This is a genomic window from Geminocystis sp. M7585_C2015_104, from assembly GCA_015295805.1.
Lineage (GTDB): Bacteria > Cyanobacteriota > Cyanobacteriia > Cyanobacteriales > Cyanobacteriaceae > DVEF01.
In genome coordinates this window covers 1-45,433 of sequence record DVEF01000105.1, presented here as the reverse complement: position 1 = coordinate 45,433, position 45,433 = coordinate 1, and the positions used below count along the sequence as shown (strand labels likewise).

General features: G+C 43.8%; 46 protein-coding genes, 1 tRNA gene and 1 pseudogene. 14 read left to right on the top strand and 34 right to left on the bottom strand.

Annotated elements, in window-relative coordinates; all coding sequences use genetic code 11:
* The 4 genes from rplB to IGQ44_12765 form a co-directional block, all read right to left on the bottom strand.
* On the bottom strand, positions 1–606 hold a 606-nt coding region (gene rplB / locus IGQ44_12780; protein HIK38850.1), incomplete at its 3' end, for a 50S ribosomal protein L2.
* Positions 607–651: 45 nt separating this feature from the next.
* On the bottom strand, positions 652–990 hold the full coding sequence (locus IGQ44_12775; protein ID HIK38849.1) for a 50S ribosomal protein L23: 339 nt from the start codon (positions 988–990) through the stop codon (positions 652–654).
* Complete coding sequence (gene rplD / locus IGQ44_12770) at positions 983–1,624, bottom strand: 50S ribosomal protein L4 (GenBank protein ID HIK38848.1); 642 nt, start codon at positions 1,622–1,624, stop codon at positions 983–985. The genes IGQ44_12775 and rplD overlap by 8 nt, the downstream gene beginning before the upstream one ends.
* 65 nt (positions 1,625–1,689) lie before the next feature.
* Positions 1,690–2,382 carry a 50S ribosomal protein L3 gene (locus IGQ44_12765; protein HIK38847.1) on the bottom strand — a complete coding sequence of 231 codons (693 nt, stop codon included), beginning with the start codon at positions 2,380–2,382 and terminating at the stop codon, positions 1,690–1,692.
* Positions 2,383–2,810: 428 nt separating this feature from the next.
* On the opposite strand from IGQ44_12765, the gene IGQ44_12760 reads away from it, so the two are divergent.
* Both IGQ44_12760 and IGQ44_12755 read left to right on the top strand, forming a co-directional pair.
* A complete protein-coding gene (locus tag IGQ44_12760; GenBank protein HIK38846.1) occupies positions 2,811–3,851 on the top strand; it encodes a mechanosensitive ion channel family protein in 1,041 nt (346 codons plus the stop codon).
* A 115-nt stretch (positions 3,852–3,966) separates the two neighbouring features.
* On the top strand, positions 3,967–4,134 hold the full coding sequence (locus tag IGQ44_12755; protein HIK38845.1) for a hypothetical protein: 168 nt from the start codon (positions 3,967–3,969) through the stop codon (positions 4,132–4,134).
* Between the two features lie 32 nt (positions 4,135–4,166).
* Here the strand turns inward: IGQ44_12755 and IGQ44_12750 are convergent, their stop codons facing one another.
* The 3 genes from IGQ44_12750 to IGQ44_12740 all read right to left on the bottom strand — a co-directional run bounded on the left by IGQ44_12750 (position 4,167) and on the right by IGQ44_12740 (position 6,346).
* Positions 4,167–4,745 (bottom strand): nicotinate-nucleotide adenylyltransferase, encoded by a 579-nt coding sequence (locus IGQ44_12750; GenBank protein HIK38844.1) that lies wholly within the window; start codon positions 4,743–4,745, stop codon positions 4,167–4,169.
* Positions 4,746–4,749: 4 nt separating this feature from the next.
* On the bottom strand, positions 4,750–5,601 hold the full coding sequence (gene ylqF / locus IGQ44_12745; protein HIK38843.1) for a ribosome biogenesis GTPase YlqF: 852 nt from the start codon (positions 5,599–5,601) through the stop codon (positions 4,750–4,752).
* A 73-nt stretch (positions 5,602–5,674) separates the two neighbouring features.
* The gene (locus IGQ44_12740; protein ID HIK38842.1) at positions 5,675–6,346 is read right to left on the bottom strand and encodes a 1-acyl-sn-glycerol-3-phosphate acyltransferase; all 672 of its coding nucleotides are present in this window, start codon (positions 6,344–6,346) and stop codon (positions 5,675–5,677) included.
* 93 nt (positions 6,347–6,439) lie between these two features.
* Between IGQ44_12740 and IGQ44_12735 the strand changes: the two genes are divergently transcribed.
* A complete protein-coding gene (locus tag IGQ44_12735; GenBank protein ID HIK38841.1) occupies positions 6,440–7,399 on the top strand; it encodes a D-alanyl-D-alanine carboxypeptidase in 960 nt (319 codons plus the stop codon).
* 73 nt (positions 7,400–7,472) lie between these two features.
* Here IGQ44_12735 and IGQ44_12730 read toward each other — a convergent pair whose 3' ends face one another.
* A complete protein-coding gene (locus IGQ44_12730; protein ID HIK38840.1) occupies positions 7,473–7,781 on the bottom strand; it encodes a 30S ribosomal protein PSRP-3 in 309 nt (102 codons plus the stop codon).
* 202 nt (positions 7,782–7,983) lie between these two features.
* On the opposite strand from IGQ44_12730, the gene IGQ44_12725 reads away from it, so the two are divergent.
* Positions 7,984–8,781, top strand: a complete 798-nt coding sequence (locus tag IGQ44_12725; GenBank protein ID HIK38839.1) for a TIGR01548 family HAD-type hydrolase — start codon at positions 7,984–7,986, stop codon at positions 8,779–8,781.
* Between the two features lie 150 nt (positions 8,782–8,931).
* Complete coding sequence (locus tag IGQ44_12720; GenBank protein ID HIK38838.1) at positions 8,932–10,866, top strand: DNA primase; 1,935 nt, start codon at positions 8,932–8,934, stop codon at positions 10,864–10,866.
* Here IGQ44_12720 and IGQ44_12715 read toward each other — a convergent pair whose 3' ends face one another.
* From IGQ44_12715 to IGQ44_12705, 3 genes are all read right to left on the bottom strand, one after another.
* Complete coding sequence (locus IGQ44_12715) at positions 10,867–11,421, bottom strand: hypothetical protein (GenBank protein ID HIK38837.1); 555 nt, start codon at positions 11,419–11,421, stop codon at positions 10,867–10,869. It lies immediately after the preceding gene.
* Positions 11,422–11,462: 41 nt separating this feature from the next.
* Positions 11,463–12,968: a 4-alpha-glucanotransferase gene (gene malQ / locus IGQ44_12710; GenBank protein HIK38836.1), complete on the bottom strand. Its 1,506-nt coding sequence runs from the start codon at positions 12,966–12,968 to the stop codon at positions 11,463–11,465.
* A gap of 66 nt (positions 12,969–13,034) precedes the next feature.
* Positions 13,035–13,187, bottom strand: a complete 153-nt coding sequence (locus IGQ44_12705) for a photosystem II reaction center protein Ycf12 (protein ID HIK38835.1) — start codon at positions 13,185–13,187, stop codon at positions 13,035–13,037.
* Positions 13,188–13,309: 122 nt separating this feature from the next.
* Between IGQ44_12705 and IGQ44_12700 the strand changes: the two genes are divergently transcribed.
* The 3 genes from IGQ44_12700 (at position 13,310) to gcvH (ending at position 15,376) form a co-directional block, all read left to right on the top strand.
* Positions 13,310–13,657 carry a YkgJ family cysteine cluster protein gene (locus IGQ44_12700; GenBank protein HIK38834.1) on the top strand — a complete coding sequence of 116 codons (348 nt, stop codon included), beginning with the start codon at positions 13,310–13,312 and terminating at the stop codon, positions 13,655–13,657.
* A 62-nt stretch (positions 13,658–13,719) separates the two neighbouring features.
* Positions 13,720–14,892: a hypothetical protein gene (locus IGQ44_12695; protein ID HIK38833.1), complete on the top strand. Its 1,173-nt coding sequence runs from the start codon at positions 13,720–13,722 to the stop codon at positions 14,890–14,892.
* A 76-nt stretch (positions 14,893–14,968) separates the two neighbouring features.
* On the top strand, positions 14,969–15,376 hold the full coding sequence (gene gcvH, locus IGQ44_12690) for a glycine cleavage system protein GcvH (protein ID HIK38832.1): 408 nt from the start codon (positions 14,969–14,971) through the stop codon (positions 15,374–15,376).
* A gap of 171 nt (positions 15,377–15,547) precedes the next feature.
* Here gcvH and IGQ44_12685 read toward each other — a convergent pair whose 3' ends face one another.
* Positions 15,548–15,883 carry a hypothetical protein gene (locus IGQ44_12685; GenBank protein HIK38831.1) on the bottom strand — a complete coding sequence of 112 codons (336 nt, stop codon included), beginning with the start codon at positions 15,881–15,883 and terminating at the stop codon, positions 15,548–15,550.
* 212 nt (positions 15,884–16,095) lie between these two features.
* Between IGQ44_12685 and IGQ44_12680 the strand changes: the two genes are divergently transcribed.
* Positions 16,096–16,962, top strand: a complete 867-nt coding sequence (locus IGQ44_12680; protein HIK38830.1) for a M48 family metallopeptidase — start codon at positions 16,096–16,098, stop codon at positions 16,960–16,962.
* Positions 16,941–17,023: transfer RNA gene (locus tag IGQ44_12675), tRNA-Leu, on the top strand. The genes IGQ44_12680 and IGQ44_12675 overlap by 22 nt, the downstream gene beginning before the upstream one ends.
* A 602-nt stretch (positions 17,024–17,625) precedes the next feature.
* On the opposite strand, the gene IGQ44_12670 is transcribed toward IGQ44_12675, so the two are convergent.
* Both IGQ44_12670 and IGQ44_12665 read right to left on the bottom strand, forming a co-directional pair.
* A complete protein-coding gene (locus IGQ44_12670; GenBank protein ID HIK38829.1) occupies positions 17,626–17,766 on the bottom strand; it encodes a hypothetical protein in 141 nt (46 codons plus the stop codon).
* Between the two features lie 141 nt (positions 17,767–17,907).
* Positions 17,908–19,635 carry a hypothetical protein gene (locus IGQ44_12665; GenBank protein ID HIK38828.1) on the bottom strand — a complete coding sequence of 576 codons (1,728 nt, stop codon included), beginning with the start codon at positions 19,633–19,635 and terminating at the stop codon, positions 17,908–17,910.
* A 181-nt stretch (positions 19,636–19,816) separates the two neighbouring features.
* Here IGQ44_12665 and IGQ44_12660 point away from each other — a divergent pair, with 181 nt between their 5' ends.
* Entirely contained in the window at positions 19,817–21,067 is a 1,251-nt protein-coding gene (locus IGQ44_12660) for a Coenzyme F420 hydrogenase/dehydrogenase, beta subunit C-terminal domain (GenBank protein HIK38827.1), read from the top strand.
* 229 nt (positions 21,068–21,296) lie between these two features.
* On the opposite strand, the gene IGQ44_12655 is transcribed toward IGQ44_12660, so the two are convergent.
* The 15 genes and pseudogenes from IGQ44_12655 to IGQ44_12585 form a co-directional block, all read right to left on the bottom strand.
* Positions 21,297–21,518, bottom strand: a complete 222-nt coding sequence (locus IGQ44_12655; protein ID HIK38826.1) for a hypothetical protein — start codon at positions 21,516–21,518, stop codon at positions 21,297–21,299.
* Positions 21,519–21,994: 476 nt separating this feature from the next.
* Entirely contained in the window at positions 21,995–22,288 is a 294-nt protein-coding gene (locus IGQ44_12650; GenBank protein HIK38825.1) for an AAA family ATPase, read from the bottom strand.
* 431 nt (positions 22,289–22,719) lie between these two features.
* The gene (locus IGQ44_12645) at positions 22,720–23,844 is read right to left on the bottom strand and encodes a glycosyltransferase family 4 protein (GenBank protein HIK38824.1); all 1,125 of its coding nucleotides are present in this window, start codon (positions 23,842–23,844) and stop codon (positions 22,720–22,722) included.
* On the bottom strand, positions 23,822–24,724 hold the full coding sequence (locus IGQ44_12640) for a sulfotransferase (protein ID HIK38823.1): 903 nt from the start codon (positions 24,722–24,724) through the stop codon (positions 23,822–23,824). The genes IGQ44_12645 and IGQ44_12640 overlap by 23 nt, the downstream gene beginning before the upstream one ends.
* A 140-nt stretch (positions 24,725–24,864) precedes the next feature.
* On the bottom strand, positions 24,865–25,758 hold the full coding sequence (locus IGQ44_12635; protein ID HIK38822.1) for a glycosyltransferase family 2 protein: 894 nt from the start codon (positions 25,756–25,758) through the stop codon (positions 24,865–24,867).
* Positions 25,759–25,927: 169 nt separating this feature from the next.
* A complete protein-coding gene (locus IGQ44_12630) occupies positions 25,928–27,103 on the bottom strand; it encodes a glycosyltransferase family 4 protein (GenBank protein ID HIK38821.1) in 1,176 nt (391 codons plus the stop codon).
* Positions 27,104–27,184: 81 nt separating this feature from the next.
* Positions 27,185–28,054, bottom strand: a complete 870-nt coding sequence (locus IGQ44_12625; protein ID HIK38820.1) for a sulfotransferase domain-containing protein — start codon at positions 28,052–28,054, stop codon at positions 27,185–27,187.
* Between the two features lie 48 nt (positions 28,055–28,102).
* The gene (locus tag IGQ44_12620; protein ID HIK38819.1) at positions 28,103–29,539 is read right to left on the bottom strand and encodes a flippase; all 1,437 of its coding nucleotides are present in this window, start codon (positions 29,537–29,539) and stop codon (positions 28,103–28,105) included.
* Between the two features lie 473 nt (positions 29,540–30,012).
* Positions 30,013–30,774 (bottom strand): glycosyltransferase, encoded by a 762-nt coding sequence (locus tag IGQ44_12615; protein HIK38818.1) that lies wholly within the window; start codon positions 30,772–30,774, stop codon positions 30,013–30,015.
* Positions 30,771–31,931: a glycosyltransferase gene (locus IGQ44_12610; protein ID HIK38817.1), complete on the bottom strand. Its 1,161-nt coding sequence runs from the start codon at positions 31,929–31,931 to the stop codon at positions 30,771–30,773. Before IGQ44_12610 ends, IGQ44_12615 begins: the two co-directional genes overlap by 4 nt.
* A 3-nt stretch (positions 31,932–31,934) precedes the next feature.
* Complete coding sequence (locus tag IGQ44_12605; GenBank protein HIK38816.1) at positions 31,935–33,014, bottom strand: hypothetical protein; 1,080 nt, start codon at positions 33,012–33,014, stop codon at positions 31,935–31,937.
* A 183-nt stretch (positions 33,015–33,197) separates the two neighbouring features.
* Entirely contained in the window at positions 33,198–34,037 is an 840-nt protein-coding gene (locus tag IGQ44_12600; protein HIK38815.1) for a glycosyltransferase, read from the bottom strand.
* A gap of 415 nt (positions 34,038–34,452) precedes the next feature.
* Positions 34,453–34,794, bottom strand: a complete 342-nt coding sequence (locus IGQ44_12595; protein HIK38814.1) for a transposase — start codon at positions 34,792–34,794, stop codon at positions 34,453–34,455.
* A gap of 756 nt (positions 34,795–35,550) precedes the next feature.
* Positions 35,551–35,655 (bottom strand): annotated as a pseudogene (locus tag IGQ44_12590) (IS1 family transposase).
* 661 nt (positions 35,656–36,316) lie between these two features.
* The gene (locus IGQ44_12585; protein ID HIK38813.1) at positions 36,317–36,496 is read right to left on the bottom strand and encodes an oligosaccharide flippase family protein; all 180 of its coding nucleotides are present in this window, start codon (positions 36,494–36,496) and stop codon (positions 36,317–36,319) included.
* 1,262 nt (positions 36,497–37,758) lie between these two features.
* On the opposite strand from IGQ44_12585, the gene IGQ44_12580 reads away from it, so the two are divergent.
* Positions 37,759–37,935, top strand: coding sequence for a ssl1498 family light-harvesting-like protein (locus IGQ44_12580; GenBank protein ID HIK38812.1), 177 nt, complete (start codon positions 37,759–37,761; stop codon positions 37,933–37,935).
* 49 nt (positions 37,936–37,984) lie between these two features.
* Here the strand turns inward: IGQ44_12580 and IGQ44_12575 are convergent, their stop codons facing one another.
* Both IGQ44_12575 and IGQ44_12570 read right to left on the bottom strand, forming a co-directional pair.
* Complete coding sequence (locus IGQ44_12575) at positions 37,985–40,048, bottom strand: AAA family ATPase (protein HIK38811.1); 2,064 nt, start codon at positions 40,046–40,048, stop codon at positions 37,985–37,987.
* A 40-nt stretch (positions 40,049–40,088) separates the two neighbouring features.
* Positions 40,089–40,268 (bottom strand): hypothetical protein, encoded by a 180-nt coding sequence (locus IGQ44_12570; GenBank protein HIK38810.1) that lies wholly within the window; start codon positions 40,266–40,268, stop codon positions 40,089–40,091.
* Between the two features lie 294 nt (positions 40,269–40,562).
* Here IGQ44_12570 and IGQ44_12565 point away from each other — a divergent pair, with 294 nt between their 5' ends.
* Positions 40,563–41,474, top strand: coding sequence for a cation transporter (locus tag IGQ44_12565; GenBank protein ID HIK38809.1), 912 nt, complete (start codon positions 40,563–40,565; stop codon positions 41,472–41,474).
* 3 nt (positions 41,475–41,477) lie between these two features.
* Here IGQ44_12565 and IGQ44_12560 read toward each other — a convergent pair whose 3' ends face one another.
* Complete coding sequence (locus IGQ44_12560) at positions 41,478–42,641, bottom strand: ferrochelatase (protein ID HIK38808.1); 1,164 nt, start codon at positions 42,639–42,641, stop codon at positions 41,478–41,480.
* A gap of 203 nt (positions 42,642–42,844) precedes the next feature.
* Entirely contained in the window at positions 42,845–43,462 is a 618-nt protein-coding gene (locus tag IGQ44_12555) for a hypothetical protein (GenBank protein ID HIK38807.1), read from the bottom strand.
* A 294-nt stretch (positions 43,463–43,756) separates the two neighbouring features.
* Here IGQ44_12555 and IGQ44_12550 point away from each other — a divergent pair, with 294 nt between their 5' ends.
* Complete coding sequence (locus IGQ44_12550; GenBank protein HIK38806.1) at positions 43,757–44,785, top strand: chlorophyll a/b binding light-harvesting protein; 1,029 nt, start codon at positions 43,757–43,759, stop codon at positions 44,783–44,785.
* An 86-nt stretch (positions 44,786–44,871) separates the two neighbouring features.
* Here IGQ44_12550 and IGQ44_12545 read toward each other — a convergent pair whose 3' ends face one another.
* On the bottom strand, positions 44,872–45,171 hold the full coding sequence (locus IGQ44_12545) for a four helix bundle protein (protein HIK38805.1): 300 nt from the start codon (positions 45,169–45,171) through the stop codon (positions 44,872–44,874).
* Positions 45,172–45,433 lie beyond the last annotated feature (262 nt).

The following is a 45,433-nucleotide window of genomic DNA, read 5'->3' as shown; positions in this document are numbered from 1 at the left end:
GTTACGGGCATCCACATTGCCAACCCTGCCGATGGTGGCATAGCATTCCTTGCGCACCATTCGCACTTCCTTGGAGGGCAGACGGAGGGTGACATAATCTCCCTCTTTTGCCACTACCTGGGCATAGGTCCCGGCTGCTCGTGCCATTTGCCCCCCTTTGCCTGGAGTTAGTTCTATGTTGTGGACTTCTGTGCCCAGGGGTATTTTTTCTAGGGGTAGGGCGTTGCCTATTTCATAGGGGGCATTTTCCCCTGCCATTATTTTGGCGCCCACTTGGATGCCGGCGGGAGCGATGATATATCGTTTTTCCCCGTCTTCGTATTCTACTAGCGCTATCCTTGCGTTACGGTTAGGGTCATATTCGATGGCGACAACTGTGCCGACAATATCCCTTTTGTCTCTCTTGAAGTCAATAATCCGGTAAAGACGCTTGTGGCCCCCCCCACGGTGGCGAGCGGTGATAACCCCGCGGTTGTTGCGGCCTTTAGCGCGGTGGATATATTTGACCAGGGACTTTTCCGGTTCAGTTTTCGTGATTTCCGAGAAGTCGGACACCACTGCGTGTCTTCTTCCCGGGGTGTATGGTCTGTAGGTACGAACTCCCATAGTTTTCTCGCTGTTAGTAAGAGGTTATCTTTAGTGCTATTCAGCTTACAAGTCGGGGAAGAGTGTGCTTTTGAGGGAGTAGCCTTCGGCGAGAGTAACGATGGCCTTTTTGTATCTTGGTTTTTCCCCCACTATTGCCCCCACGCGGCGTTTTTTGGGGGGCTGATTCATGGTGTTTACCTTGGCCACCTTCACGTCGAAGAGGTATTCTATAGCGGCTTTTATTTCCGGTTTTTTGGACTGTCTTGTCACCTCAAAGACATATTTATTTTGCTCCATTAGCATGGTGGCCTTTTCGGTGATAACCGGACGGATGATTATGTCAGCCAACTCGGCGGGAGTTTTCCTGACCTTGCTGGTTTTGCCGTATCTGGTGTTAGCCACAGTACACCTCCTGTATTTTACTCAACGCTTCGGGTGTGGCTACAATCTTGTCAGCATTTAGTATGTCATATACATTAAGCTGGTCGTGTTCCAGCATTTTGACGGTGGGGATATTGCGGGCTGACAGGTAGACTAATTCGGGGATGGGGGAGGGCAGAATCAGGAGAATTTTTTCCTCTTCTGGATTAAGCCCCCAACGTTGTAGTGCCGCCACCATTTCCTTTGTTCTGGGACGAGAAAAGGCCCCTGAGAATTCTTCCACCACCAGCAGGTCCTCAGTTCTACTCATGAATGCCGTCCTGAGGGCCAGTCTTCTTTCCTTGCGGTTCATTTTGATGGAATAGTCTCTAGGTTTTGGCCCAAAGATCACCCCACCACCACGCCACAGGGGGGAACGAATGGAACCAGCCCGAGCTCTACCGGTGCCTTTTTGCCGCCAGGGTTTTCTGCCGCCACCCCTTACTTCTCCTCTGGTTTTAGTGGAGGCAGTTCCCCTACGTTGATTTTGTAACTGATATACTACGGCTCGATGAACGACATACTGGGCGGTTTCCGGCTTTGCCACCGGCGCCAACTCGAAATTTACTTCTCCTACTTGTTCACCTTGCCAGTTTTTGACTACACAACTCACCATAGGTCCAATTGGATTTTATTATTCTGTAATGTGGTGCATCCCCTACCCCAGGGGAGGCTCCCTAGTTAGGCAACTGCACGGGCGCCAACGATTTTGGCCGGGGTGATACTGAGTAGATTTCCCGGTTTTCCGGGAACTGAGCCCTTAACCAACAGGAGGTTCCTCTCTGGGTCCACTTTAACCACCTTGAGTTTACGGATAGTGACCTGGGAGTCTCCATAGTGGCCGGCCATTCTTTTGCCCGGGAAGGTGCGTCCGGGGTTAGTTCCCGCGCCAATGGAGCCGGGGAGACGGTAGTTCTTGGAACCGTGACTTTTACTACCCCTTTTGAAATTGTGTCTTTTTTGATAGCCGGCGAAGCCTCTCCCTATGGTCTTTCCGGACACGTCTACTAGTTGCCCCTCTGAGAAAATGTCCACACATATTTTTTGTCCTATTTGGTAGCCGGAAACATCTTCCAGACGATATTCCTTTAGATGACGGAGGGGCGGTAGCCCTTTACTTCTCAGGTGTCCGTCTTCGGGGGCTGTCAGATATTTGTTTACTTGTTTTGGTTCTTTTGTGTTCAGGGTTCTCACCCGGTCCGGTAGTTCTTCGTAACCTAACTGTAACGCGGTATACCCATCGGTCTCGATGGTTTTAATCTGAGTAACTAGGCATGGCCCCGCCTGGATAACCGTCACGGGTACTGCATAGCCCGTTTCCCGGTCAAAAATCGTGGTCATGCCCAGTTTTTTACCAAGTAAGCCTAAGCTCACGGGACATCTCCCCCTTTCTAAACTACAATCTGTCAGGCCGGAAGTTGCCTTTTTTTACTGTTCTTTTTTTGCTGTTTACAATGTTATGTAACTTGACACGCACGGGGGGCTCTGCTTCACACCCACATGCCATGCGCGGCTGTGGTAGTCAAGATACTTCTTTCCCCCTCCTTAGCGTGTGGCTGTCTAGTCGAGCGTACGGTGGTACGCCGCTACCTGGGACATTGACTTGTTTACAGGCTCTTGTTATTATGCCCTTTCTCTCAAGGACTTAAGACCAGAGCTAGACTCAGCTAGATAATCTCAGTATCCTTGAGGGGCTAATTTCCCTTTTGCCTTTTAGTCACAAACGATCATTATATGTCATTTTGTGCCTTAGGGGCAACAGTTTTTATATTTTTTTTTGACTTTTTCTGTGGGGCTTAAGTATGTGGAGTCTCAACTGGCAGTCGGTACTTGGTTTTGCCTTGCCTTTTGCCGTGGTGATTGGGGGGTTATTGATTGGTTTTTTCCTAGAAAGGTGGCTAGGGAGGCTAAAAAGGAGGTTTGAGGGAGATAATTCCCTAGCTAGATATGCAGTTATTTTTAAATCCTTTCAGGGGGTTGTGGCGGCGTGGGTTTGTGTTGCGGCTGTAGCACTCTTTTTGCCCCTATTCAATTTCCCTCATAGACTGAGTGTTCTTACGGGTAAAATTCTACTGGTAATTGCTCTTGCTACTGGCACTATTTTGGTTTCCCGCCTGGCAGTAAATTTGATTAGACTTTACAGTTTTGACGACGAAACTTCTGTTTCTTTGACCTCTCTTTTTGAATCCCTAACTAGGGTTGTTGTTTTTACTATTGGCACTCTTATTATTTTTCAGTCTTTGGGCATTAAAATCACTGCCTTGCTAACTGCCCTAGGGATTGGCAGTTTATCTATTGGTCTAGCTTTTCAAAATACCTTAAGCAATCTCATTTCTGGCATTAATATTATCATTTCCCGTAAGGTGCGTCCTGGAGACTATATCCAGTTAGCCGACGGCATAGAGGGTTATGTGGAAGACGTGGAGCTCAAATACACTGTTATCAAAGATATTTACTGTAATAGGATTATAATTCCCAACGCCAAAATAATCGACTCTAGTTTTAGGAATTATACCCTAGTTGATCCCTTCTTTTTATTTCCCGTAAAACTGGTTGTAGAATATGAAAATGATCTGGAATTGGTAGAGAAAGTTACTCTAAAATTGGCCCAAAAATTACAGGAGAGTTTCTCAAATTCCAAGGAGCAGGGTTTTCATCCGTTTATTACCTACGAAAAATTTGAATATTGGGGCATAAGGTTAACAGTTTATTTGGGAGCTACAGATTATTTTCAACAACATATAATGGCTCACGAATTTATAAAGGCACTCCACCGGGAATATAGAAAAATGGGAATAAAAATGGCACGTCCCCCCCTTGTTGGAGAGGAGCCTGAGTCGTAGCGGGCAACAACGGTGACCTTACTAAAAATGATTAATTTTCAGTAACAATTGCTACAGAAGCCCCAATTTATAGGCTACAATGGAGGGAAACACATGGAGAGGAGAAAAGAGAAATATGGGAATTTGGGGAAACAGCAAGAAAAATGCAAGTATAAATGAAATCCATAAAGAGAATCTAAAGAAAAATCTGGAACACCGTTTGGCAGTGGCCAGAAGCAGGGGAGATCAGAAATTGATCGAACAGTTGGAACGGGAGGCTGCCTATCTGAATTTGAAGTTTTGAGAAAGTATTGATGGGGGGGTGGCAAAGAAAAGTCACCCCCTTTGGGGAGACTGGTATAGGTGGTGTTGCTGGATGTATTGTTGGATTTTTTGGGGAAGATAGTCGTCCAGATGGTGTTGTCGGTAGTGGCTGGAAGAGAAAGGGGGTATTGAGAAGGAGGCAACGTTACAGCCGCGGGTTTGCCCCTGGAGTTGCTTTAAATGTTCGGGGTTGATGGGATAATTGGCGCGAGGGATGATAAGTACTTTCACTTGTGGCCATAATTGTTGGGCTTGATACCAGCTAAAAATTTGGGGGATGAGATCACTGCCAATAACAATTGTATAATCGTGGCTGGCGCCCCATTTTCTCCTCGCCAACTCCAGGGTGTTGATGGTGTAGCGGTCCGAGATTTCAGGGGTATGTTGGATGTGTGGGTAGAGGGGTTTTAAGTCTTCTATCAGCAGCTCCAGCATTTTTTGCCGGTGGGGGAGGCTACTGCTGTGGGTTTTGAGGGGATTGTCAGTGGCGTAAACAGCCACTAGCTGGTATTTTTCCGCCAGAAAGGTTAATATTTGCTGATGTGCTAGGGTGGGAGGATCTGCACTTGTGCCGAATATTGCTACTTCCATCTTACTACAATGAAACTTCGAGTTTTGGGGGATATTCCAGGGAAATTGGGCCAAGGACACCGGTACGGAAGTCTTGTAGCAGTTGACGAGCTGCCCTTTCCACATCGCCTTTGTATCTCTTATAGGCAAGGGTGTGGAGGTAGTCTTCCCCCGTTAAACCTTTGGGGTTTAAAAGATAGCGCTGATGCAGGATTTCCTCTTGTCCCAGTTTTACCAACAATTCTACAAAGTGGCCTGCTACTACCTGGTTGTCATAGGCAGCTTCGCCAATGTCTTCACAAATTGCCAGTTTCACTGCATCCTGTTGATTGTCCAGTCTGCCGGGTATTACGCCAGGGGTATCCAATAACTCGAGGTGTTCGGAAATTCTGACCCACTGTAGTTGCCTTGTAACGCCGGGCCGTCTGGCACTGGCTACTACTCTCCTTTGGAGAAGACGGTTAATAAGGGCTGATTTGCCTACGTTGGGAAAGCCCACCACTACTGCCCTTACCGGCCGGGGTAACATTCCTCGTTGACGACGACGTTCGTTGACCATCACCCCCTGGGAGAGGGCTGCCCTTCTAAGGGCATTCACTCCCTTGCCAGTTTGGGCATTGGTAAAGAAGGGTCGTTCTCCTTTGCTTTCAAACCACTCCTGCCATTGTTTTTTTACCGTCTCGGGGATCAAATCCTCGCGATTAATTACTAACAACCTAGGCTTGTTGCCAATCCACTGTTTCAACTGGGGGTGATGGGAGGCTAGAGGGATTCTGGCATCTCTTACTTCTAATACGACGTCTACCAGCTTTAATTGTTCTTTTAGCTGCTTTTCCGCCTTACTGATGTGGCCGGGATACCACTGTATTACTGCCATGGGCCATTATGTAGTTTGTATTATTTTACTGTAATACTGCCGGTGCTGATGACATGCGTCGGTGAATCCCATTTTATCTTTTTCTCCGGCATCTACGAGAGCACTCTTCATGTAGTTGGTTAATTACTTGGGCGCAGTAGTGGGTAACAGCCTCTAATTCTTCTTTGTTACCGCTAGGTGGGGGGATTAAATCGCCCACGTTGATGGTGATTCTGGTCATTTTGGGGAAAAATGTGCTGGTAGATAGGATTTTTTCTGTGCCATGAATGGCGACTGGTAATAAAGGCGCCCCTGCCTTGGCGGCGATTAGGGCTGCCCCCAATTTCGGGTAGTATACTTTTCCGTCTTTAGTCCTTGTGCCCTCTATGAAAATCACTGTAGCCCAGCCCCGTTCTAGTCTAGCAACTGCTTCTCTTATGGCACTCCTATCAGCTTCCCCCCGGTTAACGGGATAGGCGCCAAGGGTGGTGATTAGTTTTTTGAAAAGGGGATTGCTGAATAATTCTTGTTTTGCCATGTAACACAGGGGGCGAGGAAGTCCAGCACCCAGCAGGGGAGGATCGAAAACACTAGCATGATTGCTAACAACTACCAGTTTTCCGGTTTTGGGCACTTTTTCTATCCCCCAAACTTGTCCTTGGAAATAGGTGCGAAAAATAGGCAGAACCAGAGAGTATTTTACCACTCGATAAAAAGCTATATTAGTCTGCCCCGCCCCCTTCTTTTGTCTTTTTTCCACACTCATGTCTTTTTGTTTTAAATGTGGGCTCATAATGATGTGCCCCCCGCACAACCTGTTAAAATACTTGGGACTTGTTGTAGATTTTTGAATTACTCTATGAAAAGAGCGTCATATACTGGTTCATGGTTTGCGGTTATCACCTCCATGACTGTTGCCATCACCCCAGTTATGGCACAGGCACAAACCATCTTACCAGATATAGGGACCATTGAAATTACCCCCCCCCAGGGGTTGGACACGGGCCCCGGCTCAACGCCCCCGCTACCAGAGGGTAATCCCGATTTTAATTCTATCCCCATCCCCGTTGAGCCTCCAGTCTCCCCCCCCTCTACTCCAAGGGTTTGCAGTAGTGACAGACTGGCCACTGGTATAGAAAAAATAATTAAACGGGTAGGGGGGAGTTGGGGCATTTTGGTGGAAACTCTGACGGATGGTACTGTAGTCTACGAGTATAACGCCGGGCAAGGTTTGATCCCGGCTTCTAACATGAAAATCTTCACCACAGCAGCCGCCCTACGGGTGCTCTCACCACAGGCTAACATCAGTGGCAATAAGTCGTTGAGGGAATGGGTGACAGTCACCAACCTTAGAAGTAACAACTTTTATGCTGATACCCTGTTGAAGAGAATTGGCGGGGCCAGTGTAGCCAAAAGAGTACTAGCTGATTTAGGGGTAAATCCCAATGGTTTTCACTTTGCTGATGGCTCAGGCTTATCCCGTCGCAATGTGGCTACTGCTAGAGCCATCGTGGATACTCTGAGGGCTATGTATTACAGCCCCCAACGAGATATTTTTCTTGCATCTCTGCCCACTGCTGGTATTAGTGGCACTTTGCGCAACCGGATGAAGCAAACCCCTGTAGAGGGGATAGTCCGTGCCAAGACTGGCACTTTAACTGGGGTTCGAGCCTTATCCGGCTATTTGGAACATCCAGACTATGGTATGCTAGTGTTCAGCATTATTGCTAACTCCCCGGGGCAGTCCGGAGGTGCCTTAGTCAGGGCTATTGACGAGATTGTCATTAACCTTTACAACCATACTACATGTACGCCATAGTAAGACTTTACCCCTAGCCCCCCTGTGGGCTACGAAAAATCCCCCTCCCTGGGGGGTTAAAACTGGCTGACATCTAGTCGGTGCCAGCAAAGACTATGTGTGGGAATTTTTCCTGGGCTTGAAACATAGTTGTGTCCTTTGCATGTTCCTGCCAGAAGTTAATTATCTCTGTAGCCTGGTTTAGTAGTTCTATTTTCTCCTCCTCGGTTATCCAACTCTTTTTATCCAATTCGTCTTTTAATTCCTGCCAGGCATCGGTGCGTGGCCAAAAGTAATAACGCGTCAAGGGGCTCAAACCCTTGTTGACCACGTAGTCCACTGCTATGGCTATGTTTTTCTCTAACCAAACCACTCTAAGGACGAACCGGGAGTCAGTGTTTATTTGCGGAAGGGGCACTTGAATCTCTTGAGCCTCCGCGCCGGTAGTTTCCTCTGGGATTGTCGTTGTGCTATTCGGGCTGTTATTTGTATTTTCCAATGAGACTTAGACCTCCTAATCTGTTGGTTTCAGTAATAAAAGTACAATCAGCCATTATAATATTATAGCTCATCATTCCTGGTAGTGCTCAGGCTCCTGCGAACCCATGACCGCTTTTGTAGTTTTTGATATAGATGGTGTAATTAGAGATGTAGCTAATTCCTACAGTCGTGCTATAGCAGACACAGTAGAACACTTTACCAATCAAAAGTATCGCCCCTCCCTAGAAGACATTGACTTGTTAAAATCGGAAGGGCTATGGAATAACGACTGGCTGGCCTCTCAAGAGTTGATTTATCGTTATTTTGAGAAACAGGGATTAACCAGGGAAAGTGTATCTATTAGCTACGAGGAGATTGTGGATTATTTCCAACGGCGTTATCGGGGAGAAAATTTAGACAATCCTGATATGTGGGATGGTTATATTTCCCAGGAGCCGATTTTAGCAGACAAGAGCTATTTTGACAGTCTAACCCAAAATGGACTTTATTGGGGTTTTTTTAGTGGGGCTACCAGAGGTTCGGCCAATTACATTTTACAACGTCGCCTTGGCCTAGAAAATCCAGTTCTGGTGGCTATGGAAGATGCCCCCGGTAAGCCCGAGCCCACTGGCTTATTTTTGGCTGTACAATTGATTGCTGAAAAATTTTCTCTGCCCCCTAATAATTCTTTGCCAGTATTTTATTTGGGGGATACTGTGGCGGACATGATGACAGTACAACAAGCTAGAAAAATCCACCCACAAAGGCAATGGATTGCTATTGGTGTCTTGCCTCCCCACTTACATTCTGACCCTTATCGGAAGGAAAAATATCGTCAAATTTTGTTAAATAGTGGAGCCAATGATGTGATTGATAAAGTAACAGATTTTAACCCCAAATTAGGGGATGCACCCTATTTTTAAATTTTGAATCTTCATGTTTAACGGCTAAAAGGAGTAGGGTTGGAAATAACAGAAATATTCTTTCTCCTCTAGCCCCCCCTCCTTCCGTCAATCTACTGTTGACAAACTGGAATTAAAATGGGAAGTTGCCCTTCTTTTTTGTCTTTGAGTATGGAATGGGAGAATCGCCGTTTACATGAAGATACCATTGCCCAAGTCAATGAAAGAGTGGATTTGATAGATGTGGTTTCTGATTATGTCGTACTACGAAAAAGGGGGAAGGAATTTGTTGGCTTATGCCCATTTCATGAGGAGAAGACCCCTAGTTTTACTGTAAGTCCTAGCAAACAAGTTTACTATTGCTTTGGCTGCGGGGCCAGTGGGAATGCCATCAAGTTTCTGATGGAAATTAACAAAATGAGTTTTCCAGAGGCTGTTGTTTATTTAGCCCAACGCTATCAAATCCCCATCAAAACCCTGGCCGTAGCTGAACAAAAAGAGATAGAAAAACGCCTCTTTTTACGAGAACAGTTATACAAGGTTTTAGCCGTTGCCAATCACTTTTTTGAGTATAATCTTCAACAGGAACAGGGTAAACATGCATTGGATTATCTCTTAAATATTCGCGGTTTAACAAGGGAAAATATCAGTCAGTTTGGGCTAGGTTATGCCCCAGATGGTTGGAATTCTTTGTATACCTACCTGGTAGAAATTAAGGGTTTTCCCGCCCTTTTGGTGGAGAAAGCTGGCTTAATAAAAAAACGCTCTCAGGGGGATGGATATGTAGACTATTTTCGGAATCGTGTGACTATTCCTATCAGGGATAGAGAGGGAAGAATAATCGGTTTTGGTGCCAGGAGTTTAGATGAAAATGAGCCAAAATATCTTAACTCCCCTGACACTGAATTGTTTTCCAAAGGTGAGACCTTATTTGCCCTTAATTTTGCCAAGTCTCACATTGCAAAAGAAGATAAAGCCGTGGTAGTTGAGGGCTACTTTGATGCCATTTCTCTCCATTGTGCCGGCATAAAAAATGTGGTAGCAACCTTAGGCGCGGCGCTTACAGAAAAACACGTGAAAATCCTTTCCCGCTACACCTCTTCTAGGGAGATAATAATTAATTTTGATGCCGATAATGCCGGACATTCTGCTACGGAAAGAGCGGTTGAAGCCATAGAAAAACTGATTTATTCTGGCTTTGTAAAATTGAGAATATTAACTATTACAGGCGGTAAAGATGCTGATGAATTTCTCAAGTCCGAAGCCAATGCCGTTTCAAAATACCGGGGTTTGATGGAAAAAGCCCCACTATGGTTGGATTGGCAAATTTCTCAGATTCTCTCCCGTCACGACATCAACAGGAGTGATGGCTATCAGAATGTATTTAGCAGTCTTGTCCAACTGCTTAAGAAAATAAATAATCGAGCAGCCAGGGATTATTATCTATCCCACTGTGCAGAAATTCTCAGCAATAGACGGGGCGTTGTTGGAGGATTTAACAGCGAGGAGTACGAACTAATTTACCAGAGTTTAAAACAGGCTATTTTGTCTCAGAATAAGCCGCATATCAGTGTCCATAGGGGTAGACATTACGAATCTCTTTTGTTTAATCATTCCTCCAATCGAAAGGTATATCAAGCAGAATTTACCCTGTTGTTTATTTACATCCATTGCCCGGAATTTAGACGAGATATTGAAAATTTATTGGATGAGAAAGATTTAGTTTTTAGTCTCCGCCCAAATCGAAAAATTTGGCAAAAGATACATCAGTTAAGCCCTCTAGACGACGCGCCAAATAGCCCCAATATACTATTATCATTCCTAGCGGAGACTACAGAAGAGGACCCTGAGTATAAACAAACAATTGCTCCCCTTGTCCAAGTGGGGGAAAACCAACAACACATCCTGGCTAATCCCTCACACTACATCCAGGCCTCTATTGCCTACTTGGAGGCGATAAAACTGGAGAGATATAGACAGTATTGCCAGGAAAAAATTAAAGAATTGGACTTAGAAAAAGACCGGGAAAAAATCAGGTATTTTTCTCAAGAAATAGTGGCGGTGACAAAACAATTAGAAGAATTAAAGGCCGCCAGAAGGGGATAGTTAAGCGAGAGAAATACTGTTGAAAATAGCCCAAAAGTCCACCAGCCAGAGAAAAAAAGTGAAAAATAGTAAGAATAGATACATCCAAGGTTGAGCCAATGGTTTAACATCAGTGGTATCGATTCCGGTTTTCTCCTGAATTTGCCGCACCATCCGGGCAAAACCCGCTACCCGCATGGGGAGGAGGTATGCCTTGTCCCTGTTTTTGGAGACGAGGTAGTATACCATCCCCCCCTGACTGGTGGTGCGCCCTTTTAGACTCTCAATTTCCTGCCAGGAGAGACTCCAAACTCTATTACGCCATAACCATTGTATAGTACGGGGGTAGATCACACTTATTCCCCCTTCGTCTAACACTACTTGTTCACTCAGGGAAGCTACAACTAAAAACAAACCGACGACAATCAGAGGCACAAACAGTAAAACTGCAGTGTATTGCCTCCCGGTAGTCTTGTACAACAAAAAGGGGAGGGGGAGGGTTAGTGCCAAATAGAGGTTGACCAGGGTGAACCGAATTAAGATTGAAACACGGTATACCTTAGTCTCAGACATCATGGGAAGAGGGGGTAGGGTTTAGGAAATGGGATTTGGGGGGATTAACTCAGGCGCCCATAGGTGTGGGTGACATGACGCAGGTAGCCGGCAACGTCGTCTGTGAGGCTACCCTCTCGGAAACGCCACTCCCAATTGCCGTGGGAAGTGCCTGGCGTGTTCATTTTGGCTTCTGACCCCAATCCTAGCACATCTTGGAGTGGGAAAATGGCTAGGTTGGCAACGGAGGACAGGGCTAACCGAATCATACTCCAGTGGATGCCCTCGTTGCAAATGCCTCCCAGATAGTCTACCACTCTTTGTCTTTCGGCAAAGGAGCGTTTTTCAAACCAGCCCACAATGGTATCATTGTCATGGGTTCCCGTGTACACTACACAGTTGCGGTTGTAGTTGTATGGTAGGAAGGGGTTGGCTCGATCTGAATCGAAAGCGAATTGTAATACCTTCATCCCCGGGAAACCATATTTATCCCTCAGCGCCTCCACGTCTGGGGTAATTACCCCCAAATCCTCTGCTACCACTGGCAACTGTCCCAGTGTCTCTCTCAGGCAGGCGAACAACTCATCTCCGGGCGCTTTTAACCATTGTCCGTTGACGGCGGTGGTTTCCCCCCGAGGAACTGCCCAATAGGCGGCAAATCCCCTAAAATGGTCAACACGTATAATGTCCACCAGTGCCAGTGTGCCCCTCACCCTTCTTATCCACCAGGAGAAATTAGTTTCCTTGAGCCTATCCCAATTGTAGACGGGATTACCCCACAACTGGCCTGTAGGGCTAAAATAGTCGGGCGGGACGCCTGCTAAGGCCAGGGGTTCGCCTGTTTCCTCATCCAGAGAGAAGATGTCCTGATTGGCCCATACGTCCGCACTATCGGGAGAGACATAGATGGGGATGTCACCGAAGATTTTTATCCCCCTCTCATTGGCATATCTTTTGAGATTCAACCACTGTTTGAAAAAGCAAAACTGTAGGAATTTGTGGAAGGCTACCTCCTTCTCCAGTTTTCCCCGCCATTGTTGAAGGGCATTCTCTTTCCTATGCACTAATACTTTATCCCATTTTGTCCAGGGAGCTCCCTCGTGGTATGTTTTTAGGGCCATGTATAGGGCATAGTCATCCAGCCAATCCGCCTCTCTCCCACAAAAGCTGTAAAACTCCCCATGAAGTTCACTTCTTTGTTGGAATCTTTCAAAGGCTTTGCGGAATAGGGAGTACTTGTACCGGGGCACCAAATCAAAACGAACATAAGAGGGATTTTCTTGGGAGAAAACCTGTTTTACCTCCGCCAATTCCCCTTCTGTCAACAACCCCTCGCCGTGGAGCACATCTGGACTGATTAAAAGGGGGTTACCAGCCAAAGCCGAGTAGGCTAGATAGGGAGAATTCCCCGCACCAGCTGGCCCTAATGGTAGTATCTGCCACACCCTTTGGCCACTTTGCTGCAAAAAGTCCACGAAACGATAGGCACTGCTGCCTAAGTCGCCTATTCCGTAGGGACTGGGCAAGGACGTAGGGTGCAACAATATGCCACTTGCTCTCTGCTCTAACATAAAATTTCTTCCTAGGATTTGCTATTTGCTCCCAATGTCCCCCCCCAGTTGTCGAAAAACGCTCCCCTAAAGATCGCCTCGCAGGGTGTATAGGATGAAAATTATCGCAGGTCCTGCAATGACGATAAAAGCTAGAGAGAATAATTGTAAAATTACCTCAAAGTTTATACTACTTAATGCATCTACAATGTTACTGAAAAAACCAGTGATAAACTCCATAGCCACTCCTAGCCTTCTCCTAAATCTTTTTATAGATTTATTCAACCAGAATCTATCATACTAGGAAAGGTTCTTTTCTTTACCCCTCAAAATAGGAAAATTTATTAAGTTTTATTACAATCATGAAAAAATGGCGTTGTGTGACAAATTGTGGTGCTTGTTGTTACTTGGAACCCGAGGAACGTCCGGGGTTGGATGAGTACCTGAATGATTATGAGCTAAAACTGTACTATAGCCTAGTGGGAGAGGACGGTTGGTGTATTCACTTCCACAAGGAAACGAGGACTTGTAGTATTTACGAAAACAGGCCGGAGTTTTGTAGGGTAGCTCCAGACACTTTCGCCCGTATGTTTGGTGTTACTCTAGAACAATTTGAGGATTTTGCCATTGACTGTTGCCATCAACAAATAGCTTCTGTTTATGGGGAGAATAGTGAGGAAATGAAGAATTATATTTGGCTGGTGGGTTAAATTTCTATTACCTTTCTCCTCATTAACGGAAGGGTTTAGGTTTTTTGTTTTCTTTGTCAGTCATGGGGCAGCAATTTTCATCCCATAATTCGCCTATTCTCATGTCCATAGTTCCAAATTTGATGGGAGGGGAAGGACATATTATTCCCTACCATATATCCGTCACTAATGCCCTAAGAGTCACCGGTTGGGAACACATAGTTTTATATTCTCCTGAAGACAACATTTCTCCTCTTCCTTCCAATTGGTATGGAGTATTGAAAGGAAATAGGCTAGAACAAAAACATGGCCTTTTTAAAAGGATAAAACTGGTTTTTGCCTTTGCCTACACCTTGCGCTCTGCCCTATATTCTCTTTTCCAAAGACATTATAACAGGCAGAAAATTATATTCCTTGAGCGTTTTATTCATCTGCAACTTCTAGGGTTATTTCTGGCGCTAATTTTCCTCCCTAAACAGAACGTGTACTTGCTTATTTTCTGCAGGATAAACTTCCACGATTTCAGGACAAAATGGGTTTACTGGCTGCTAAATAAACTTCTAAAAAGAATAATGAGTCACAGATTTGCCCTTCTTTGCGACAGTGAGATATTAGCAGAGTCACTGGCAAATTTCTTCCAGGAGAAGGTACACTTAATGCCGGTAACTCATCCAGAGTTTTACAACACAAAAAAACCCTCAGGAAACCAGAAGATACTCTGTTGGTGGGCAGGATCACCAAGGGAGGAGAAAGGGTGGAGTATCATAAGAAAATTGGTAGAAAATCCGCCGCCGGAGGCTACAAGATTCTGTATAGTAGCCGCCAAAAGTGCCAATTTTAAAACACTGGAAAAGGGAGTGGAATTAATTTTAACTGAAGACAAGTTGCCCCGTAATGAATATCTCCTTTGGCTGGAAAGGACAGATATAATGTTATTACCCTACGATGCTAAGGCCTATGCTCAAAGAACATCAGGAATTTTCGTAGAGGCCATTGTGGCGGGGAATATACCCCTTACCACTGCCGGAACGTGGATGGCCAAAGAACTGTTAAAATTCGGTCTACAAGAGCTAATTGTCTCTTGGGATGAGCCACAGTTGGTCTGGGGTAGAATTTCTACTGTTGTGGTTTGCCCGAAAATTAGGGAGAGGCTATCTGTAATGCAGGAGGTATACAGAAATCTTCACAGCGAGGCCAATTTTAACTATAGTCTTGAGAAAATATTAGACACAATACAGGTAAACTTGTCTTTATAACTGTTGAGTGTTGCTCCCTAATCCTAAATAATGGAATAAGGGAACCTAGATTATTTAGAGCAAATTGGGACCTAAGATGACCTTGGAATATCCAGAAGACTTGAGATACCTCGACACCCACGAATACGTCCGTCTCGAACCAGACGGCGAGATTGCCACTATAGGAATCACCGCCTATGCCATTGAACAGCTGGGGGACATTGTTTTTCTGGAACTGCCGGAAGTGGGAGACACTATCGAGGCACAAGAAGAAATCGGAACTATTGAGTCAGTCAAGGCAGTATCCCAAATCTATGCACCTGTCTCCGGTACTGTTATAGATCGCAATGAATTACTGTTGAAGGCACCAGAAATGATTGCAGACGACCCCTACGGAGAGGGATGGTTACTAAAAGTTCGTCTGGACGATCCTAATCAAGACTTAGAACACACCCTCTCGGCGGACGAGTATCGGTCTCTTATAGCCGCAGAGGAGGAAGAATAAACCCTCCTGTGTCGTTCCCTGCTGTCAGGGGATGGAATTTTAAAGACACAATGGCTCATCCTCTCTTCTTGGAGGATTGAGCTTGGGGCTCAGGGTTTAATGTCAAGTCAGAGGTTGGGTTTTGGCCTAACCCAACGATAGGTCTGCTGGTTGAATTGTGAGAAATAACTACTACTTAGACTCGCCCATAGCTTCCTTGGAGACGGGCACAAAATCCCCATGAATGGTCAAGGCCAATAACATTTCCGTTCCCTCTGGAATCAGCTTGCCCGTGAGGACACAACTTTCATCCTTCCTGGCAGTCGCTACCACTGTAGCGCGGATGTCACTCTTGGAGAAGTTGGGGCGATATTCTCCTGACTTTTGTTGTACGTAATTCCAGAGGATGTCCCGGATTAGAGTCTGATACCCTTGACTTCCAGAAAGGGATTTTAGACTCTCTTTGAGACTTTTTTCCAGACGGATGCTGGTCACTTCCATTTGAGTGGTAGAAGTTCTATTACGCATAGTTTCCCCCTTTATCCACGAGACATTGGGCTATAATTTTACATTGGGTATCGGTAATACTAGGGTAGTCTAATGTTTCCGATTTTGCAACATATCTCTCCAAAAGTTTACAAATAGTTACCATAGAATTCTCTTATAATCTAAACGGATTCAGTAGGAAGGACCTATATAGTGGTAAGCCGCTAGAATAGAAGAAAAGCTCAAAGAGGGGTATGACGGTCAAACTCATTGGCTTGAAGGCGGAACAGTTCCGTCATCCTTTGGACTTACAGGCCACCAACCGTCTCAAACAAATACCAGGGTTGGACCTACTAGTTCGTAACCTGTTGGGCTCGGTGGCAGGTGAGTTTTTTTATCTGGACAACATTGCCTCTAGCATTCGCATTTCCGAAAAACAGCTGCCTGATTTGTACCAATTGCTGGTATCTGCCTGTGAGACTCTGGATGTAGAAGTACCGCAACTATACGTGCGACAACACCCGGTTCCTAATGCCTATACCCTGGCCATGCGGGGAAAAAGGCCGTTCATTGTACTACACACCTCCCTGTTAGAATTGCTCGAGGAGGAGGAGATAAAGGCGGTGATAGCCCACGAACTAGGGCATCTCAAGTGCGAACACGGGGTTTATTTGTCTCTGGCCAATATCCTCGTTTTGGCAGCCGGCCTAATCCCACCATGGGGGACAGTTTTGGCACAGTCTTTGCAGCTTCAGTTGTTGCATTGGGTGCGGTGTGCTGAATTCAGTTGCGATCGCGCTGCCTTGCTGGCAGTCCAAAAACCAGAAATAGTGATGTCCGTTTTGATGAAACTTACGGGCGCGTCTCCTTCCACAGCCCACAAGTTAAGTCTTTCTGCTTTTATGGAACAGGTGAGAGAATACAAGAGCATGAGTGAGACGGAGTTGGGGAGATTCTTACAAGAGGTACAGACTTCCCAATTAACTCATCCCCTCCCCATCATCCGCGCCAAGGAAATTGAAAAATGGGCACAATCTCCGCAGTACTATGACTTGATCCAAAGGGGTAAAATGGGTTATAATAGTGGGGAGGACAACAGGGGTGGATGGCGGAACTGGTAGACGCACCACACTCAAAATGTGGCGACCTCTGGTCGTGCGAGTTCGAATCTCGCTCCGCCCATTGAGCCTTCCCCTTGGAGGATGGGGGTTTGGTGGTCTGACGGCGTTGTTTCCACCGGCAGTTCTGGCCTGGCACAGTGGGGCCGGGGGATTTTTTCTTTTACACACGTGGCTTTTGGGCAACTGGAGGTAGTGGAACTATAGCGTGGGAGGAGCAATAAGAAATTCATTATTTTTTTTTTTTTTCATGTTTCCACGATTCTCCAATAGCCATTTTTTCTGATTAAGTATCCTTGCTAGTCCTGGAGCTTATAATATCTTTTTTGAGGAGCTTCTGGGGTTGAAATATTATTTGCTTGTTAATTTTTATCGTGGGCGTGATTTCCCCTCAGCCCTTTCAGCTTTTTCTTTCAAAAATAGTTGGCATTTAGAAAGATAACTCTCATGTGGGGTATATTGGCCGTATATTTCCTCATAAGAGGGTAGGTGGTGGGACTATGGAGGGCTAGCCTGCTCTTAGAACTCTCGATAAAAATATTATATTCACTAATGAGGTAAAAAAGTTGGAACATTCCTGATTTTCGGAGGATTCACGTACATAAACCAATAAGGGAAAATCAGAAGAAGTTTGAAATAGGACCTTTAGTCCTAATTTTACCCAAATTATTCACTTTTCCCGATAATTATTTCTCCTAAAAAGGATGCCTTAACCAAACCATAATCATTGGCAGTATTAGGGGGAGTGGGGAGTAGGGGGGATTGAATTGTATTGTATTTCTCTGTTTTATTTTCCCTGTTGCTCATTGTTTATCATTATTTTACTCCCCCTTGTTTTCCTCATTTCTTACTCCCCTCAAAGTCACCCTTCTCACTGGTTTTTCTAGTGGCTGTCGCCGTTAATTCTTCTTTAGCTGTCTGGGTTACCCCTTCTCCCCCTGCCTGTGTCTATGCTTCTGCCTCTGCTGCTTCTGGTGACTGTTGTTTGATTGTTTCTTCCCCATTTGTCTTTTCAGTGGCTTTATCTGTGACAACATCCCTTGTGGCTTCTTCTGTTTGTGTTGTGGGAGTTGCCTTTTCTTTTTCTTCCCCCCCTGTCGACTGTTGTTTTTCTTCCTCAAGTTGTGGGTTTGTTGTTTCAGCAGGTTTTATGGGGGCATCTTGGGGGGTATGAGTGGTGGGGGTTTCTATCTCGTGGGTGGGGGTGACAGAAGATGATTTTTCTACTTCTGCTTCGGCGGTAGTCACAGCAGGAAGGTTAGCGACGGCGGAAACAGTTGTGGCTTCTGTGGCTTCAGCGGGTTTTTCTCTTTCAGATTCTACTCTGATTGGAGTGACAGTGGTGACTTCAGCCCTTGTCTTTGCTTCCACCTCAGACGGGGTAACGGCAGTGGAGACGGTTGTAGCCTCCACATGCTTTTCTGTTTCGGACTCAGTGGGGGTTGTAGTTGCAGCGGGGGCGACTGGGGAGGTTTTTTCTGCCTCTTCAACCTGCTGTAATTGGGGGGAGACTTCTTCTGTTTCGGCGGCTGGAGTTGCTATGGATTCAGCCCCTGTGGCAGTTTGAGTAGTCTGTGGTGAGGGGGTGACTTCTTTTGCCGTGGCTTCTGCCTGTTTGAGGGTGATTTCAGTGTCTAAGTTGGAAATGGCCTCTTCTACCTCTTTTGCCACTTTTGTAGCACTCTCTACTGCGGGATCTATTTGCTCGAGAAGGGAAGGAGTGGCGGGAGGGGATGGGCGACGGAAAAGATTTTTTATTCTCTCCCATAGACTGGGTTTTTTGACAGATACTGCGGCAGGGTGAGATGTTTGTTTTTTCTCCTCCTTTGATTCACTTACATTTTGAGGGAGAGTTTCTTCTGACTGGCTGTCGACTTGTGGCGGAGAGGAGACTGCTTCAGTTTCCGTGGTGGTGGCTATCTCTGGGGAGGGGGTGACAGAAACTTTAGCCTCTTCCAGTGGTGGGGAGGGTGTCTGTGGACTTCCTTCCGATTCCCCTTCTCCCGCCGCCTCGGGAGTGGATTCCTTGTCTTTGGCTTCTGCTGTTACAGTCTCGCCAGTAGGTGTGGTAGCTGTCTCCACTTCTTCTGTTGTAACATTTTGGACAGTATCTGTAGTTGTCTCCGATTCTGTTTTCGTGGTGACAGTTGTTTCTGTCTTTTCCGTAGTGGCAGTTTCACTGGTAGTGGGTGTGGCTGTAGGTTTCTCCACTTCCCCTGTGGTCGTGGTAACAGCAGGAATGGCTGTAGTGGTGGTTGTCTCGACGGGTTGACCAGTTGGCTTTTCCTCCTCAGGGGTGACGGTTGGGGATGGGGTGGAAACCTGTTGTATTTTTTTCTTCTTGCCAAAGCCAAAGGAGGAGAGAGAAATCTCTCGTTTGGTGAATAGGAATTTAAGGAGAGAAAAACCCCCTAAAGACGATTGTGCGACAATGGCCTTCCTCAGCTGTCGGTTTTCCCAGAAGAAGGATGTTAGAATGGCCACTACCGCCCATTGCCCCAACAAAACCGCGCCAGTAATCCTGCCAGCACAAATCCAGAGGATTAGGGCATAAAACAATCCTAACCCACTCCACAAAAAGTCGTCCTGACGATGAATTTCTTTTTCAGTCCAGGCGGTGAAAAACAGCCAAAGACTTAAAATGGCCACAACCACTGCTAAGAAGTATGCTAACATCCTTTGTCACCCCTTTAACATTTGTTTTGTGCTTTATATCACCCCATTATATTTGGTATCCCTTTACACTCACAAGAGGGTATTTTTGATTGCCACTGGTATTTTACGGGTGGGGCTGGCGGAAATCTGAATTGAGTGGGAAAATAATACTTGAATTACCTACAATCGGCAGTTAATAACAATGACTTTTAACATCCAAACCCCTAAAAGCAAATCCCTAACCCCCAACCCCCAAACCTTAATCCCTCCCAAATCCCATCATAGGGCCAAGGCATTAAAACCGGGAAGTCGTCGTCCAGCCAAGGAGTTATGTAGCGAGTGTGGTTTGTGTGATACTTATTACATTCACTATGTGAAGGAGGCTTGTGCTTTTATAAATCAACAAATAGCCCATTTGGAGAAAGCAACCCATGGGCGTAGTCGTGATTTGGACAACGAGGATGAATTGTATTTTGGGATTCATCAGGAGATGATGTCTGCCCGTAAAATTCAACCCCTTGAGGGGGCTCAGTGGACGGGCATTGTGACTACCATCGCTTGTGAAATGTTAACGCGGGGACTAGTAGAAGGCGTTGTCTGCGTCCAAAACAGGGATGAAGACCGTTTTTCCCCTAAACCGGTTTTAGCCACCACTGTTGAGGAAATTATAAAGGCTAGGGTAAACAAGCCCACATTATCTCCCAATCTCTCCGTTTTGGAGTTGGTGGAAAAATCTGGGATGAAACGACTACTTGTGATTGGGGTGGGTTGCCAGATTCAGGCTTTGAGGGCGGTAGAGGACAAGTTGGGCCTTGAGAAATTGTATGTTCTAGGCACTCCCTGTGTAGACAATGTAACTCGGGCCGGTTTACAAAAATTCCTACAAACCACCAGCAAATCTCCCGAAACCGTGGTGGCTTATGAGTTTATGCAAGACTTCCGGGTACACTTCAAACATGCAGACGGAAGTGTGGAAAAAGTTCCCTTTTTTGGGCTAAAAACCAATGTGCTCAAAGATATATTTGCTCCATCTTGTATGACGTGCTTTGACTATGTCAATGCCCTAGCCGACTTGGTGGTGGGATACATGGGTGCGCCCTTTGGCTGGCAGTGGTTAGTAGTGAGGAATGAGAGGGGTAAACAGATGTTGGACTTGGTGCGTAATCAGTTACACATACAGCCGGTTATGTCCAGTGGGGATAGACGTCAGGCTGTCCAGAACAGTATTCCTGCTTATGACAGAGGTGTGACACTCCCCATGTGGGCGGCTAAACTGATGGGGGTAGTTATAGAAAAAATAGGGCCGAAGGGGTTAGAATACGCCCGTTTTTCCATTGATTCCCACTTTGCACGCAATTATTTGTATGTCAAACGCAACTATCCTGAGAAACTAGAACAACATGTGCCTGAGTATGCCAAGAGGATAGTATCCCAGTACAAACTTCCCGAGTAGTGTTTTTTGAGGCCCAAAAAAAAATAAAAACAAAACATTATTAGAACATAAAAGACTAACATCCTACTGGCCATGGTTGCCAGATTTTTTTCTTATTTCCTTATGTCAAGAGCATCCCTATTTCAAGAGCAATAGAAGGCTTTTCCAAGTAGCTGCCGTTACAGTCAAAACGGGGGTTTTGGCACAGCTAGCTTATAATGGAGACCCTCAGCGATTTCCTTCTCAACCATCAAGGGTCAACTCTAACTTCTTCCCCTTCAAAATTCACAATATTCTGCTCCCTCTTATCATAATCCATTACCATCAGGTGTAGGTCTTGGTATTTCCCCACATAGGCTGATTTATTGCCCTTGGGCTTGTCTTTATTAATGTCCACCACTTTAAACTCTATCATGCATACCTTGTCTTCCCTGGCTTTGTTGGTTATATCTTCTGGAATTGGGGTAAACACCGCCCCTATAGATAGGCAAATGGACTTCAATTATTTTTTTCCACTTTAGCTAAATCGGCCCTGGCCAGACAGAGCTATAATCCCCCACAGAGTCATTTAGCTGTGAAGGGTGGGCAAAGAGGTAATGGTTTAGTACTATCTTTACTTCTTTGTTGGATTATCCCAAGTTTATATCTTGTCCCTCTGACTAAAGATGGTATCCACCTCTTCACTGTAAGGTATCTCCCCAGGGCGGGAGTTTTAGTTTTGGATTGTAAAAAGTCTACACCAAAACCTCCAAGTGGTCTTTCATTGGTCATAAATTCTTCCATGTGGGGTGTAGAAGTGTTTTTCCACAACTAGCTTTATCAAAAATGTAGATGTTCCAGTTTCTTTCCTAATAGCAATTGAACTCCCTCTTGATACTCGCCACAGAAACAGTAGCCTTTATATTGTTCTGTTTTCCCAGCTTTGGCCAAAACTGTCTATAACTGTAGCTAAGTACATCCACAGATGGTGAAATAGGCTTTATCAGGGGTGATGTGGTTTAACTGGTTTAAACCTGATAATATTGAGACTTTTGAGAATTTTGATTCACCTGTGAGGAATACAAATTTAATATACACATGGAGGGGTTTTAGGACGCCATACAGGTTTTTTAAAATTTCTCTTATTTGTTTTGCCCTCCTTCTGTCTCCTATGTTAAGGATTATGTTGTCAGGGATTGGTTTGTAATATTCATCTGCCGGGAAAACCACTTTTTGGCTATAATTTTCATTCAACTCGGTCACGGGCTGATAGAGTTACAGTATATAACCCTTTTTTACTAGCCCTTTCACAAGGGGAGTTTTATCTAAGTAGTAGTCTTTGCCTGTTCTTATTTTCTCAAAACTTTGTCTTTTGACTGTTAGGATTCTCTTCATTTATTAAGGGCTTTTTGAATTTCTTTCCCTTGTATTATCCCTCTCAACCAAGGGGATTGGTCTTAATTAAAACCTAGCCAAAATTGCGTATTATCAATTTTTTTATCTCTTCGACATGACAGTGTTTTTCCCCATTGCAATCCCCAGCGAATCATTTTCATTTTTTTTTGTTACCGCCTTCTGGTTTAATCAAAAACCTATTTTTTATTCCCAATTGTGCTGGTTACCCCTGTACATAAATGGCTCCGTGCCCTTCTTTTTTCATAGCCCCTTAATGGGAGGAGCAACTGTTCACAGTCCTATTGTTGTGTTCCATTTCTTTCCAATTGCCGGATGGCCTCTAAATACTTCCTGATAATGATGCTTTCATCAAATTCTCGTACAACCTTTTCTCTACCGGCTTGACCCATTTTCACTCTCTCTTTTGGAGACAAATTGATAATTTTTTCCATTTTGTCGGCCAAGTCTTTGGGGTTTTTAATTTGACAAAGATAACCATTAATCCCATGGTCTACCACCTCACGACAGCCGACGTTGTCCGTGGTGATGATTGGCTTTGCCATACTGGCTGCCTCCAATAAAACCCGTGGTATACCCTCTCTATAGTACGATGGAAGCACAACACAGTCTACTTTTGCTATTTCCTCCCAGATTTTGTCACTGACACCCATATATTCCACAACACCCTCTTTTACCCATTCATCTATCTGCTTTTTGGGAATGGCAGTGGGATTATCCGCACCTAAAAATCCTAGTAGATAAAATTTGACGTGGGGGTGTTTAGATTTGATGATTCTGGCGGCCTCCACATATTCTCTTACACCTTTTTCCCAGAGCAAGCGAGAGGCAAGAAGGAATTTAGTATTACCGGTATTTTTGTCTTTCTTTACTGGTGTAAACTTGTTGGTATCAACCCCACTTCCTGGTAAAATTTCACACTTGTTTTTGTCCACTAATTTTCCCGTCACAAAAACTTCATAGTCTTCTCTATTTTGGAAGAATATCTTCTCGGCATTAGCCAGGGAGTATTTGTAGAGAAGTTTTACTAATTTTGTTACCATATCTTCCTTGGCGAAGACTGTGCCGAGACCACTTATATTGTTTATGTATTTTAGGCCCAAAATTCTGCAAACTATACCTCCATAAATATTTGGCTTTATTGTGAAATGCAAGGTCAAATCAGGCCTGATTTCTTCATACAACTTGTAGAAGGACAAGAGCGTTTTTATCTCTTGTATTGGCTCAGTACTTCTAGGCCTTAAGCAGATATCATGATATTCAAATTCTCGTTCTAATATTTTACTATAACTGTCACGGGGAGCTATCAAAACCACCTCATGTTTGTTTTTTTTTAAATGCTGGGCCAAATTAAACCTGAAGTTGAATAAACTCCATGAACTGTTAGAGACCATTGCTATTCTCATAATATAACCACTGGCTATTACGACTCAACTCCCGTTCCGACTCCCCTTGCAACGAGCGTTGGAAAACAATCCAGTCCTCTTTGAGTAAGTCCTCAAGCCATATTATATCCTCCTGGGTCAATGAGAATTTTTTTTCCCTTCTATCCGAGCCAAAAAAAAGCTTTTTTAAGCCTAGGGATTTGGCCAATTCTATAGGGGCATAAACTCTATAGTCCCTTAGAAAATTAGCAAAACGCCATCCCAACCTTGCCAGCAGAGGGAAAGAAGGCACGGGCGCTTTATTTATTTTGGTATACAACAGAGCCTCTGGGGGTGGAAGAAATGGGATTCCAAGCAGTTCGCATAATTGTTTAACAAACTCAGGGGGGTTTTCTTTTAAAAGCTCTTGTCTTATAACTCTAACAGCACCAACCCCGAAGACTTTTTCCCATTTCTGTAGACGATGGGCGTAACGGCTGGCCTCTATTATTTCCGGGTATTTGGCCACTGCTTTTTTCATGTCAGTTCCCACAAGTCCACGACTGACTAAATGTCTATAGTGGGAAATACTTCTTTCCACGGGATTCCTGACCATTACCAGTAGAGTCACTTGTCCTAGAGTGTCAAAAATTCTCCGTGGCGCCTCATCACTATGAAAATAACTTGGTGCTACTTCAATAATTTTTAAGTGTTTCTTACCCTTGGAGCGTTTAAAATGGGCCCCATACCAGTTAATACCCTTATGGAATCTTTTGTCGAAGAAAAAAGTTTCTTTCACCCCAGAGGGCAGACAAATATCCCCCCTAGACTTTAGATACTCATAAACCCAGGTGGTGGCCGTACGCATTGGCCCTATAACTAGGGCATTGGGAAGATTGTCCTTATTAGCGCTGAAAAACATAATTCAAGTCAACCCTGGAAAACTTATGTTATGGTTTGTTAGGGATGAGATGGTCGCCGGTTGGCCCGTCCATAGGATTGCACCTCGGGGATTCCGTTCTTTTTGGATTGTCTGCTCTTCCTAATATGTTCCCGGACAAATCATTTCCCAGTTAAAAAAGAGATAATGCCCCTCACACTGCCTATAGCCATCTCAATCCTTCCAGTTGCTGCCATTTTGAGAATCTGACCCGTCATTGCCCAACAAAATAACGTAATGTTTTGAAATGTCTTTTCCCCGTGTTTATTGAATATCCAAAGCCTGTTGTACGCTTGTTTGTATCCTGTGACATAACTTTTTTCCCTACTCACAGGGGAATGGTAATGATATGCCCTAGCATGGGGATTTACAAGGAATTTGTATTTTTGTCCCTTATACTTATTCCACACCCTCCATGCAAACTCTATGTCCTCGAGAGCATTCCTGCCACCGTGAAATTCCTCAAAAGGGAATTGTATGAGCAACTCTTTCCTAAAACAGGAAATGGCGCCCGTCAGCCACATCACCTGGGTAATGGTGTCGATTCCATGAGCCCCCGTTTGAAATCCCCAGGGCATTATAACACCAGGCTTTCCACAGTGCAAAAAAAACAATCTTTTATAAAACATGGCTAGTGGGCTTTCCCTTTTACTGTTAATCTCAATCCCCCCAACCGCCCCTATTTCTCGATTCACATCCTCCTCGAACACCTTGTATATATTCTGTATGTAATCGGGCTCCAAGACTACATCATCGTCCAGAAAAAGGATTAGCTCACTACGGGCAATTTCTTTGGCAAGATTCCTGGAGGCAGATAGACTTGGTTTATCCTTCTTAAAATACTTAAATCCGGTCTTTAGCTCTATTACCTCTCTTAGGGGGGCAACGTCCAATTGACCATCATCAATTATTACTATTTCCCTGGGGAGTGTTGTCTGTGCGAGCACGGAGTCAATACATTTTTTCAATTCTTCTGGCCTGTCTTTGGTTGGGATACAAACAGAAATGGGCACCATTGCCAAAATACCTCCCTTTTGAGAGCCCTTACGGTCAACTGGACAAGTTTATATCATATTCGGCACCTCAAGAGGGGTGAAAGGTGGCCACCAGAAGTATAAATTAAATTTGTCCATTGTGCCGACACACCTGGTTTTCCTGATTAAGGATTTGTGACTGTTATAACAGTTATTTCCATTTAGCCTTTTCTCCTAATTGTTCTAGGAGTTTTTCAAACTCACGAACACATTTCTCAAGGTTGAAATGCTGATGTACTCTTTGTTTCCCCTTATTCCCCATTGTTTTTGCCATAGTTGGCGAAGTCCTTATTTTCTGCATGGCATTGTATAGGGAGTCGACATCGCGGGGTGTTACCAGTATTCCTGTTTCCCCATCAATAACCACTTCTGCACACCCACCAACATTGGAGGCTATAACTGGTTTTCCAGCCGCCATAGCTTCTAACAGGACTAGGGGAAGGCCTTCAGAAGTGCTTGGCAATACCAAACAGTCAATGCCATTCAAAATAGCTGGGACATCTCTTCTAAACCCGAGAAACAATACATTCTCTTCTATTCTCAACTCTTTTACCAGCTTTTTTATTTCACTCTCATATGTTATTTCATTCTCATTCAGAGCTTTGCCCACAATTAAGAAATGGGTATCGGGGAAGTCTTCTACTAGTCTTTTCGCGGCTTCAATAAAGTACCTGTGTCCTTTCCGTGGGTGCATAGACGAGACCATTGCAAACACGAAGGCACTGTCTGGAATTCCATCACTTTTTCTCCAATTCTCATGACAAGTTTCCAATTTCTCGGCGTCTAGGCCATCGTAAATTACTATGATTTTTTTCCCATATTTTTTTTTTATACTTTTGCCAAAAATACTTGTAACTCCCCTTGACACTGCAACAACCCTAGTGGACAGTAAAAGTCCAATGAGATCCAACAGTCCTGCTCTCTGATCTATTCTTAGGTACCATATTAGTGGTATGCCCAGCAGTCTTGATATCCATCCTATGGTTAAAACTGAACGGAGTTGATTGGCACATATCACACGGGGACGATGAGTCTTTATCAACTGGAATAGTCTTACACTGTATTGGACTAAATATATTACAGATAACAATATCCTCCATGGAGATTTAATAAGTTTTTTGTTAAACATATTCAACTGCCGGGGGTATGGTACCACTTCTACAGCCATGTGGTGTTTGACCGCTTCCTCCTGTAGTGGCCCTTCCCCGGGGACTACTATAACAGGTTCAAATTTTGCCTTGTTGAGTCTTCGAACCAGAGATAGCAGTGACTGCTGGGCACCATGGAAAGAAAAATAATATGATTCAAAGAAAAGGACTTTCAACAAAAAACACCCCCCCGGTGACACTGGCCGGTTTGATATGAACTACCCACCCCCGGTTTATAGTATAAAATAATTTCTAGTCCGCTATGTCCTCAACCAGTCACTCAGGTCTCTGTTCAACAGTCTTTCCATTAATCTAATGTCCTCCCTAAAATACTGGACCAGTTCGGCTCGGAGTTGGTTGTCCATGGGGGGCCTCTGGCGGTATCTTGTATTCAGTTTTACAATGCCTAAACTTTTATAGATGCCGATACGTTTCTTAAAAGTAGCACCCCATCTTAAAATTGGTGCAATGAACTGTAAACGATGCTCTTTGGCAGTGTTTTTGGCGGGGAATTCGGTTCTACCATCGTCTTCTAGCCCAAGGAAGTTTAATACCTTTAAGTACTCTGACCTGGCATCTTTCCTAATGTCGTCAAGGAAAACAAAATGAACCTGCTTTCTCTCGACAAAAGACAGAAGTCGCTCTATGTGGTGCCCCAGACTACATGCCCAGCCATACTGAAAATGTTTAGGCTCAAAACAGCCCCTTGGTATATTCCTGCCCCTTGCCCTCTCCTTTTGAAGCTGCCAGGCTTTTCCAAAGTCCTTTTCATTCTCTATACCGTAATACAGCATGTGATCGTGTAGCGAATAGGCCATTTCTACAGGGTTTCTTACCATGACAATGAATTTGGGACAGTCGGCATACTCCAAAATTTTGGGTACTGCCACCTCCGATGCCAAATACCATACAGAAGCCTCGCCCACCGCCAAGTGGGACGAGTTTGCTCTTCTGAACAGAGCTTCATATTCCTCCCCCTGGAATCGCACTCTAGCATTCTGGTCTGTATTAAAACAGTTTGGTTCCTTTACTGGGGACATGTAAACATTGGGGTGTCCGGCCAGCCATGAGGCCAAAGAGCCCGTGCCGCACTTGGGAGCCCCTATTATAAAAAAATTTGGTTTTCTCACTTACTCACCTCTGGCATTCTAGTTAGCCAACACTCATGGTACAGCACATTATTGCCTTTCGCCCCAAGGCTTGTCAAAGGGGCTATGTATGAACAGTATGTTGTAATTTGTCCTAATTACGAGTACCATTGAGAGGTTCCAGAATATCACACTAAAAGATGACGCCATGGCAGCACCTACAATCCCACAAGGGGGTATCAGTAGGTAGGACATGCCTAGGTTAATAACACATGAAAAGAATACGATTGTAGTAGAAAGCCTCTCATTCCCCGTCATGTTGAGGAACAATGTAACTGCCCCCGACATGGCGTTTACAAACTGTCCCACCACGAGAATTACGAGGGGAACATAGGAGGACAAAAACTCTCTGCCATAGGTGGATTCTAACAAGAGCCTGCCGAATAAGAGTAGTCCCAAAAGTACTGGTGCACTACTCCAGAATGTGAGTTTAGTGGACTTTCTCACCACTTCCTGCAACTGGTCTATTCTCCCCGTGTGGTAGAGTTCTGAGAATTTTGGGGCAACCATAGAGTTTATTGCCATAAGTGTAAAGTTTGTGAGTGAGGCCAGCTTTGCAGCCACTGCATAGTAAGCAATCTCCCTTTCGGAACTCAAAACTCCCAGAAGCAGTACTCCTGCCTGATTGTTTATATGGTTCATGGAATTTGTTATAAACATGGGAAGGGACACTGAGAGAAGACTTGTCATTGAGGGAACTGAGCCCGAAAGTGAATCTGAAGAGTTCACGGGGGTATTAGGTATTTTTTGGTTATTTAGTTTTCCGAATTCCCTTTCTGAGACTACAATGCCTGTCATTGAGGCTACAAAGTACCCCAGGAGAAGGGAGTATATTGGATTATATTCGTTGTAGAACACAGTTAGGGCGAGGAGGAGGGTCAGGTTGACAACAATTGGTAGGGGTTGTAGAAAAAAAAAGACTCTAATGAGCCTAAGTCCTCTTGTGACGAAAAGTGTATACTCGTAGAGAGCCCTGAAGGGGATAAAAAGTCCTGCCAGGAGAAGGAAAGTCTGATATTGGGGCTTTGTGAAGAGCTTTTCTGCAACAAAGTCCGGATTGCCTATTACAAGAGGAATGAGTATTACTGACAGGGCAATTACAAGATATAGGAGTTTTCTATAGACCTTAAACGCCACATGGGGGCAGTTGTTACCTATGTATTCGGGGATAAATCTTAAGATAGCTATATGATTGCCCAAAAGGGGCAGTGTCACTATGAGGTTCAAAAAGGAGTTTACAAGTTCTGTTACCCCCAGCACTTCGGCACCATATTGTCTTATAATTAGTAGCTGAAGCAGCAGAGCAAGTATTGCCCCTGTGCCACGGCCAAGGAGAGTATAAATGCTCCCCTTCAGTACCTCTCCGAAGTGCTCATCATTGAGATTAGATTTGATTCGGTGGATTAGGTTCATAGCAGTGGCTGCAGTCCCCGTCTTGTTTACTTGAATTAATGATTTATGTTGCATATGTTTCCATATTGCTTTTTGAATGTGCCCCCCGCCCCCCTCGATGCCCCTCTCAAATTATGCCAAACCTCGTTACTTCTAGTGCTCCTGGTCTTGATTTGGAAAAATGGTAGGGAACTGTTGAGCAGATAGACTTTGTGACTGCCACCGGCAAAGTGTTAAAAGGGGATACTAGGGACTGTTGTGTGAGTTTAAGGCAGTGATGAGGCTCGTTTGTATTACCTAAACCAGTCCTTCCACCATTGGGAGGGGTTAGGTTAAACAAGCTTACCTGTTTCCCTTTTAGTGGAAAAGGAACAAAAGGACCACCCTTGTGATTAGAGTTGGTTGTCGGACTCGAGAGCCCGGGGGCACTTTTGTTGTGGAACATGTGACCTATACTGGTTTACAAAGACTCCCAAAACACCCACTCCTCAATCCCCGCATTTGGGAAGCTTCAGAACCTTTGGTAGGGGGGCAGTGCCCCGCAACGGTCAAATTGGCACCTTCGCCGTGGCCAATTGCATCACTTTACTCAGTGGTTTTCTTATAACCATTAGGGGTGATACATTCATTTTGTTTATCTTCCAGGCCTTGTAGCACTCAATGTTGGCCCTAATGATGTTTTTAATGCTCTTGTTGCTCTCTCCCCCAATCCTCATCTTCACCATAACTCTTGGTAAATATACTGAATTTAATTTGTGGCGCTCCAGAAATCTAAGCATCAACTCATAATCGGCTGCTATTTTGAGGTCAAGATTGAAATACCCATATTCTTCATAATACCTACGTCGGGCAAAAAATGTGGGGTGTGGTGGATGCCATCCCTTTTTGAAAAGTCCCTCTGTAAAACTACTAGACTTCCAATACCTTATTACCTTGGAAGTATCCTTTGTATCCACATATACCAGATCTCCGTAAAGACAATCTATATTTTTGCCCATAAATTCCTTGGCCACGGTTTCTAAAATGTCATCACTAGCATACAAATCATCGCCGTTTAAAATCCCTATAACATCCCCCGTGGCCAGTTTTATTCCCTTGTTCATGGCATCGTAAATGCCTTTGTCCGGTTCGGATATGAACTTACTTATTTTGTCCTGATACTGCCTTATTATCTCAGTGGTTCCATCATCACTGGCACCGTCCACTACAATATACTCTGTGTCTTGATGTGTTTGAGACAAGACAGATTCTATGGCGTCTTTGATGGTGTCTTTTCTATTGCGAACCACCGTAATCACAGATATCTTCAAATCCTTTCCTCCAAAATTTTTTTATAAGCCTCTATTTGTTGTTCTATGATATAGTCGTCATGGTAGAGTTTTGCGGTCTTCATGGCATTTTGACTTAAAGTATCATATTCGGGATATTCGAGGGACATCCTAATGGTTTCCTCAAAAGTGGAAGGAGTACAGAGAAAGCCATTAACACCATTTTTGATGAAGTCTTTTCGCGTGCCTATATCGAAACCTATAACTGGGGTGCCAACACTCATAGCTTCTATTATGGTGAGTCCGAAAGTCTCATACCATAAAGACGGTTGGATCAGGTATTTCGACTTGGCCATGTTCTCTAAAGTTTCTTCCCTAGTACATACTCCTTTAAAAATGACATTGTCGCATCCCATAAACTTGTTTTTCAGTTCCCTCTCCAGTTTTCCACCACCTATGACAGTTAAAACGAATCGTCTGTCAAGTCTACTCCAAACTTTCAAAAGTTCATAAATACCCTTTGACTCTTCAAGTCTGCCTACATAAATATAGCCCTGCTTCTCTTTTTGTTTTTGGAGCTCGAGTGGTATCCTTAAACTGTTTGGTTTCGCTATAATCCTGTTTTCACTGATTCCAAGGGATTTTACTTTTTCTTTTTGGAAGTCTGTGAGAACAAAGAAATAGTCGACACTATCAAAGACTCCAGTGACCTTATAGAACCAAAATGCCAATTGAGCCGCAATACTTTGAAGCAGCGAATTACGATAGCACCTGTTGAGAATGCCCGCTAGGGAAAACTTATTCTTAGTGCACACCTCACATGTGCCATAACCGTCCCTGTAAAGGATTCCTGATATGCACCACAGACGATAGTTGTGTAGGGTGTGAATCACCTTTGCACCCCCTTCTTTTGCTGCTTTAAAAACACTGGGGGTGAGCATTGGAAAGAAATTATGGACATGAACTATGTTTATCCTGTTTTCTTCTACCATCCTCCTTATGTTCTTATAGTGTTCCCATGAAAACCATATCTCAAAGAGCAATTTAAATTGGTTTACATCGTCATTTGAAACCTCATATGACAGGACATTTTTTTCCCCCAATTTTTTTCGCAGGGATTCTAATTCGTTTTTATAAACTATGTCCTCCCCACCAATGTTTTTGGATTGGTATTTGTTGTGCACTATTAGTATTTTCATTGCTCAACTCTTGGAGTTTTTTAGATAGTAAGCCACAAGTATGGAAAACAATAAATTCATGGGAAAGGCCTCCACAATGTTCGTAGTAGCAGAAAACAAACCAAAAATAGCCACAAATACCAGTTTTTCTTTATCCTTGTTCAACCAGGCAATGGTTGCAAATATCAGAACTATGACCAGAGTTATTATAAGACCTAATAGACCCAGATTGGCAATTATCGAGGCATAGGTTGAATCAGTGATTACAGCCCCCAGATCTAAACCAAGTTGATTTGCCAAAAGTACTCCTGTATTTGTCCCGTACCCAAAATTTTGACTGATAAGACTAGCCTGTTTAATTAGTTCAACAAATATTTCAATTCTTGTGGCAAAAGAGCCTTCAAGCACCTTATCTCGTCCCGTAATATCTTGGACTGTATGTCCAGCCAAAAATAACAGAATGACAACTACAATGGGGAGTAATTTAAAAAACTTTTTACTTACAAGATATATTGTCATAATCACGGGGTAAACAACGACACCACTGCCTGATGCTGTGAGAAATATACTTAATGGGGAAAGCCAAAAAATAAACCTTCTCAAAACCCTATTTGGCTGGTAAAACATTGTAAAAAAGAGCACACATATGGTAAAAAAAGCTGCAGTGCTAGGGATAAAAAATATTCCGGGGTTTCTTAGGGACAAACCAAGTGCATTTCGGCCAAACCAGCCTTGGGCAAAGAACAATTGTATTATCTGAAATAAAAAATGCAGAAGGAATAACCCAAATAGCATGTTGGCGATTTTAACCAGAAAATCCTTGGTGATGTAGGGAATCAAGAAGGTTATCAATAAGACTGGGAAAGTCCACCTCAGACCCGCCAAGAAAATCAGAAAGTTATTACTGTAGGCAAGTGCCGTGAAAACCACTAGCAGAAAATATAGCAAGCCCATTAAACCGTACCTGTTGACCCGGTTTCTCCTCAAAATTCCCACAAAGCCACCAAGACCCAACAGTATGAAAACAATGTCCTTTATGATTTTTATATATGTCGGCGTGAGGGCTGTAGAGTTATCGACTAAACCGCCAAAAATCAGAGCCAAAGACTCGTAAATGCTAAATACTGGGGTAAGGAAAATTACAACCAGTATAAGTTTTTGTATAGTGGCACTTATTCGAAAAGGCTTGTCGTGGCACATGGTATTAAGGGAGCGGTTTTTGTCCGTTGAAAAAAAAAGTCGAAAACAAGTAAAATTCCATGGGCCTACAAAGAAGACCCATCAATCTTAGACCCTAAAAAGGCTTTTCATTTTTCTCATGGTGGTTTTGAGCCACAGCTTTAATAATTCGGTGATGATGCGCACAGTATAATATAGATTGGTGTTCCCATTTTTGCCAACAACACTCCACCACTCAAGAAGAGTTTTTATCCTCCTGACGTCAGAAAGTCCACCAGCCGGGTAATTAGCTATTACCAGGTCTATATATTTGAAGTTCATGTTCTTCTTGTAAAGGGTATAAAAGAATTCAAAATCGGCCGCAATGTCCCTGGAGGTGTTGAAACCATAGACCTTGTAGGCTTTTTTGCGGACAAACGCACTCTGGTGACAAAATTGAGAGCCTTTCCAAATATGTTTGATTTCCCCCGCTTTTACTATTCTCCTCCGACCGGGGTATACAACCTGATGGTTCCCGTAAATTACATCTACGTCCTTCCAATGATTGGTAAAGACTTTCTCCAACACCTTCTCTTGGAAAAAACTATCCCCCCCATTCATGAAATTTATCCATTCCCCACTAGCCACATTTATGCCCTTATTCATTGCATCATAAATTCCCCCATCCTTCTCACTTACCCAGTAGTCAATGTATTCCCCATACCTTCTTATAATATCTAGTGTTCCGTCAGTACTACCACCGTCTATGATTAGATACTCCACATTGGGGTAGGTCTGAGCAATTACACTCTGGATGGTTTCTTCAAGGAATTTCTCCTTATTTAAAACCACGGTGATAACTGTAATTAAGGGAAGCTCTGTAATTTTTTGCCTTGAACTGTCAATCCCCTGGTCTATGGACTCAACATACTCTTCAATTTGCCCCTGTATATTAGTAGGTGCAGGCATTACTGGATGGCCGTCAAAATTACAAATATGCCAGGCCCCGTCAACCAGCTTATAGCTAAACTTGAAAAAACCCTTTGTTCTTAGGCCACCTTCCCCTTTTCTCCCTTCGCCTTCTGGTAAAAAGAGGTGAGTGTCAAACTGCTCTCCGGGTTTGGCCGGAATTTTTGAGTTTTCTATGCCTAGAGCTGGGATATTGATTTCCCCTTTAGGTTTATCTCTAAATAAACTGAAGACTAATTTGTTCTTTTCGCTCATTTTGCCACAAAACTCCCGCTTTGTCCAAGAATCACACCATTAATATTTAAAACCCCCTAACCTCCTACTAACCCTACCCACGCACCACCATCTTACAAACCTCCCACCTACCCCGCCACCATACCCACACCCCTATTTCACGTACTCACCAAACCACCTCTTAAATACTGAAAAGAAACCCTCTACCAGCCATCTCCTGCCATATCCCTCCCTCTCCTTCCACCCCCTTCCTCACCTTTATCACTGCTTCTACACCCCTCTGACCTAAATACTTGAATGTCTCAAGTGTATCATGTCCAGCATCAGCTATCACCTTCTCTACCTTACATCCCATATCCTGTGCTTTGACTACAGCCTTATCAAGAAATGATATGGCAACTTGACTATTGTGGGTTCTCTGACCGGTTATCTTCACATCCATTGCAGCACCGTTTTTTATGTCAAGAGCCACTTGCATCTTTATCCGTTCATTCCTTTCCTGCCGTGTTTCTTCCTGAGCCACTCTCCTCTGTTTGTCGCTTTCACACCGCTTGAGTCAAGAACCATTGACAAAGTCCTCTGGCAAGTATTCTGTGCTGACGGGCAGATTGTCAAAGCTGAAGTTTTCTATTGTTCTGAAGTTGGGTATTTTTATATCTGAGCCCATGAAAGGGCTGTCTGGGGGAGCCTTCAGTTTGTCTGTGGGGTAGTCTGAGGGCGGAGTTAATGAGGATGGCAAGGGTGATTAGGGCTTTGGGGCGGGTTATGGTGTATGGTCTGTCTGGCTTTTTGGCTTACTCTTGTTGGTGTCCACCGAAGATGGAGGAGTCAATAAACATCTTACTTTTTTTGACGAATTTCTGTTTGTGATCTTTTCAGTCTCTTTTCACAAAAAGGTATTATCTCACAATTTGATGTTGGACAAAGCAATACAACTTCCAAAAATCCTCCTCTTTTCTGCCACCTACATGAAAGGGGTTTAACTTGTTGTCAAACACTGCAGTCCATATCCAGATTTTTTTCCCCTTGTTGCCTATGTGTGTCCACACCTCATCTGCGCCTATTCTGTTAAATGTTCTTCCAACAACAATCTTCTCTATTGCCCTGAGTCTGCCCAAAGCCCTAATTTCCTCTCTTGTTATCCATTTTCTGACGGTCTCATCAGGCCCGTTAAAGACCCTGCTATTGCGGACATTTCCCTGTCCTTCGTATATAGCTTTAGGGCTAAGTCAATGGTGTGTTTTGGGTAGTGTCTTCTGACGGAATTTTGAACCAATATTCTTCCGCATTCTCTGCAGAGAAACCTTTGCTTACCCTGTCTCCACCTGCCGTTTTTGACCACTTTTTCTGAATTGCAGTAAGAACACCTACACACCCCTGTCATTACATTAACTCATAAACTGAGTACCCTTATTCGGGACTGTGCAACTTTTTTTTTTGAAATAAAATTGTAGAATGTTGGCCATTCCGCCGCCAAATGATGGCACACAAAAATGTTTTTTGTGAACAGTCCGAGAATAAATGTTGTTGAGATGGTGTAAAGGCTAATGGCTATTATGGCAACAAATATGTGCCAACCCCCCTTTGAATTGGTGGGTGATAACTTTTACAGAGGCCAAATTGATACTAACCCCCAATTCACCCGCAATGAAATATAGGCTAATTACTGCGGCTGCCACAAGGCCTAATCCACTCAAAAGTGGCACCTTCTAATAGTCTGCCTGAGTCTTCACATATACAAATATCGCTATGGTGAATATACCTCTTGCTGATATGTTTAATAATGTAATATACTTTATACTCTCCATTCCCTGGAAAAACCAAACTGGAAAAAAGGCATTACCCACCAACATGCTGGATGTTAAATAATACACCAGCCGGTCTTGCCTAAACCCTTCAAAAAATATAACTAATACTGTTAGCAAAATTAGGCTTAAAATCATTAAACTAAGCCTGATAATCATCACAGCACTGAATATCTACTGGGGCTTTTCTTTATTCCCCCTGTGAATCGCTATTTCCCTAGTGGCATACCAATTAAATCCCTAATCAGTGAGGGGCCGAAAATATCCAATGGTGGCGTTGGCGAATGACAGAAAACCAAATTTTTCTACTCCCAAAACCCTGACAAGGTAGGGAAAAGTTATAAGTGGAAGAATGTAATTGACAGTTTGTAGAGCAGCTAGGTAAATAAAGTTCTCAAATAGCCTTTTATATTCCTTCACTTAGTCTAAGCTTATGCATATAATCAGCCTACCTCTAACATTTGCCAACTCCCCCTACGCCGGGGGGAAATATGAGGGCAGAGACGTAGTACAGTTTCACACCACAAGCAGTACTGCCCTAGGGGGGCTACCATTTAGATACTGGCCTATAACAGGTAATTTTTCTAAAATTCCAACTTAGATGCTATGTATCTGTATAAAACTAGTCTTTTTTGTCCCATTTGCAGGCCTGAGCTTGACCAGAGAAGACTAAAAAACCCCCGATGGCATACTTGTCAATTTTCTTGAGGTATCGTCTGGATTGGAAGGGTCATGGACCATCTCCTCTTCAGAATTTAGCAGGCTTTTATACCTTAGGACAAGTCCCCTTTGGTTTCCCACCAGTTCCCATGTTCACGCCAATTGGCTCATGGGGATAACTCAAACACTATTTTCCTTATGATACTATGTCCCAAATTTCTTTTACTATTGTTTATGGGGTCTAGTATTTTCCGGGAAGCCACCTCCCATAAGACTTTATAATCAACTCCAAGACGATTGTGAATCAAAATTCCTCTGGAATATCAGTACATAAGTTTTTTGTGTCTTCTGATGTTTCTTTCTTAGCATCATTCCCCCCCCACACTACGAACAAAGGCTCATTTTTCATCCTCGTCTATTTTTTGCGGACTTCACTAATTATTCACATTCTTTTTATTCACATTCTTTAGTGATTTCTCCAAATAATCCCTATCCTCTATATAGTTGCTCCTATATAAATGCTATCTTATATAAAATTCTCTGCCCCGCAGCTCTTTTTATTTAAAATCTTAGGGGGTTTTAATTTTAAGTAGATAAACCCAAGTGAACCAGTCGGTTTTTCTTTTCAAATCCCCCTCGCCTTAGTCTCCTTCCCCAATCCCTTTCAACAGGGCATGGAAAAGTTATGGACTATTGTCCCCTAAAACCAGGCACGTTTCTCCCTGTCACACCGTAAGCCGAGGGAATTGTAATTTTCCTCCTTTACGCCGCCACTCGGTCTATTACAAATAATGATTCATCTATAACAAGCCAATTTGTCTTGTTAACAACCCCCTACAAAATGAGAAAATTAGCTATCAGTTTTCCCCTCAATAGGTTCTTGGATCCAGTATTACTCATTTTATACAAATAGTAATCTGTATTATTTTGTGAGTTAAAGATATACCGATTAATAGTGCTTTTTCCCCTTATACACCAGTGTTATAATAACCAGTTAGTAATTATTTGGAGTTATAGCGGAAATGCCTTATACTACAGAGGATGGAGGGAGACTGAATAATTTTGCTAATGAACCCAAAATATACCAGGCCCAGCCCCTCACCGCTAAGGAAAAACGCAATTATATTGTCCTCACTGTCTTTGGCATACTACTAGTGGCAGGGTTGATGGCCATTGCCTTTTATGCCTCTAATAGCTAAAATCCTGTGTAGGGTTTTATATGGTAGAAGGGTAGGACACCCCCTACCCCTACATGTTATTCCCTATTTCGATGATTTCCGTATATTCGTACTGGTTTTCGCTTTTAACTACTAGAGGATATGGACATCCATTGAGGGTAATGGTGTCTTCCTGACAGTCGGGTTTGGGGGTTTTGTATACTAGCAGGTATTGCCTACCTAGATGGGGGGTTATTTCTGTTTCTACTTCGTTTCGCCACTGGCTTTTTGTCACCAACATAATCAGCTGGTTGGCAAGCCGGGGAATAGCCGCGGCCACCTGGCGACGATATACCTCATCTAAACTCCCAAAGGGGGAATCCATTACTATGGGAAACTCACTGGCGTCTGTGGTAATAATACTGTTTCGTTTTGACCATTCCCTCACCATGTCAATCACCGCACCAATGAAGGAGAGGCTTAAAATTTGATTTTCCCCAGTGGAGGCGGCTACAGGTAGGGTTACCCCTGTGGTATTTTCTACTAAATTTAACTCATAATTCTCGTTCAGAAGTGGTTGGTAGGGAGTGAAGGATATGGAGGCAAAAATGGACTGTAGTCTCTTCTCTAAAGCCTCTCTAAAATGAGTTTCTAGGCGTTTTTTTACCTCCGCAATGCATAGGATTGCTTTTCGGGTTGCCTCAATTCTCCTCTTGGTCAGGTTTTGTTTTTCTGCCTTTATTTCCTGTTTTGCTATTTGTTTCTCCAAACGGCTTAACTCGTTTTCTAGGTTTTCTAATTGCAGATTTATTTCTCCTTGATTCAAAATTACCTCGCGAATGTATGTCTCTAATTTGTCTAATTGTGCCTGTTTTTCCTTAATATCCTGCTGTGGATGTTGTCTCAGTTTTTCGTTGATTTCATCCAACTCTAGTTCCACTTGGTTTAGACGATAACGCAAGTTGCCAATTGTTTTTTGATAGTTGTGGACTGACTGCCAGAAATCTTCTAATCTTTGTTTCTGATTCTCTACTTGGTTTTCTAGTTTTATTATCTCCTCCCTTTGAAATGTTCTCTCCGTTTCTAGCCATCTTTTTACCTCTCGGTATGGGGGGGTATTTTCCTCTAATTCTCTTCCACAAATGCACCGGTTTTTCTCCAACAACTCTCTTATAAACTCTGGTTCTATTGCAGGGAATTTTCCTTCTCCTTTGAGGAGGGAAACCTTTTCCTGAAATTCCGCTATTATCCCCTGTAAGAAAACAAGATATGCTCTAGAACTAATTTCTCTTTTTATGGCTTCCTGACTCTCTTTTAGTTTCTTTTTTAATTCTCTCTCTTCTTGTAGCAGCCTCTGTTTTAACCTCTGGAGATTTTCTATGGCACTAATCTGCAACATCTCCTGGGAAATTTTCTCCCTTTCTCTTGTCAGGAGAGTTAGTCTTTCTTCTAATAGTCCTAATTGTTGTCTTAGTTTCTGTTGCAATTCCTGTTTAACCTCCTTTTCCTTTAGCAGGTTTTTAACCTGTAAATCTCCCAAGGATTTTAACTCCTGTTCCAGGATTTTCTCCGCGTTTTTCAGATGGGTAATTGCCCTTTCCAGAATCTTGACGCCTATTAACTCTTTTGTGTCTTCAGCTATTTTACCCCTGTCAGAATCTCTAAATAAGTGTTCAATCTGTTCCCCGTCAAAGAAGAAATACCCGTGAAGACTCTTGGGTAAAATCTGTTCGATAATATCCTCAGGAGACTGTAAAGGTGGCTGCCATTTTCCTTCTTCATCCGCCACCATCATGAGTGTCTGGGGAGAAGTGGTTTCCACACCCCCTGAGGAATTTCGCTTGGCAAAGAATCTCTTTTTTAACTGATAGGTTTTGTATTCGTGTTCAAAAATTATCTCCACCCAACACTCCACTGCCGCCCCAATTTCCGCTTCCTCAACCGCCCTTTTATTGACCAGCCAATCGGGCTGTGTAAAAGAAGGAGTGTGTCTCCCATACATCGCCCAAATAAAGGCGTTGAGAATAGTAGTTTTCCCCGCACCATTGCTTCCATAAATCACTGTGGTGTTTTTCTTACCTTCACTAAATCTTATTATGGGCGTTTTTCCATAAAACTGACGAAAGTTTGCTAGCTGTAGGCTAATAATTTTCATATCACATATTGTTTAGGAATAGGGGAGGTGGAAGGCAAGATTACTGAATATTTTGTTTGATTATTTTAACCACATCCTCGTTGATGTAGCGGAGATTTTTTTGGCTTATCCTCATTTTCTCTAACTGCAAGACTTGTTGGACAATATTACGGATGTGGGGGGGGGCTTCCCAAATGGGCGTAGTGATGTCATCCAGTTTGTCAGGAGTGTTTTCATTCATAAATGTCTATGACTTTCAGGTGATATTTTTTTTCAATTATAGCCCGGATATACCCATTTTTCTTTACTACACAATCCTGGTGGGGCTCTTTTGAGAATAAGGAAAAGGGAAAAGGGTTAAATAACACTATAAAAAATTCAACGCTAAATATTATCAAATGGCGTTTTATGAGATTAAAAATGATTATAGATACCATCAAATAGGGATAATTAATTGTTAACATAAAGGCCATTTTTTGCAGAATTTATGACATTATATAAGAAAGTGTTGATTGGGTAGGAGGGGAAATGAGAAATGATAAGGGATAACCGTCATCACACTAGAAAAGTTCTGATTATAACTCTGTGGCTTAATATATTGGTTTTGATTATAAAAGCAACAGTGGGGATACTTACGGGCTCACTAAGTTTGCAAGCAGACGCGTTACATAGTGTGACGGACAGTGCCAATAACATTCTGGGGTTGGTGACAAACCAAATGTCGTCGCCAAAACCAGACAAGGAACACCCCTATGGACATCAAAAATTCGAGGCGGTGGGGGCATTGGGTATTGCCGCCTTCCTGGGTATTGCCTGTTTTGAAATCGTCAGTAGTGCCCTTGAAAGGTTATTCTTCGGCACAGGTAAGGTAACTATAAGCGGGGAACAATTATGGGTGTTACTTATAGTGCTGGGGGTAAATATATTTGTAGCTTATTATGAGGGGCACGTGGGAAGAAAAATAGGCAGTGAGATTCTGATTGCTGACGCCTATCACACAATGAGTGACGTATGGATTACAATAATGGTGCTGTTGGGACTGATAGGGGTGTGGCAGTCGGATAGTCTTAACATGCCATGGTTGAAATACCTGGATGTTTTGTTGGCTTTCCCAGTGGCTGTATTGGTGATTAAAAGTGCCTGGGAGGTTTTACGTCGTAATCTCCCCTGGTTGGTGGACGAGGCGGCCATTGCCCCTGAGTTGATTCACGAGATTGTGATGACAGTGCCAGGAGTGGTAAACTGTCATGACATCACCTCCAGAGGATTGTTAGGCAGACAGGTGTTTATTGAAATGCATCTAATTGTAGACAAAGAAGACGTAAAAACCGCCCATGACATCACAGAAGAGGTGGAAAGAAGACTAGAAGAGAGATTCGCACCGGTGAGGATTGTCATTCACATTGAACCCCCGGGATATGAGTCGGCACAAATCAGTGTCTCTTGAACACTACAACAAGCCCACAAGGTGTAAGGGACCATGTCCACTAATTAGTTCCAACAGTAGTGCTAAAAAGCCTAGCATAGCTAAACGCCCATTCCACACCTCTGCCATGGAGGTCAAACCCCATTCCCATTTTTCGGGGGGGTACAGCCTCATATTTTTCTTGGGGCGGGTAAGGTGGTGGAAATGCAGAGGTGGCTTGGATAGGGCGGTTAGGGTTAAGTCGCTCAAAGCCTCAATGAACAGGGGATGAGTGTTAAGGGCGGGAACTCGTTTGAAGTTGGTTATGCCTACTTCTTCAGCCAACTCTCTGTATTCTAAATCAATCTCCTGTAGGGTTTCAATATGTTCCGATACAAAACTGATAGGCACCACCAGTAAGTCCTTGACCTTCTGTCTGCCTAATTCCGCCAGGGCGTCTTCTGTATAGGGTTTCAACCATTCTACTGGCCCCACCCTACTCTGATAGGCGAGGGTGTAGGGATTGCCAGTGTTAAGGGTTTTCATGATCAACTGAGTACATTCTTCGATTTCTACTTGATAGGGATCTCCCGCTTCGGTAACATAGGTTTTTGGGACACCATGGGCGCTAAAGAAGATATGTACCCTTTCTGGATGTTCAAACTGTTCCAACTCCTGTTTGATTAAATCCGCCATGGCAGACAGATAGCCGGGATGGTCATACCAGGAGGGGATAATGGTGTATTGTATCTTCTGTAGTTGGGGATCTTGTTTCCACAACTGTTCCAAGAGACGAAAACTAGAGCCACTGGTACTTATGGAGAACTGAGGGTACAATGGTAGAATTACCAACCTCTCAATGCCATCCTCTTTAATCCTGGCAATGGCTTCTTCTGTAAAGGGGTGCCAGTAACGCATCCCTACATACACATTTATATCTGCCCCCATGGCCGCCAATTTAGCTTGTAAAGCCTCTGCCTGGGCATTGGTGATTCGCAACAGGGGTGAGCCCCCCCCAATACGTAGATAGTTGGCTTCCGATTTTTTGCAGCGTAGGGTGGCTATTAACCAAGCCAGGGGTTTTTGTAGCCAGGGGAAGGGCAGACGAATTATCTCTGGGTCAGAAAATAGATTGTACAAGAAAGGACGTACATCCTCTAGTTTTTCTGGCCCACCTAGGTTTAACAATAATACTCCTGTACGACCCATGGTATCTATAAAAATTATCCTTAAATTTTCTTTACTTAGTGTAACAATATCTGTTAACCTGTTGGCTTCCTCTTTGGGGTTTTCTTGACTGAGTTGTACAATGGGATTGCTCCTTACATTGACCCTCAGACCTAATCTTCAGTATAAGGGTTTGTTGCGATAAATTATCAACACTTTGTTACAAAATGTTAAATCTCTGATTTTTAGTGGAGGGGTTTAAGGGTGAATAGACTGAGAATATTCTCCTGTTCTCGGTACTCGGAAAAACGAACTGTTATTAATTCCCTCTCCCCCAGAATGGCCTGATAGTGGAATACTTGGTAGAGACTGGAAAGATGGGGATAGCTAGGAGAAATTTTTTGCCAGTAGGTTTCTCCCAGAAAGTTAAGGGGGGTGGTTACTTTCAAATTCACCTCCTCCATCAACCCTCTATAGGCGGCAGAAAGGGGATTTTCGCGACCGCGTATTTTTTCTGTAATCACATTCAACTCTCTTTGGCGAACGATGCCGCTGTTGAGGAAAATTTGTTTGTCTTCCACCAGTTGAAAACGACGCTCCCCCAGGGTAAATATAACCTCTACGGCACTAACTCGCAATAGTCTGGTTAATTTTCCCTCTACCCTCTTCAAATAAGATTCTCCTATACTGATTTCCCGCCATAAGTCTTCTATTGTCTTATTTCCCTGTTGATGACTCCACTGACTTGTCTCAATTCCCTCCTCCCACAACAACTGCCTCAATTCTGCCAAACTGCCCACCTTGCAATCCACAGGCCTCTGTTGTATAGGACTGTTATTTACTCTCTTCCCACCACTGGACATAGTTTCTTGTTTTTTCTCTCCCTTTTATGATTATAAGCCTTGTCCGCCCTTAATGCCTCGCCTCTATTAATGCATATTTATTTCATTATTTTGGCAACCTTATTGCAATTTTATACAGGAAAATACTGAACCTATCAGGTTATTACTCCTATGAAACCTGCACATAGGCCCCATTTTCTAATCAAGTTTAACAAAAATTTACATAAATTAGTTGAAAATAAATAGCAAATGTTATAAATTATCATTAGGCTTGTTGAGAAAAATTCTAAGTTTGCGGAGGAAAGCCAAAAGGCAATGCAAACATACGGAAAAACAGAGGTAAAATACGATTGGTGGGCAGGAAACGCCCGCTTCGCTGATAAGAGTGGTTTGTTTATTGCCGCCCACGTGGGACAGGCAGCACTGACTACCTTCTGGGCGGGGAGTTTTACCCTTTTTGAAATCTCCCGGTTTGATACTAGCCGTCCTATGTGGGAACAGGGTTTAATCCTTCTACCCCACCTGGCCACTCTGGGTTGGGGCGTTGGTGAGGGGGGTCAGATTGTGGACACCTATCCCTATTTTGTGGTTGGCTCGTTGCATCTGATTTCCTCTGCCTTTTTGGGTGCAGGGGCTATCTTCCACGCCCTCAAGGGCCCAGAAAGCCTAAAAGACGCCCAGGGAAGGGCAAAGACCTTCGATTTCTCCTGGGATGACCCCGCCAAGTTGGGGGTGATTCTCGGTCATCATCTTCTGTTTTTAGGGATGGGAGCCCTTCTATTGGCCTTCAAGGCCATGTATTGGGGGGGACTGTATGATGCTACTACGAAGACAGTGCGGATAGTAGAACATCCTACCCTCAACCTGGCTACCCTATATGGTTACCAAACTCACTTTGCCAGTATTAACAACCTAGAAGATTTGGTGGGAGGCCACATTTATATTGGCATTCTCTTGTTAGCCGGCGGTGTTTGGCATATACTAGTACCACCCTTGGGATGGGCCAGAAGGGTGCTTATCTTCTCAGGGGAGGCCATTTTGTCCTACTCCCTGGGGGGCATTGCCCTAGCCGGCTTCGTGGCGGCCTACTTCTGTGCTGTTAACACCCTTGCCTATCCAGTGGAGTTTTACGGGCCTGCCTTGGAGGTAAAATTGGGCATTGCACCCTACTTTGCAGACACTATCGAACTTCCTTTTGGCCAACACACCACCCGTTGCTGGTTAGCCAATGCTCATTTCTTCCTGGCCTTCTTCTTCCTCCAAGGACATCTTTGGCATTCTCTGAGGGCATTGGGATTTGACTTCCGTCGGGTAGAAAAGGCTCTGGATTCCCTTCAGGTATAACTACAAAAAACTGAGGGAAAGACCCACCCGCGGCGGCTTTAAATCTTCCCCTCTCTTGTACCAATACTTAACTACTACTACTACTACTACCACATAGTACCAAATGTTGGCGATTTTGGGAATTGTGCCATAGCTTTGTCCTTGTCTCCCCCTTGTGGGGATGTTTTTTGTTTGTAGGGGTGTAGGGGATAAGGGATAGGGTATAGGGGATTAATTTTTTTTCTCAAAGAGTTTATTAGGGAGTTTAGCATTCTAATTATTGCGGTAATTTCTTTATTCATTGCTTTAAACTGGCTGTCAGTCAAATAGCCCAAGTCTTTGGAGAGGGGCAGGTAATAGTTCAATTCATGGGCACCCCCTCTTGAATGACGTAAATTATGGAACATAACCTCTCAGAATCCTCATAAGCACACCTGAATGCCTTCTCTATCTCACTGGCTCATCTGATAAAACTTACTGACATCTCCTTCTTTCTGTATTTAACTTCCACGCCTTCCTTTTTACCTTCTGACTGTTGTGAGATTTGAAATTGTCTAATATTATCCTTTCCTTGTTCACCGCTGTTATCCTCCTGTTAACATACCGCATTAGCATTTTGCCGGCAAGTCTGTATTCTTGCTTACTTTGAGCAATTAAGGGCTTATGGTG

What these genes read in the sequence shown, in the direction of transcription:
- IGQ44_12575 (HIK38811.1), bottom strand. Translation starts at nt 40,048, where the DNA reads ATGAAAATTATTAGCCTACAGCTAGCAAACTTTCGTCAGTTTTATGGA.
- gcvH (HIK38832.1), top strand. Translation starts at nt 14,969, where the DNA reads ATGACCTTGGAATATCCAGAAGACTTGAGATACCTCGACACCCACGAA.
- IGQ44_12680 (HIK38830.1), top strand. Translation starts at nt 16,096, where the DNA reads ATGACGGTCAAACTCATTGGCTTGAAGGCGGAACAGTTCCGTCATCCT.
- IGQ44_12580 (HIK38812.1), top strand. Translation starts at nt 37,759, where the DNA reads ATGCCTTATACTACAGAGGATGGAGGGAGACTGAATAATTTTGCTAAT.
- IGQ44_12750 (HIK38844.1), bottom strand. Translation starts at nt 4,745, where the DNA reads ATGGAAGTAGCAATATTCGGCACAAGTGCAGATCCTCCCACCCTAGCA.
- IGQ44_12565 (HIK38809.1), top strand. Translation starts at nt 40,563, where the DNA reads ATGATAAGGGATAACCGTCATCACACTAGAAAAGTTCTGATTATAACT.
- IGQ44_12660 (HIK38827.1), top strand. Translation starts at nt 19,817, where the DNA reads ATGACTTTTAACATCCAAACCCCTAAAAGCAAATCCCTAACCCCCAAC.
- IGQ44_12725 (HIK38839.1), top strand. Translation starts at nt 7,984, where the DNA reads ATGACCGCTTTTGTAGTTTTTGATATAGATGGTGTAATTAGAGATGTA.
- IGQ44_12620 (HIK38819.1), bottom strand. Translation starts at nt 29,539, where the DNA reads ATGCAACATAAATCATTAATTCAAGTAAACAAGACGGGGACTGCAGCC.
- IGQ44_12740 (HIK38842.1), bottom strand. Translation starts at nt 6,346, where the DNA reads ATGAGTGTGGAAAAAAGACAAAAGAAGGGGGCGGGGCAGACTAATATA.
- IGQ44_12695 (HIK38833.1), top strand. Translation starts at nt 13,720, where the DNA reads ATGGGGCAGCAATTTTCATCCCATAATTCGCCTATTCTCATGTCCATA.
- IGQ44_12645 (HIK38824.1), bottom strand. Translation starts at nt 23,844, where the DNA reads ATGAGAATAGCAATGGTCTCTAACAGTTCATGGAGTTTATTCAACTTC.
- IGQ44_12600 (HIK38815.1), bottom strand. Translation starts at nt 34,037, where the DNA reads ATGCCTGCACCTACTAATATACAGGGGCAAATTGAAGAGTATGTTGAG.
- rplD (HIK38848.1), bottom strand. Translation starts at nt 1,624, where the DNA reads ATGGTGAGTTGTGTAGTCAAAAACTGGCAAGGTGAACAAGTAGGAGAA.
- IGQ44_12560 (HIK38808.1), bottom strand. Translation starts at nt 42,641, where the DNA reads ATGGGTCGTACAGGAGTATTATTGTTAAACCTAGGTGGGCCAGAAAAA.
- IGQ44_12760 (HIK38846.1), top strand. Translation starts at nt 2,811, where the DNA reads ATGTGGAGTCTCAACTGGCAGTCGGTACTTGGTTTTGCCTTGCCTTTT.
- IGQ44_12700 (HIK38834.1), top strand. Translation starts at nt 13,310, where the DNA reads ATGAAAAAATGGCGTTGTGTGACAAATTGTGGTGCTTGTTGTTACTTG.
- IGQ44_12570 (HIK38810.1), bottom strand. Translation starts at nt 40,268, where the DNA reads ATGAATGAAAACACTCCTGACAAACTGGATGACATCACTACGCCCATT.
- IGQ44_12755 (HIK38845.1), top strand. Translation starts at nt 3,967, where the DNA reads ATGGGAATTTGGGGAAACAGCAAGAAAAATGCAAGTATAAATGAAATC.
- IGQ44_12550 (HIK38806.1), top strand. Translation starts at nt 43,757, where the DNA reads ATGCAAACATACGGAAAAACAGAGGTAAAATACGATTGGTGGGCAGGA.
- IGQ44_12635 (HIK38822.1), bottom strand. Translation starts at nt 25,758, where the DNA reads ATGGTGCCCATTTCTGTTTGTATCCCAACCAAAGACAGGCCAGAAGAA.
- ylqF (HIK38843.1), bottom strand. Translation starts at nt 5,601, where the DNA reads ATGGCAGTAATACAGTGGTATCCCGGCCACATCAGTAAGGCGGAAAAG.
- IGQ44_12555 (HIK38807.1), bottom strand. Translation starts at nt 43,462, where the DNA reads ATGTCCAGTGGTGGGAAGAGAGTAAATAACAGTCCTATACAACAGAGG.
- IGQ44_12545 (HIK38805.1), bottom strand. Translation starts at nt 45,171, where the DNA reads ATGTTCCATAATTTACGTCATTCAAGAGGGGGTGCCCATGAATTGAAC.
- IGQ44_12665 (HIK38828.1), bottom strand. Translation starts at nt 19,635, where the DNA reads ATGTTAGCATACTTCTTAGCAGTGGTTGTGGCCATTTTAAGTCTTTGG.
- malQ (HIK38836.1), bottom strand. Translation starts at nt 12,968, where the DNA reads ATGTTAGAGCAGAGAGCAAGTGGCATATTGTTGCACCCTACGTCCTTG.
- IGQ44_12685 (HIK38831.1), bottom strand. Translation starts at nt 15,883, where the DNA reads ATGCGTAATAGAACTTCTACCACTCAAATGGAAGTGACCAGCATCCGT.
- IGQ44_12670 (HIK38829.1), bottom strand. Translation starts at nt 17,766, where the DNA reads ATGAGCAACAGGGAAAATAAAACAGAGAAATACAATACAATTCAATCC.
- IGQ44_12720 (HIK38838.1), top strand. Translation starts at nt 8,932, where the DNA reads ATGGAATGGGAGAATCGCCGTTTACATGAAGATACCATTGCCCAAGTC.
- IGQ44_12735 (HIK38841.1), top strand. Translation starts at nt 6,440, where the DNA reads ATGAAAAGAGCGTCATATACTGGTTCATGGTTTGCGGTTATCACCTCC.
- IGQ44_12640 (HIK38823.1), bottom strand. Translation starts at nt 24,724, where the DNA reads ATGTTTTTCAGCGCTAATAAGGACAATCTTCCCAATGCCCTAGTTATA.
- IGQ44_12705 (HIK38835.1), bottom strand. Translation starts at nt 13,187, where the DNA reads ATGGAGTTTATCACTGGTTTTTTCAGTAACATTGTAGATGCATTAAGT.
- IGQ44_12610 (HIK38817.1), bottom strand. Translation starts at nt 31,931, where the DNA reads ATGAAAATACTAATAGTGCACAACAAATACCAATCCAAAAACATTGGT.
- IGQ44_12715 (HIK38837.1), bottom strand. Translation starts at nt 11,421, where the DNA reads ATGATGTCTGAGACTAAGGTATACCGTGTTTCAATCTTAATTCGGTTC.